The sequence below is a fragment of the Roseobacter sp. FCG-D35 genome (genome assembly GCF_033436665.1).
Classification (GTDB): Bacteria; Pseudomonadota; Alphaproteobacteria; order Rhodobacterales; family Rhodobacteraceae; genus JAWQFO01.
Window position 1 is genome coordinate 787416 of record NZ_JAWQFO010000001.1, and the last position, 53937, is coordinate 841352.

At 66.3% G+C, this 53937-nt stretch carries 58 protein-coding genes (2 of these 58 running past the window's edge); 29 read left to right on the forward strand and 29 right to left on the reverse strand.

All coding sequences use genetic code 11. The features are described from left to right. Positions 1–497, reverse strand: the 5' end (the start) of a protein-coding gene (locus R5H30_RS03610) for a xanthine dehydrogenase family protein molybdopterin-binding subunit (RefSeq protein ID WP_318326642.1). 1801 nt of this gene lie to the left of the window's left edge; the window shows 497 of its 2298 coding nt (coding positions 1–497); the start codon lies at positions 495–497; the stop codon falls past the left edge of the window. A 187-nt stretch (positions 498–684) separates the two neighbouring features. On the opposite strand from R5H30_RS03610, the gene R5H30_RS03615 reads away from it, so the two are divergent. Then, positions 685–3741: a valine--tRNA ligase gene (locus tag R5H30_RS03615; protein WP_318326643.1), complete on the forward strand. Its 3057-nt coding sequence runs from the start codon at positions 685–687 to the stop codon at positions 3739–3741. A gap of 6 nt (positions 3742–3747) precedes the next feature. On the opposite strand, the gene R5H30_RS03620 is transcribed toward R5H30_RS03615, so the two are convergent. Then, positions 3748–4536: a crotonase/enoyl-CoA hydratase family protein gene (locus tag R5H30_RS03620; RefSeq protein ID WP_318326644.1), complete on the reverse strand. Its 789-nt coding sequence runs from the start codon at positions 4534–4536 to the stop codon at positions 3748–3750. 114 nt (positions 4537–4650) lie between these two features. Between R5H30_RS03620 and R5H30_RS03625 the strand changes: the two genes are divergently transcribed. Both R5H30_RS03625 and R5H30_RS03630 read left to right on the forward strand, forming a co-directional pair. Further along, entirely contained in the window at positions 4651–5754 is a 1104-nt protein-coding gene (locus R5H30_RS03625; protein WP_318326645.1) for a pyridoxal phosphate-dependent aminotransferase, read from the forward strand. Positions 5755–5804: 50 nt separating this feature from the next. Continuing rightward, a complete protein-coding gene (locus tag R5H30_RS03630; RefSeq protein WP_318326646.1) occupies positions 5805–6011 on the forward strand; it encodes a hypothetical protein in 207 nt (68 codons plus the stop codon). Here R5H30_RS03630 and R5H30_RS03635 read toward each other — a convergent pair. Then, positions 6008–7216, reverse strand: coding sequence for a pyridoxal-phosphate-dependent aminotransferase family protein (locus R5H30_RS03635; protein ID WP_318326647.1), 1209 nt, complete (start codon positions 7214–7216; stop codon positions 6008–6010). The genes R5H30_RS03630 and R5H30_RS03635 overlap by 4 nt on opposite strands. Before the next feature lie 141 nt (positions 7217–7357). Between R5H30_RS03635 and R5H30_RS03640 the strand changes: the two genes are divergently transcribed. Then, on the forward strand, positions 7358–9211 hold the full coding sequence (locus R5H30_RS03640) for an ABC transporter ATP-binding protein (RefSeq protein WP_318326648.1): 1854 nt from the start codon (positions 7358–7360) through the stop codon (positions 9209–9211). Here the strand turns inward: R5H30_RS03640 and R5H30_RS03645 are convergent. Continuing rightward, positions 9208–9882, reverse strand: a complete 675-nt coding sequence (locus R5H30_RS03645; protein WP_318326649.1) for a TIGR04283 family arsenosugar biosynthesis glycosyltransferase — start codon at positions 9880–9882, stop codon at positions 9208–9210. The two genes, R5H30_RS03640 and R5H30_RS03645, sit on opposite strands and share 4 nt — an antisense overlap. A 68-nt stretch (positions 9883–9950) precedes the next feature. On the opposite strand from R5H30_RS03645, the gene ygfZ reads away from it, so the two are divergent. Then, positions 9951–10697 (forward strand): CAF17-like 4Fe-4S cluster assembly/insertion protein YgfZ, encoded by a 747-nt coding sequence (gene ygfZ, locus R5H30_RS03650; protein ID WP_318326650.1) that lies wholly within the window; start codon positions 9951–9953, stop codon positions 10695–10697. A gap of 19 nt (positions 10698–10716) precedes the next feature. Here ygfZ and R5H30_RS03655 read toward each other — a convergent pair whose 3' ends face one another. Both R5H30_RS03655 and R5H30_RS03660 read right to left on the reverse strand, forming a co-directional pair. Further along, positions 10717–11367 carry an SDR family NAD(P)-dependent oxidoreductase gene (locus R5H30_RS03655; protein WP_318326778.1) on the reverse strand — a complete coding sequence of 217 codons (651 nt, stop codon included), beginning with the start codon at positions 11365–11367 and terminating at the stop codon, positions 10717–10719. Then, on the reverse strand, positions 11367–11789 hold the full coding sequence (locus R5H30_RS03660) for a DUF1178 family protein (protein WP_318326651.1): 423 nt from the start codon (positions 11787–11789) through the stop codon (positions 11367–11369). Before R5H30_RS03660 ends, R5H30_RS03655 begins: the two co-directional genes overlap by 1 nt. A 133-nt stretch (positions 11790–11922) precedes the next feature. Here R5H30_RS03660 and modA point away from each other — a divergent pair, with 133 nt between their 5' ends. From modA to modC, 3 genes are read left to right on the forward strand one after another with little or no spacing between them, the layout of a single operon-like run. Further along, positions 11923–12672: a molybdate ABC transporter substrate-binding protein gene (gene modA, locus R5H30_RS03665; protein ID WP_318326652.1), complete on the forward strand. Its 750-nt coding sequence runs from the start codon at positions 11923–11925 to the stop codon at positions 12670–12672. After that, positions 12672–13361 carry a molybdate ABC transporter permease subunit gene (gene modB / locus R5H30_RS03670; RefSeq protein WP_318326653.1) on the forward strand — a complete coding sequence of 230 codons (690 nt, stop codon included), beginning with the start codon at positions 12672–12674 and terminating at the stop codon, positions 13359–13361. The genes modA and modB overlap by 1 nt, the downstream gene beginning before the upstream one ends. Beyond that, positions 13358–14446 (forward strand): molybdenum ABC transporter ATP-binding protein, encoded by a 1089-nt coding sequence (gene modC / locus R5H30_RS03675; protein WP_318326654.1) that lies wholly within the window; start codon positions 13358–13360, stop codon positions 14444–14446. Before modB ends, modC begins: the two co-directional genes overlap by 4 nt. Here the strand turns inward: modC and R5H30_RS03680 are convergent. Next, positions 14443–15210: an EcsC family protein gene (locus R5H30_RS03680; RefSeq protein WP_318326655.1), complete on the reverse strand. Its 768-nt coding sequence runs from the start codon at positions 15208–15210 to the stop codon at positions 14443–14445. The genes modC and R5H30_RS03680 overlap by 4 nt on opposite strands. 49 nt (positions 15211–15259) lie before the next feature. Continuing rightward, positions 15260–15757, reverse strand: coding sequence for a GNAT family N-acetyltransferase (locus R5H30_RS03685; protein ID WP_318326656.1), 498 nt, complete (start codon positions 15755–15757; stop codon positions 15260–15262). A gap of 83 nt (positions 15758–15840) precedes the next feature. Between R5H30_RS03685 and R5H30_RS03690 the strand changes: the two genes are divergently transcribed. Next, positions 15841–16446 (forward strand): flavin reductase family protein, encoded by a 606-nt coding sequence (locus R5H30_RS03690; RefSeq protein WP_318326657.1) that lies wholly within the window; start codon positions 15841–15843, stop codon positions 16444–16446. A gap of 23 nt (positions 16447–16469) precedes the next feature. Continuing rightward, positions 16470–16853, forward strand: coding sequence for a nuclear transport factor 2 family protein (locus R5H30_RS03695; RefSeq protein WP_318326658.1), 384 nt, complete (start codon positions 16470–16472; stop codon positions 16851–16853). A gap of 14 nt (positions 16854–16867) precedes the next feature. On the opposite strand, the gene R5H30_RS03700 is transcribed toward R5H30_RS03695, so the two are convergent. Both R5H30_RS03700 and R5H30_RS03705 read right to left on the reverse strand, forming a co-directional pair. After that, complete coding sequence (locus tag R5H30_RS03700) at positions 16868–18529, reverse strand: hypothetical protein (protein ID WP_318326659.1); 1662 nt, start codon at positions 18527–18529, stop codon at positions 16868–16870. Between the two features lie 87 nt (positions 18530–18616). After that, positions 18617–19075: a GatB/YqeY domain-containing protein gene (locus R5H30_RS03705; protein WP_318326661.1), complete on the reverse strand. Its 459-nt coding sequence runs from the start codon at positions 19073–19075 to the stop codon at positions 18617–18619. A 200-nt stretch (positions 19076–19275) separates the two neighbouring features. Between R5H30_RS03705 and carA the strand changes: the two genes are divergently transcribed. Together carA and R5H30_RS03715 are read left to right on the forward strand one after the other, a co-directional pair. Beyond that, a complete protein-coding gene (gene carA, locus R5H30_RS03710; RefSeq protein WP_318326662.1) occupies positions 19276–20430 on the forward strand; it encodes a glutamine-hydrolyzing carbamoyl-phosphate synthase small subunit in 1155 nt (384 codons plus the stop codon). Between the two features lie 129 nt (positions 20431–20559). Further along, entirely contained in the window at positions 20560–21330 is a 771-nt protein-coding gene (locus R5H30_RS03715) for a hypothetical protein (RefSeq protein ID WP_318326663.1), read from the forward strand. A 63-nt stretch (positions 21331–21393) separates the two neighbouring features. Here R5H30_RS03715 and R5H30_RS03720 read toward each other — a convergent pair whose 3' ends face one another. The 7 genes from R5H30_RS03720 to R5H30_RS03750 form a co-directional block, all read right to left on the reverse strand. Next, complete coding sequence (locus R5H30_RS03720) at positions 21394–22938, reverse strand: alanine/glycine:cation symporter family protein (protein ID WP_412105096.1); 1545 nt, start codon at positions 22936–22938, stop codon at positions 21394–21396. An 11-nt stretch (positions 22939–22949) separates the two neighbouring features. Beyond that, entirely contained in the window at positions 22950–23387 is a 438-nt protein-coding gene (locus tag R5H30_RS03725) for a universal stress protein (protein ID WP_318326664.1), read from the reverse strand. A 255-nt stretch (positions 23388–23642) separates the two neighbouring features. After that, complete coding sequence (locus R5H30_RS03730; RefSeq protein WP_318326665.1) at positions 23643–24251, reverse strand: ABC transporter permease subunit; 609 nt, start codon at positions 24249–24251, stop codon at positions 23643–23645. Next, complete coding sequence (locus R5H30_RS03735; protein ID WP_318326666.1) at positions 24248–25903, reverse strand: transporter substrate-binding domain-containing protein; 1656 nt, start codon at positions 25901–25903, stop codon at positions 24248–24250. The genes R5H30_RS03730 and R5H30_RS03735 overlap by 4 nt, the downstream gene beginning before the upstream one ends. After that, positions 25897–26685, reverse strand: a complete 789-nt coding sequence (locus R5H30_RS03740) for a class I SAM-dependent methyltransferase (protein ID WP_318326667.1) — start codon at positions 26683–26685, stop codon at positions 25897–25899. Before R5H30_RS03740 ends, R5H30_RS03735 begins: the two co-directional genes overlap by 7 nt. After that, complete coding sequence (locus R5H30_RS03745; protein ID WP_318326668.1) at positions 26685–28019, reverse strand: transporter substrate-binding domain-containing protein; 1335 nt, start codon at positions 28017–28019, stop codon at positions 26685–26687. The genes R5H30_RS03740 and R5H30_RS03745 overlap by 1 nt, the downstream gene beginning before the upstream one ends. A 155-nt stretch (positions 28020–28174) precedes the next feature. Continuing rightward, positions 28175–28417, reverse strand: a complete 243-nt coding sequence (locus R5H30_RS03750; protein ID WP_318326669.1) for an accessory factor UbiK family protein — start codon at positions 28415–28417, stop codon at positions 28175–28177. A gap of 93 nt (positions 28418–28510) precedes the next feature. Here R5H30_RS03750 and lgt point away from each other — a divergent pair, with 93 nt between their 5' ends. Genes lgt through pgeF form a run of 3 tightly spaced genes read left to right on the forward strand, consistent with a single transcriptional unit; the run spans position 28511 to position 31211 of the window. Beyond that, the gene (gene lgt / locus R5H30_RS03755) at positions 28511–29398 is read left to right on the forward strand and encodes a prolipoprotein diacylglyceryl transferase (RefSeq protein WP_318326670.1); all 888 of its coding nucleotides are present in this window, start codon (positions 28511–28513) and stop codon (positions 29396–29398) included. Next, positions 29395–30459, forward strand: coding sequence for a class I SAM-dependent methyltransferase (locus R5H30_RS03760; RefSeq protein WP_318326671.1), 1065 nt, complete (start codon positions 29395–29397; stop codon positions 30457–30459). The genes lgt and R5H30_RS03760 overlap by 4 nt, the downstream gene beginning before the upstream one ends. Beyond that, positions 30456–31211: a peptidoglycan editing factor PgeF gene (gene pgeF, locus R5H30_RS03765; protein WP_318326672.1), complete on the forward strand. Its 756-nt coding sequence runs from the start codon at positions 30456–30458 to the stop codon at positions 31209–31211. Before R5H30_RS03760 ends, pgeF begins: the two co-directional genes overlap by 4 nt. Here pgeF and R5H30_RS03770 read toward each other — a convergent pair. Next, positions 31201–31737, reverse strand: coding sequence for a TetR/AcrR family transcriptional regulator (locus R5H30_RS03770; RefSeq protein WP_318326673.1), 537 nt, complete (start codon positions 31735–31737; stop codon positions 31201–31203). The genes pgeF and R5H30_RS03770 overlap by 11 nt on opposite strands. Before the next feature lie 72 nt (positions 31738–31809). On the opposite strand from R5H30_RS03770, the gene R5H30_RS03775 reads away from it, so the two are divergent. Next, positions 31810–32877 (forward strand): zinc-binding dehydrogenase, encoded by a 1068-nt coding sequence (locus R5H30_RS03775; RefSeq protein WP_318326674.1) that lies wholly within the window; start codon positions 31810–31812, stop codon positions 32875–32877. 302 nt (positions 32878–33179) lie between these two features. On the opposite strand, the gene R5H30_RS03780 is transcribed toward R5H30_RS03775, so the two are convergent. Next, a complete protein-coding gene (locus R5H30_RS03780) occupies positions 33180–33671 on the reverse strand; it encodes an Lrp/AsnC family transcriptional regulator (protein ID WP_318326676.1) in 492 nt (163 codons plus the stop codon). Between the two features lie 209 nt (positions 33672–33880). On the opposite strand from R5H30_RS03780, the gene trxB reads away from it, so the two are divergent. From trxB to R5H30_RS03795, 3 genes are all read left to right on the forward strand, one after another. Then, positions 33881–34870, forward strand: a complete 990-nt coding sequence (trxB, locus tag R5H30_RS03785) for a thioredoxin-disulfide reductase (RefSeq protein ID WP_318326677.1) — start codon at positions 33881–33883, stop codon at positions 34868–34870. A 124-nt stretch (positions 34871–34994) separates the two neighbouring features. Next, complete coding sequence (locus R5H30_RS03790; RefSeq protein WP_318326678.1) at positions 34995–36353, forward strand: cytochrome P450; 1359 nt, start codon at positions 34995–34997, stop codon at positions 36351–36353. Positions 36354–36474: 121 nt separating this feature from the next. Next, positions 36475–38193: a bifunctional sulfate adenylyltransferase/adenylylsulfate kinase gene (locus R5H30_RS03795; protein WP_318326679.1), complete on the forward strand. Its 1719-nt coding sequence runs from the start codon at positions 36475–36477 to the stop codon at positions 38191–38193. Positions 38194–38253: 60 nt separating this feature from the next. Here the strand turns inward: R5H30_RS03795 and R5H30_RS03800 are convergent, their stop codons facing one another. The 3 genes from R5H30_RS03800 to R5H30_RS03810 all read right to left on the reverse strand — a co-directional run bounded on the left by R5H30_RS03800 (position 38254) and on the right by R5H30_RS03810 (position 39848). Next, positions 38254–39132, reverse strand: coding sequence for a PhzF family protein (locus tag R5H30_RS03800; RefSeq protein ID WP_318326681.1), 879 nt, complete (start codon positions 39130–39132; stop codon positions 38254–38256). Positions 39133–39204: 72 nt separating this feature from the next. Beyond that, positions 39205–39429, reverse strand: coding sequence for a DUF1150 family protein (locus tag R5H30_RS03805; protein WP_318326682.1), 225 nt, complete (start codon positions 39427–39429; stop codon positions 39205–39207). Positions 39430–39434: 5 nt separating this feature from the next. Beyond that, complete coding sequence (locus R5H30_RS03810) at positions 39435–39848, reverse strand: Hsp20 family protein (protein ID WP_318326683.1); 414 nt, start codon at positions 39846–39848, stop codon at positions 39435–39437. A gap of 161 nt (positions 39849–40009) precedes the next feature. On the opposite strand from R5H30_RS03810, the gene R5H30_RS03815 reads away from it, so the two are divergent. The 3 genes from R5H30_RS03815 to R5H30_RS03825 all read left to right on the forward strand — a co-directional run bounded on the left by R5H30_RS03815 (position 40010) and on the right by R5H30_RS03825 (position 41884). Further along, complete coding sequence (locus R5H30_RS03815; RefSeq protein ID WP_318326684.1) at positions 40010–40234, forward strand: YdcH family protein; 225 nt, start codon at positions 40010–40012, stop codon at positions 40232–40234. A 95-nt stretch (positions 40235–40329) separates the two neighbouring features. Beyond that, complete coding sequence (gene purE / locus R5H30_RS03820) at positions 40330–40818, forward strand: 5-(carboxyamino)imidazole ribonucleotide mutase (protein WP_318326685.1); 489 nt, start codon at positions 40330–40332, stop codon at positions 40816–40818. Beyond that, complete coding sequence (locus R5H30_RS03825) at positions 40811–41884, forward strand: 5-(carboxyamino)imidazole ribonucleotide synthase (protein WP_318326686.1); 1074 nt, start codon at positions 40811–40813, stop codon at positions 41882–41884. The genes purE and R5H30_RS03825 overlap by 8 nt, the downstream gene beginning before the upstream one ends. Here the strand turns inward: R5H30_RS03825 and R5H30_RS03830 are convergent. Together R5H30_RS03830 and R5H30_RS03835 are read right to left on the reverse strand one after the other, a co-directional pair. Further along, a complete protein-coding gene (locus tag R5H30_RS03830; protein WP_318326688.1) occupies positions 41881–43023 on the reverse strand; it encodes an alpha-D-ribose 1-methylphosphonate 5-triphosphate diphosphatase in 1143 nt (380 codons plus the stop codon). The genes R5H30_RS03825 and R5H30_RS03830 overlap by 4 nt on opposite strands. Beyond that, the gene (locus R5H30_RS03835; protein WP_318326689.1) at positions 43010–43786 is read right to left on the reverse strand and encodes an alpha/beta fold hydrolase; all 777 of its coding nucleotides are present in this window, start codon (positions 43784–43786) and stop codon (positions 43010–43012) included. Before R5H30_RS03835 ends, R5H30_RS03830 begins: the two co-directional genes overlap by 14 nt. A 65-nt stretch (positions 43787–43851) precedes the next feature. Between R5H30_RS03835 and R5H30_RS03840 the strand changes: the two genes are divergently transcribed. Beyond that, the gene (locus R5H30_RS03840) at positions 43852–44307 is read left to right on the forward strand and encodes an NUDIX domain-containing protein (protein ID WP_318326690.1); all 456 of its coding nucleotides are present in this window, start codon (positions 43852–43854) and stop codon (positions 44305–44307) included. Here the strand turns inward: R5H30_RS03840 and R5H30_RS03845 are convergent. Continuing rightward, complete coding sequence (locus tag R5H30_RS03845; RefSeq protein WP_318326691.1) at positions 44273–45121, reverse strand: DMT family transporter; 849 nt, start codon at positions 45119–45121, stop codon at positions 44273–44275. The genes R5H30_RS03840 and R5H30_RS03845 overlap by 35 nt on opposite strands. A 417-nt stretch (positions 45122–45538) precedes the next feature. Further along, positions 45539–46300 (reverse strand): sensor histidine kinase, encoded by a 762-nt coding sequence (locus R5H30_RS03850; protein ID WP_318326692.1) that lies wholly within the window; start codon positions 46298–46300, stop codon positions 45539–45541. 161 nt (positions 46301–46461) lie between these two features. On the opposite strand from R5H30_RS03850, the gene R5H30_RS03855 reads away from it, so the two are divergent. Further along, positions 46462–46911: a response regulator gene (locus R5H30_RS03855; protein WP_318326693.1), complete on the forward strand. Its 450-nt coding sequence runs from the start codon at positions 46462–46464 to the stop codon at positions 46909–46911. A gap of 133 nt (positions 46912–47044) precedes the next feature. On the opposite strand, the gene groL is transcribed toward R5H30_RS03855, so the two are convergent. The 3 genes from groL to R5H30_RS03870 all read right to left on the reverse strand — a co-directional run bounded on the left by groL (position 47045) and on the right by R5H30_RS03870 (position 49974). Continuing rightward, on the reverse strand, positions 47045–48688 hold the full coding sequence (gene groL / locus R5H30_RS03860) for a chaperonin GroEL (RefSeq protein ID WP_318326694.1): 1644 nt from the start codon (positions 48686–48688) through the stop codon (positions 47045–47047). Positions 48689–48736: 48 nt separating this feature from the next. After that, positions 48737–49048: a co-chaperone GroES gene (locus R5H30_RS03865; RefSeq protein WP_318326695.1), complete on the reverse strand. Its 312-nt coding sequence runs from the start codon at positions 49046–49048 to the stop codon at positions 48737–48739. 248 nt (positions 49049–49296) lie between these two features. Beyond that, positions 49297–49974: a DUF2161 domain-containing phosphodiesterase gene (locus tag R5H30_RS03870; protein ID WP_318326696.1), complete on the reverse strand. Its 678-nt coding sequence runs from the start codon at positions 49972–49974 to the stop codon at positions 49297–49299. Positions 49975–50523: 549 nt separating this feature from the next. On the opposite strand from R5H30_RS03870, the gene R5H30_RS03875 reads away from it, so the two are divergent. From R5H30_RS03875 to R5H30_RS03895, 5 genes are all read left to right on the forward strand, one after another. Further along, entirely contained in the window at positions 50524–51444 is a 921-nt protein-coding gene (locus R5H30_RS03875; RefSeq protein WP_318326697.1) for a manganese-dependent inorganic pyrophosphatase, read from the forward strand. 71 nt (positions 51445–51515) lie between these two features. Continuing rightward, positions 51516–51866, forward strand: coding sequence for a hypothetical protein (locus R5H30_RS03880; RefSeq protein WP_318326698.1), 351 nt, complete (start codon positions 51516–51518; stop codon positions 51864–51866). Between the two features lie 75 nt (positions 51867–51941). Continuing rightward, a complete protein-coding gene (locus tag R5H30_RS03885; protein WP_318326699.1) occupies positions 51942–52814 on the forward strand; it encodes a TIGR01459 family HAD-type hydrolase in 873 nt (290 codons plus the stop codon). An 89-nt stretch (positions 52815–52903) separates the two neighbouring features. After that, positions 52904–53347: a MaoC family dehydratase gene (locus tag R5H30_RS03890; RefSeq protein ID WP_318326700.1), complete on the forward strand. Its 444-nt coding sequence runs from the start codon at positions 52904–52906 to the stop codon at positions 53345–53347. A gap of 74 nt (positions 53348–53421) precedes the next feature. Beyond that, positions 53422–53937, forward strand: the 5' portion of a protein-coding gene (locus tag R5H30_RS03895; protein ID WP_318326701.1) for a bifunctional riboflavin kinase/FAD synthetase. It continues 417 nt past the right edge of the window; the window shows 516 of its 933 coding nt (coding positions 1–516); its start codon is at positions 53422–53424; its stop codon lies off the right edge, out of view.

A 53937-nucleotide genomic window follows, 5' to 3' on the forward strand; every position in this document is an offset into this window, starting at 1 on the left:
ATACCCCAGTCGAAGGCGAGGTTGCCGGGCGCTTCTTTGTGGATGTCGACATCGCCCTTCGCCATCGCCAGCTGCGCCGGCAGGTCCTCGTAGTCGAGCTCGATCAGCTCGATCGCGTCGCGGGCCTGATCTGCCGTTTCGGCCACAACAATCGCCACCGCCTCGCCGACGAAGTTGAGCTTTCCCTTCGCGAGCACGGGGCGGACGGGCGCGGCCCCCTGGCTGCCATCCCGGTTCTTCTGGATCGTCGCCGGAATGTGAATGTCGATGCCTGCGGCCTCCATGTCCTCAATGGTCAGGACCGCATGCACGCCGGGCGCCTCACGCGCCGCCGAGACGTCGAGTGTCGTGATCGTCGCATGGGCCACCGGAGAGCGCAGGAAATGCGCGCGTAGCGCACCTTCGGGCGCCACATCCTCGACGTACTGCCCGTGACCGGTCAGAAAGCGCACGTCCTCGACCCGCTTGACCGATTGGCTCTTGCCGAACTTGTCCATGATGCGTTCCTCTTGCTGCCCGTGGTCCCGAGCGGACCTTAGCGGCCCCTGACCGCTTGTCCAGTGAACGCCGACGGGACGCTTCGTGCCCATGCGTCCGGCGGGTTTCCGATCGTTGTCTGCGCCTTTCCCTTTCCGGCAAGCTCGGATAGATCATCGCTCCGACAGATCACGAAGGGTGCGACCGATGGCGCTGGACAAGACATTCGACGCAAAAGAGGCCGAGGGCCGTCTCTACGCCGCCTGGGAACAGGCCGGGGCGTTCAAGGCCGGGGCCAACGCGTCGCGGGACGAGACCTTCTGCATCATGATCCCGCCGCCCAACGTGACCGGCTCGCTGCACATGGGACATGCCTTCAACAACACCCTGCAGGACATCCTTGTCCGCTGGCACCGGATGCGCGGATTCGACACGCTCTGGCAGCCCGGGCAGGACCATGCCGGGATCGCCACGCAGATGGTCGTCGAGCGCGAGCTGGCCAAGTCCAACATGCGCCGTACCGACTTTTCGCGCGAGGAATTCGTCGCCAAGGTCTGGGACCAGAAACAGGCCTCCGGCGGCACGATCATCGACCAGCTGCGCCGCCTCGGCGCCTCGCTCGACTGGTCGCGCAACGCCTTCACCATGTCCGGCGCCCCCGGCGCGCCTGAGGGCGAGGACGGCAACTTCCACGATGCCGTCATCAAGGTCTTCGTCGACATGTACGAAAAGGGCCTGATCTACCGCGGCAAGCGGCTGGTCAACTGGGACCCGCATTTCGAGACCGCGATCTCCGACCTCGAGGTCGAGAACATCGAGGTCGACGGCCACATGTGGCACTTCAAATACCCGCTGGCGGACGGCGAGACCTATACCTACGTCGAGAAGGACGAGGACGGCACCGTCGTGCTGGAGGAAGAGCGCGACTACATCTCCATCGCCACCACGCGCCCCGAGACCATGCTGGGCGACGGCGCGGTCGCGGTTCATCCGTCGGACGAGCGTTACGCGCCAATCGTCGGGAAACTCTGCGAAATCCCGGTCGGACCGAAAGAGCATCGCCGGATGATCCCGATCATCACCGACAGCTACCCGGACCCGGATTTCGGATCGGGCGCGGTCAAGATCACCGGCGCGCATGACTTCAACGACTATGCCGTGGCGCAGCGCGGCGGCATTCCGCTTTACCGCCTGATGGACACCAGGGGCGCGATGCGAGACGACGGCGCGCCCTATGCCGAGGCCGCCGCCATCGCCATGTCCGTCGCCAGGGGCGTGCAGACCCTGGGCGAGGCCGAGGCTGATGCGGTCAACCTCGTCCCCGACGACCTGCGCGGGCTCGACCGTTTCGAGGCCCGCAAGCGCGTCGTCGAGCAGATCACGCGCGAGGGACTCGCGGTCATGGTGCCCGACCCCGATGTCGATCCGTCGGAAAACTTCGACCCGGCCGAGACGCCGCTTCTGACGCCGCTGGTCGAGTCGAAGAAGATCATGCAACCCTTTGGTGACCGGTCGAAAACCGTGATCGAGCCGATGCTGACCGACCAGTGGTTCGTCGACGCCGAGAAGATCGTGGGCCCGGCCATCGACGCCGTGCGTTCGGGCGAGGTCGAGATCCTGCCCGAGCAGGACCGCAAGGTCTATTTCAACTGGCTCGAGAACATCGAACCCTGGTGTATCTCGCGCCAGCTCTGGTGGGGGCACCAGATTCCGGTTTGGTATGGGCCGTCGAAAGAAGCGATAGAAAAATTTCCTGACACTTCAGGTGGCACAGAGTTTTTCTGCGGGGCAAACGAAGATGAAGTTCGCAGATTGGCTAAGAACTACTATGGTCAGGAAATAGAAATCGACTTCATTCCGGGTGACCCTCACGGTCAAATGCGTGGGTTTGGCTTTTCCGGAACCAAACTCGCGTCGGTTAGTCTTTCACGTGACCCCGACGTCCTCGACACCTGGTTCTCTTCCGGTCTCTGGCCGATTGGCACGCTAGGCTGGCCCGAGAAGACACCGGAACTGGAGAAATACTTCCCCACGTCCGTCCTGATCACCGGTTTCGACATCATCTTCTTCTGGGTCGCCCGGATGATGATGATGCAATATGCCGTGGTCGGCCAGAAACCCTTCGACACCGTCTACGTCCACGCCCTCGTCCGCGACGAGAAGGGCAAGAAGATGTCGAAGTCCCTGGGCAACGTGCTCGACCCGCTGGAATTGATCGAGGAATTCGGCGCCGACGCGGTGCGCTTTACCCTGACCTCGATGGCGGCGATGGGGCGTGACCTGAAGCTCTCGACCCAGCGCATCGCAGGCTACCGCAACTTCGGCACCAAGCTCTGGAACGCCTGCCGCTTCGCCGAGATGAACGGCGTCTTCGAGGGCGAGCGTGCGCCGATCCGCGCGGACGGCGCCATCGACCTCGCGCCGGAGCAGGCAGTCAACAAGTGGATCATCGGCGAGACCGCCCGCACCCGGCAGGCGGTCGACGAGGCACTGGCAAACTTCCGGTTCAACGATGCGGCCAACACGCTTTATGCGTTCGTCTGGGGCACGGTCTGCGACTGGTACCTCGAACTTTCGAAGCCGCTGCTGCAGGATGAGAGCAACGCCGAGGCCGCACCGGAGACCCGCGCCACGATGGCCTGGGTGCTCGATCAGTGCCTGGTGCTGCTGCACCCGATCATGCCCTTCATCACCGAAGAGCTTTGGGACAAGACCGGCACCCGCGCCAAGCCGCTCATCCATGCCGACTGGCCAAGCTATTCCGCAGACGCCCTGATCGACGCCGAGGCGGATCAGGAGATCAACTGGGTCGTGGCCCTGATCGAGAACGTGCGCTCGGCGCGGGCGCAAATGCACGTCCCGGCCGGGCTTTACGTCCCGCTTCTGGTGACCGAAATTGACGCGGCCGGCGAGGCCGCCTGGGCGCGCAACGAAGCGATGATCAAGCGCCTGGCCCGCGTCGAGGCGCTGGACCGGACCGAGAGCTTTCCGAAAGGCACCGTCTCGATCGCCATGCGCGGGGCCACCTTCGGCCTGCCGCTTGCCGACATCATCGACATCGGCGAGGAAAAGGCGCGCCTGCAGAAATCGCTCGACAAGCTCGGCAAGGAGCTGGGCGGCCTGCGCGGGCGGCTCAACAACCCCAAGTTCGCCGCCTCGGCGCCCGAAGAGGTGGTTGTCGAAACCCGCGCCAACCTCGCCCTGCGCGAGGAAGAGGAAGGCAAGCTGCGCGAGGCGCTCGACCGCCTGGCCGAGCTGGGTTAGCAGGATTTATGCAAATTTCGGCGGGCGCTTTGCAAATTGCGCCGCCACCACTTCCATTTGCTCGGGCCGCCCGATCAGCGCCGCCTGCTCGCGCGATTCTGCCAACAGCACCTCGCGTTCGGGCGCGTTCTCGGCAACCTCGATCAGGCGTTTCGCGGCCCGGATCGCGTTTGGCCCCTTGAGCGCCATGCCGCGCGCCAGCTCCATCGCCGTGTCCAGCGGATCCTCGGCGATCTCGGTGACCAACCCCCAGCGTTCGGCCTGCGCGGCCGGAACCGGGTCGGCGGTGTAGGTCAGACGCCGGAAAACGTCCGCGCGCACCAGCCTGGGCAAGAGCACCATGCCGCCCATGTCTGGCACGATGCCCCATTTCATCTCCATCACGGCAAGCCGAGTCTCGGGGGCCGCGATACGGATGTCGGCGCCGAGCGCCAGTTGCAGGCCGGCGCCGAAGACATTTCCGTGCAGCGCCGCGATCACCGGGATTTCGAGCCGGCGCCAGGCGAGCGCGAACTCCTGCCACTGGTTCGTGGTGCCGTCGCCATGCGTGCGCGGCAGGATCAGCGCCTCGGGGTCGCTGCCGACCAGTCCGCTCAGCGACATCAGATCGATCCCGGCGCAGAAGTCCGGGCCCTCGCCCGAGATCACGACGACCCGCGCGTCCGAGGCGGCGATCTCTGCCGCCGCCGCAAGCACCGCGTCGATCATCTCCTGGTCGACGGCATTGCGCTTGTCCGGCCGGGTCAGGCGCAGCCGGGCGATGTGGTCGGTGACTTCAAGCGAAACGCGGGCCATGTCGATCCTCCTGTTCTGGGCGCATCAGACCCGCTGCGGGGCGACAAGACCAGCGGAACGTGGCGGCACCGCAGCGCCTTGCCAGCGGCACGGCGCTCGGCTTATCTGCGCGGCATGTCCAGCTTTCGCCTCACCCCGCTTGCCGCCTCGCTCCCCGCCACCGTGCCCTTCGTCGGCCCTGAGGCGCAGGAGCGCGCGCGCGGCGAAGCGTTCCGGGCGCGGCTCGGCGCCAACGAGAGCGTCTTCGGCCCCTCGCCCGCGGCAATCGAGGCGATGGCGCGCGCCGATCACTGGAAATACGGCGACCCCGAGAACCACGATCTGCGCGCGGCTCTGGCTGCGCATCACGGCATTCCACCCGAGTGCATCGTCGTGGGAGAAGGCATCGACGGCCTGCTGGGCTACATCGTGCGGCTTTTCGTGGGACCCGGCGTCGCAGTGGTCACCTCCGATGGCGCCTACCCGACCTTCAACTACCATGTCGCAGGTTACGGCGGCGCCTTGCACAAGGTGGCCTACCGCGACGACATGGAAGACACCGCGGCTCTCTTTGCAAAGTCGGCGGAGGTTTCTGCAAAGCTCGTCTACCTCGCCAATCCCGACAACCCGATGGGGCTCTATCACCCGGGCAAACGGATCGTGGCCGACATGGCCGCCCTGCCCGAGCAGACGCTTCTGGTGCTCGACGAGGCCTATGTCGAATGCGCGCCCGATGACGCCGCCGTGCCGCTGCCCGCGGATGACCCGCGCCTGATCAGGATGCGGACCTTCTCCAAGGCTTACGGTCTGGCCGGGGCGCGCGTGGGTTATGCCATCGGACATCCCGACCTGATCCGCGCCTTCGACAAGGTGCGCAACCATTTCGGCATGAACCGCGCGGCCCAGGCGGGTGCGCTCGCGGCACTTGCCGACCAGGACTGGCTGCGCGATGTGCAGGCACGGATTGCCAAGGCACGCGACCGGATCGCCGAAATCGCCCGCGCCAACCGGTTGACCGCCCTGCCCTCGGCCACAAACTTCGTCGCCATCGACTGCGGCCGAGACGGGGCGTTCGCGCGCCGGGTGCTCGACGGGCTGGTCGCGCGCGGGATCTTCGTGCGGATGCCGTTCGTGGACCCGCAGAACCGCTGCATCCGCATAAGCTGCGCGCCGCCCGGCGATCTCGACGCCTTCGCCGATGCGTTGCCCGGCGCGCTTGCGGACGCAGGCGGGGACTGACAGGCGCGCCCACCACGCTATAACGAAGGGGTACAAGCCGGAGAGTAGCGATGCGCGAAGGGAAGATCGGCCGGGCCCCAGACTACACCGCCGCCTGCGTGGTGATGTTCGGCGTGAACCTCGGCTGGGTCCTGTTGCTGCTTTTCGCGATCTGGGGCCTTGTCGGCGCGATCTTCGTCAGCCTGCTGCTGAACCGCTGGATCGACTGGCTTCAGGCGCGCAAGCGCGCCCGCGCCTGGCCCCCCGTCACCGACTAGGCGCCGCCGATGACCTCGGCCGCCGCCGCCAGCGCACCCGGCCCGTGCGCGATACCCAGCGCCTTCATCCCCGCCTCAATGCCGCCGAGCAGGCCCATGATCATGTGGCCGCTCACATGCCCCATGTGCCCCAGACGGAAGAAGCCGTGCCCGGCCGGATCGCCCGGCGGTGCCATGCCCAGACCGATGCCGAGCGTGAGGCCCAGCTCGCGCTCGGTCCATTCGCGCAGGCGCGTGGCATCGGGGGCGTCGAGCCGCAGCGCAGTCACGGCATGGCTGCGCACCGCCGCGTCAGCGATGTTGAGCCGAAGTGAACCTTCCTTGCCCCAGGCCTCGCAGGCGGCCCAGATCGCGCGTGCCTGGACCGCGTGACGCGCCCAGACCTGTTCGATGCCCTCACCATGCAGCATGTCGAGCGCCGCGCGCAGCCCGTAGACATGATGCGTCGGCGCAGTCCCGTCCCAGTACTGGTAGAACTCCTGCGGCTCGGCCCGCGGCGTCCAGTCCCAGTAACGGCTGACCCGCGGCATGGCGGCGCGCGCCCCGGCCGCCTTGTCGTTGAAGAACACGAACCCCAGGCCCGGCGGCACCATCAGCCCCTTCTGGCTGGCCGAAACCGTCACGTCGACGCCCCAGGCGTCCATCTCGAAGACATCGCAGGCCAGCGAGGCGATGCAATCGGCCATCAGCAGCGCCGGGTGGCCGACCTCGTCCAGCACCCTTCGCAGCCCGGCGATGTCGTTGCGCACCGTGCTCGAGGTGTCGACATGCACGGCCAGCACGACCTTTATGCGGTGCGCGGTGTCCGCCGCCAGCGCCTCGGCCACGCGGTCGAGGTCGAAGGTCGCGGACTTGCCGAAATCCATGATCTCCACCTCGGCCCCGAGCCCCGCCGCCATCTCGCCCCAGCCATGTCCGAAACGCCCGGTGGCGGGGATGAACACCGTGTCGCCGGGGGCCACGACATTGGCCAGCGCCGCCTCCCACGTGCCGTGCCCGTTGGCGATGTAGATCGCCACGCGATGCTGCGTGCGGGCAACCCGGCGCAAGTCGGCCGTGAGCGCCGGCATCATCTCGGGCAGCGCGCCTTCGTAGATGTTCGGCGCCGCGCGATGCATCGCGTTCAGGACCGCATCCGGCATCACCGAGGGTCCGGGAATCGCCAGATAGGGTCGACCGTGGGAGAGGTTCGGCTTTTGCGGCATGAATGCTGTCCTTTTGCGTCGCGGTCACACTAGCCGCGGCGCCCGCGCCGTCAATTGTCCGCGATGCTTGCGCGTGATCCCTGCGGGTCCTAAACCGGGGAACCGGCGGGGCGGCGCCCCGCGAAGACGCGAAGGCGATCCATGCCCGACGACAGCTACTCCTCTGCCCACCTGATCGGCTGGCTCTGGCGCACCTATCTCAGGAAGCACCTGCCGACGCTGATGATCGCCGTGGTCTTCATGACGCTCGAAGGTTCGATGCTGGGCGCGCTGGCCTACCTGATGCAGCCGATGTTCGACCAGGTCTTCGTGTCGGGCAAGGTGTCGATGCTGTTCGTCGTCAGCTTCGTGCTGATCGGCATCTTCGTGGTGCGCGCCGTCTCGGGCGTGGTGCAGAAGGTGCTGCTGACCCGCATCTCGCAGAAGACGGCGGCCGAGTTACGCATGGACCTGCTCGACCACATGATGAAGCAGGACGGCGCGTTCCACCAGAGCCACCCGCCCGGCTTCCTGATCCAGCGCGTGCAGACCGACGTGAACGCGGTCAACGACGTCTGGAAAGCCGTCATCACCGGCGCGGGACGCGACGCCATCGGCCTCGTCGTGCTGCTGGGCGTGGCGATCAACGTCGATCCGGTCTGGGCGTTGCTGGCCTGCATCGGTATCCCGATCCTCGTTCTGCCCGCGGCTTTCGCGCAGAAATTCGTGCGCCAGCGCTCGCGCGAGGGGCGCGACCTCGGGGCGACGCTGGCCACCCGGCTCGACGAGGTCTTCCACGGCATCGTGCCGATCAAGCTCAACGCGATGGAGGCTTACCAGTCGCGCCAGTACCGCGATCTCACCAAGCTCTTCGTACGCACGCAGGTCCGCACCGCCTTCGGCTCGGCGGCGATCCCGGCGATGATCGACATCATCTCGGGCGTCGGGTTCATGGCGGTGATCCTCTACGGCGGATCCGAGATCATCGCCGGTGAAAAGACCATCGGGCAGTTCATGACCTTCTTCACCGCGATGGGTTTCGCCTTCGATCCGTTACGCCGGCTCGGCTCGATGAGCGGGCTGTGGCAGGTCGCGGCCTCGGCCATCGAGCGCCTGAAGGAGCTTCTGGATGCGCCGGTGACGCTGGAATCCCCGGCACAACCGGTAGCCCCGCCCGAAGGCACGCCCGACATCGAGCTGCGCGACGTATCGCTCTCTTACGGCGACGTGCAGGTGCTGACAGACCTCAGCCTGACCGCCAAGGCCGGCGAGACCACGGCGCTGGTCGGGGCCTCCGGGGCCGGCAAGTCGACGATTTTCAACCTGCTGACCCGTCTTGTCGATCCCGCCAGCGGCTCGGTGCTGATCGGTGGCGTCGAGGCGCGCGAGATGGCGATCCCGGATCTGCGCGGCCTGTTTTCGGTGGTGACGCAAGAGGCGCTTCTGTTCGACGAATCGCTGCGCGAGAACATCCTGCTCGGCCGCACCGACGTCAGCGACGAAGAACTGCGCCCGGTGCTCGACGCCGCCCATGTCAGCGACTTCGTCGACAAGCTGCCGGCCGGGCTCGCCACGCCCGTGGGCCCGCGCGGATCGGCGCTTTCGGGCGGCCAGCGCCAGCGCGTGGTGATCGCCCGCGCGCTCTTGCGCGACACGCCGATCCTGCTTCTGGACGAGGCGACCTCGGCGCTCGATGCGCAATCCGAGCAGGTGGTGCAGGAGGCGCTGGACCGGCTCGCGCACGGGCGCACGACGATCGTCATCGCACACCGCCTGTCGACGATCCGCGGCGCGGACAAGATCGTGGTGATGGATCGCGGGCAGGTCGTCGACGAGGGCACGCATGACGAACTGCTCGAGCGGGGCGGCATCTACGCCGACCTCTACCGGCTGCAGTTCCAGGACGGCAAGACCGTCACCGATCGTCGCCCGATGCACCCGGCCTGGCGTGACGACCCGGCGCGGCCGGACGTTCTGGCGCTGCTACAGCGCTGGGGTCAGCGCCTCTTCGGCTAACGGTAGTAGTCCTGCGCCAGACGCTCGGGCGAGGCGCCGCCGGCGTAGCGGGCGAGTGTCCAGAGGTTGCGCGCTCCACGCCGCAGCCAGCCCATCTTGCGGTACTTCTGGGCGCTGGTCAGCGCCACCGCGTCGATTGGCCTGAGATGCCCGCGAAGCGCCCGGGCGATGGCGACGTCCTCCATCAGCGGCTGGTCGGCATAGCCGCCGACCTTGCGGTAAAGCGGCATCGGGACCAGCAGGCCCTGGTCGCCGTAGGGCAGACCGAGGCGGCTGCGAAGGTTCGCCCAGAGTGCGACCGCGCGCCCACGCCAGCCGCCCGCGGCGAAGGCCAGCCGGAACCAGCCAGCGTCGTGGCGCCCCAGATGCGCGATTACCGGCTCCACCCACCCCGGCGCGAGGATCGTGTCGGCATGTAGGACCAGCAGCCAGTGCCCCTGCGCCGCCTCGCACCCCCGACGCAACTGTCCGCCGCGCGAGGCCGGCCCCTCGACCACCTCGGCGCCCCAGGCCTTGGCGAGCCGCACCGTCGCGTCCTCGGACCCGCCGTCACTGACGATCAGTTCGCGGATCAACCCGGCTTCGAGCCCCGGCATCAGCGCCTGCAGGCAGGGACCGAGCACGGCCTCGGAATTCAGGGTCGGAACGATCACCGAGATCGGTGCACGCATAAGTTATGTCCCTTTCGCTTTGCGGCGCAGCATCTATATGCGAAGCATCCCGCAAAGAGGAGTCCCGCATGACCGATCGCCGCATCCTGCGCCTGTCCGGGCGCGACACCACCGATTTCCTGCAAGGGATCGTCACCAACGACGTGCGCAAGCTCGAACAGGGCCTGGTCTACGCGGCCCTGCTGACACCGCAGGGCAAGTACATCGCGGATTTCTTCCTTGTCCCGGACGGCGCCGATGTTCTGCTCGACGTGGCCGAACCGCTTGGCGATGCGCTGGCGCAACGCCTTGCCCTCTACAAGCTGCGCGCTGATGTGGAGATTGTCGACAGCGGCCTGCACCTGCACCGCGGTCTCGGCGATGCGCCCCCGGACGCGTTTGCCGACCCGCGCCATCCGGCGCTTGGCTGGCGCGCCTATCGCGAGACCCCGCAGGATGCACAGGACGTCGACTGGACGGCGCTCAGGGTCGAACACCTCGTGCCAGAAACCGGGATCGAGCTGACCCCGGATACCTTCATTCTCGAGGCGGGGTTCGACCGTCTGTCGGGCGTGGATTTCCGCAAGGGCTGCTATGTCGGGCAGGAGGTGACGGCACGAATGCGGCACAAGACGGAACTGCGCAAGGGGCTGGTCCGCGTGCGGATCGAAGGTCCGGCGGGCCCCGGCACCGAGATCATGGCGGACGGCAAGGCGGCGGGCAGGCTGCTCAGTCGCGCGGGCGAACACGCCATCGCCTACCTGCGGTTCGACCGCGCCGGGTCGGAGATGCTCGCCGGTGAGGCAAAGGTCGAGATGGAAGCACAGCCGGTCTGAACCCAAGCCGGGCGCGCGGTCAGTACGGCAAAGCGCGGCCGGCCCAATCCTCGAAACATCCCGTGGTGCCGAGGTCGAGTGCATCGAACCGCGCCATCAGGCCATTCACCGACTGCTCGACCGAGATCGCGGCCCCCTGCCCGCCCATGTCGGTACGCACCCAGCCGGGATGGTAGATTCCGACGGCGATCCCCTCGCCTGCGAGATCGGTGGCGAGGTTGCGCCCGAGGTTGAGCACGGCGGCCTTGGAACTGCGGTAGATGTAGCTGCCGCCCGGCGCCTGTTCGGACGAGGCCATCTGCGACGACAGGATCGCGATTTTCGGTGCGTCGGCGCGCGCCAGGTTCGGCAGCAGCGTCCGGATCGTCAGAAAGACGCCGGTGACGTTGGTCGCAAAGCTCTTGGCCCAGACGTCCGGCGCGTAGTCCTCGACGATGTCCGCGCCCTTGTCGAGATAGACACCGGCATTGCAGACCAGCAGGTCGAGCGCCCTGTCCCCGAGCGTCGCCGTCATCTCGGCAAAGCTTGCGGGCTGCGTCACGTCGAGTTGCAGATCTGCGGTGACCGAGCGACCGGTGCCCAAAACCCGGTCGCCGCGGGCGCGGTAGGCCGCCGCGAGACCGGCACCGATGCCGCGGCTGGCGCCGGTTATCAGAACGGTGGCGGAAATCAGTTCGCCTTCCGGGTCGGCAGGAACGGCAGTGGCGCCACGGGGATGCCGTCGTCGATCAGCGACTTGGCCTCCTTGCCGGTGGCTTCGCCGTAGATCGCGCGTTCCGGCGTGGCCCCAAGGTACATCGAGCGCGCCTCGGATGCGAAATCGGCCCCGACGTAGGAGGCGTTTTCCTCGACATGCTTGCGCAACGCCGCCAGCATGTCCGCGCGTTTCTTTTTCTGCTCCGACACTTTCGGCGGCGCCGGACGGTCCGCGGTCGAGACGCTGGGCGCCATCAGCGCCTTGGACACATCCGTGGCGCCGCAGACCGCACAGCTGACGTGCCCCGCCTTCTGCAGCGCCTCGAAGGCCGCCGCCGACTGGAACCAGCTGTCGAAGTCATGGCCCTCGGCGCATCTGAGCTTGTACTGGATCATCCGCAGTCCATGGAATCAATCACTTATGCAGAACGAAATGGGGCGCGCGCGCCGTTTCGTCAAGCCCGCCGATCTCCGCGCCCGGGGCCGTTGCGGCTTGTGAAACCCCCGGGCGTGGAAGATACTTGCCGTCATGTTCGACGCTCGGCGCTTGCTTGCGATCCTGCTTCTGGTCTTCACCTGCCCCGGCGCATCAAGCGGCGCGCCGGCTCTCACCGTCTTCGCCGCGGCCAGCCTGCGCGGCGCGCTCGACGAAGTTGCGGGCAGCTACGAAGCTCCGGTGGCGATCTCCTACGGCGGATCGGGCGCGATGGCGCGTCAGGTGCAACAGGGCGCGCCGGCGGACCTCGTGATCCTCGCGGACGGGCGCTGGATGGACCTGCTGGAGCAGGACGGGCGGCTGGTGCCCGGGACGCGGCGTGACCTTCTGGGCAACACTCTGGTGCTGATCGGCGCCGCCGGCGTGGTACCGATGCCTGACCCGGACGCCGAGCGCCTACTCGACCGGCTGGACGGCGGCCGCCTTGCGATGGGACGGCACGACGCGGTTCCGGCAGGCGGCTACGCGAAGGCCTGGCTCGAGGCCATAGGCGCCTGGCCTGCGCTGAAACCGCACCTAGCCGAAACCGCCGATGTCCGCGGTGCGCTGGCCTTCGTGGCCTTGGGTGAGGCACCGCTGGGCGTGGTCTACGCCACCGATGCGATGGCCGAGCCTCGCGTTAAGGTGGTCTGGCATATTCCCGAAGAAACGCATCCGCCGATCCTCTATCCGGTCGCAGCGATCACCGCGCAGGGGTCCGGCTTTCTCGATCATCTCGCGACGCCGGAGGCCGCCGCGATCTTCACTCGGCACGGGTTTGTCCTACTCGGGGTCGGGAACTGATGATCGACTCCGCCGGCTGGGTCGCGTTGCGCCTGTCGCTCTGGGTCGCGACGTGGTCGACTCTCTGCGCGCTGCCGCTGGCGATCTGGGTCGCCTGGGCGCTGGCCCGGCGCGAGTTTCCGGGCAAGACCGCGCTCAATGCTGCCGTGCATCTGCCGCTGGTGCTGCCGCCTGTTGTGACCGGCTACCTGCTGCTTCTGAGCTTCGGGCGGCAGGCCCCGCTGGGACGTTTTTTCGAGGAGACGCTGGGATTGGTGTTCTCGTTCCGCTGGACCGGGGCGGCGCTGGCTGCGGCGGTAATGAGCTTTCCGCTGATGGTCCGGGCGATCCGGCTTGCCATCGAGGCGGTCGACGTGAAGCTCGAGGACGCCGCCGCCACGCTGGGCGCGCCGGGCTGGGCGGTCTTTGCCCGCGTCACGCTGCCGTTGACCCTTCCCGGCATCCTCGCCGGGGCCGTCATGGGCTTTGCCAAGGCGCTTGGAGAGTTCGGCGCCACCATCACTTTCGTCGCCAACATCCCCGGCCAAACCCAGACCCTGCCGAGCGCGATATATTCGCTGCTGCAGGTCCCCGGGGCCGAAGGCCGCGCCGCGGCGCTTGTCCTGCTGGCCTGCGTATTCGCGCTGGCTGCCGTGCTGGTCTCCGAGTGGCTTGCCCGGCGGGTCGCCAAGCGGATCGCCGGCGCATGAGCCTGTCGGTCGACCTCGCCCACCGGTTCGGGGAGTTCGCGCTCGATCTCGCTTTCGAGGGCGGGCCAGGCATCACCGCGCTGTTCGGCCGGTCCGGCGCCGGCAAGACCACCGTCATCAACGCCATCGCGGGGCTGATGCGCCCGGATCGGGGCCGGGTCTCGATCAACGGCCGCGTACTTCTCGACACCGACGCCGGCACCGACATCGCCGCGCGCCGCCGTCGCCTCGGCTACGTGTTCCAGGATGCGCGCCTCTTCCCGCACCTCGATGTGCGGCGCAATCTCAGCTTCGGGACGCGCTACGCCCCAAAGCCGCAGAGCGGTCCGGCGCTGGACGAGGTGACGGACCTTCTTGGCATCGCGCACCTGCTCGACCGCGCGCCCGCCACGCTTTCGGGTGGCGAGCGTAGCCGCGTGGCGCTCGGCCGGGCCCTGCTCAGCCAGCCGGACATGCTGCTGATGGACGAACCGCTGGCCTCGCTCGACGCGGCGCGCAAGCAGGATATCCTGCCCTATCTCGAACGCCTGCGCGACGGGCCGCTGAAACTGCCGATCCTCTACGTCAGCCATGCCCTCGACGAGGTTGCGCGGCTGGCCGACACGCTGGTGCTGATCCGCGACGGGCACATCGCCGCGCAGGGTCCGCTCTTCGACGTGCTGGCCGATCCTGCTGCCGTGCCTCTGCTGGGCGTGCGCGATGCGGGTGCGGTGATCGAGGCGACGGTCCTGTCGCATGGCGCGGACGGGCTCAGCACGCTCGAAATCAGCGCCGGACGCATCGAACTTCCGGGCGTGCAGGCCCCGCTCGGCGCTCGGGTGCGCCTGCGCGTGCTGGCGCAGGACGTGATCCTCGCCACCGAGCGGCCAACGGGTCTGTCGTCACGCAACATCCTGCCTGTCACGGTGACGGCGATCCATCCCGGCGGCGGACCGGGGGCCGCGGTGGCGCTGGCCTGCGGATCGGACAGGTTGCTGGCGCGCGTGACGGCGCGGGCAGTGGCCGAGATGGGTCTGCGCGAAGGCACTGCCTGCTTCGCGATCTTCCAGGCCACGACCGTGGCCCCCGGCAGCATCGGGCGCTAGCGTCGGCGCGCGAGGCGGCGTTTCACGCGGCCCCGCAGACGTTCGACCAACTCCGGCACCGGGACGTCCGCGTCGATGGCGAGCTTGCGCAGGCCGAAATGCACATGCGCCATGTCCTGGTAGTAGCTGGTGTAGGCGTAATTTGTCGCCGCCCCTGCCACGGCCCCAAGCACCGGCACGGTCTGGGCTGCGAGCTTCTGGCCCAGCACCACCGCAAGGCGCGGCGAGACCTTGGCGATGATGCCGCGCACCGCCGCCCCGGTCAGCGTGATCCGGGCCGAGATGAAGGCCAGGTCGGCCCCGTCATCGGCCGCGAGCGGCCCGGCCGAGGAAAATACCTGGATGCAGTCGAACTGCACGTTCTCGGCCTCGGGGTCGAAGCCGTACTCGGCGGCAACACCTTCGATCACGCGCAGCAGCAGCGTCGTGGTCACCGGAAGCTCGGCCAGCGCCGTCGGCAGGCCGCCCGCGCCGCCGGCGGCCCCCATCGCGGCGCCAATCGCCGTGTTGAGCCAGCTCTTCTGGTCCTTGACGACCGAGCGCGACGTATGCGCCGCCTTCATCGCCTGGCTCAGCGCCCTGACCGTTGCTTCCTGCAGCCCCTCTCGAACCGGAGCGGGCAGCCGGTCGATGAGGTTCTCGGCGCGCCCGCCGATCACGTTCAGCAGGTCGATGCCGAGGCCCCCGGCGTTCGAATAGCGTTCGGCAATCCGGTCGAGTTCGGCGTCGACATCCACCGTCTTGGCGATCTGCAGGTCGGTCATGGGGTGTCTCTCCTCGTCCCGCTAGAAGGTGGGGAGACGGCGGGACTTTTCAATATGCCGGTCCGGCCCAGCGCGTGACCCTGCCGGTCACCCCGTCCCAGGCGCCGGGCACCAGCGCCTGACCGAGCACCCGCTCGGGGTTTGTGGGCGGCGGCATCTCGACATGCTCGAGCTTCACGAACCCGAAACGTCCATAATATGGCTGATCCCCCACCAGCATGACCCGCGTCCAACCGCGCAGCACGGCAACGCCCAGCGACTCGCGGATCAGCGCGCCGGCCAGACCCTCGCCCTGCCGGGTGGGATGCACGGCGACCGGTCCGAGCAAAAGGACATCGCTGCCTCCCACGGTCACCGGCCAATAGCGGATGGCACCGGCGAGGACGTTGTCGGGGTCGCGTGCGACATGCCCCAGCCCCGCCACCGCGGCGATCCCGTCGCGCAGCCGGTAGCTCGACAGCGCCTCGCGGCCTGGCGCGAAACACAGGTCAAACAGCGCCTCCACCTCGTGGTAATCGTGGCGGGTCTCGGGCGTCAGGGTGTACAAGTGCTTGGAGCCGCAGGGGTGTTTCGGGTGGCCCCGGCCTTAGCATGGCGCTAGATGAGCCGCAATTGACCAGGAGACGACACATGTTCTACCGCCCCGAAGACGGCCACGGGCTGCCCCACAATCCTTTCAACGCCGTCGTCACGCCGCGCCCCATCGGCTGGATCTCGACCCGCGATGGCGCCGGGCGCAACAATCTCGCGCCCTACTCCTTCTTCAACGGGGTCGCCTACACGCCGCCGCAGGTCATGTTCGCCTCGACTTCGGCCAAGCCAGACCGGGACGGCACCAAGGATTCGGTCGGCAACATCCGCGAGACCGGCGTGTTCTGCGTGAACATCGTGCAATACGACATGCGCGACGCGATGAACGCGACCTCCCAGGCCCTGCCGCGCGAAACCGACGAGTTCGCCCATGCGGGTCTGGTCGCCGCACCTTGCGAGACCATCGACTGTGCGCGCGTCGAGGGCGCGCCGGCCTCGCTCGAATGCAAGGTCAGCCAAATCGTGGAGATCGAAGGAGAGCACAACTTCGTGGTCTTCGGCACGGTGACCGGTGTGCACCTGCGCGACGACACCATTGTCGACGGGCGGTTCGATATCCGCACCTACCAGCCACTGTCGCGCCTCGGCTACCGCGACTACACGCGAGTCACCGAGCTGTTTGAACTCAAGCGCCCTGACGACTGACCCAATCATCGAAAGGAGACGACATGACCGACCCGGACCGCAACAAGGCGAACGCGCAGGCTTTCTACGCGATGATGTTCAACGACTGCGACCCGCGCGGAGCCATCGAGCGCTACGCGGGTGACACCTACATCCAGCATAATCCGCACGTGGGTGACGGCAAGGACGCGTTCGTTGACTACTTCGAGCGCATGGCGAAGGAGTTTCCGGGAAAGCATGTCGACTTCAAGCGGGTGATCGCCGAGGGCGACCTTGTCGTGCTGCATTGCCACCAGACCTGGCCCGGCGACGAGGATTACGCCGGGATCGACATCTTCCGCTTCGACGGGAACGGCAAGGTCGTCGAGCATTGGGACGTGCTGCAGACGATCCCCGAAACCTCGAAGAACGACAACGGCATGTTCTGAAGCTTTTTGCGGCGCTACTCCGCCGCACGGGCACAGAAGCAGGACACGGCGACCTCGGCGTCCGCGCGGCTTTCGGCGAGTGCGAGGCGTTGTGCGACCAACCGGCCTTCGAAACTGTCCTCTTCGCCCAGTGCGGCAAGGCAGTTGTTCAGGCCGCGCAGGCTCCAGACGTTGTCGGGATGGACCTGCGCGCGAGTCAGGGTTCCCGCCAGCCCCAGATCCTCGCGGTAGACCGCCGCCGCCTCGACCGCGTGCCCCTGCTCGAGCAGCAGCGCGCCCAGCGCGTGGCGCGTCGGCTGCATCCAGCCCCACGGCTCGTCGTACGGCAGCGCATCCTCGAGCGTCACCGCGTCACGCAGGCGCGCGAAGGCGGTGTCGTATTCTCCCTTGCGATACGCGATCTCGCCGTCGAGCATCGCCTCGGCGACGGCGAATTGTTCGAGGCAGAGCACGTTGTGCATGCGGCGTTCCTCGGGCATCCGGTCACGGGCCGCGAAGAAGAGTTCCTGTTGCGCCTCGGCCTCGGCGACCTCGCCGCGGGCGGCATGGGCGACACCCTTGGCATAGTGCAGCGTCGTCGTCAGAACCGCATAGAGCTCGGGGTCCTCGGGCAGCGGTTCCTCGACGATCTGTTGCCAGCGCCCGAAGCGGATCAGCACATGCACCCAAATCGCCATATAGCTTTCGAAGAAATGCGCAAACGGCGGCGACGGCACGCGCAGGAATTCCTCGGGCGTGATCTCGACCAGTTCCCGCGCCGCCTTCCAGGCCAGGTCGAACCGGCCGAGGAACATCGCCCCGTAGACGGCGAAGTGGTAGTTGTGAATGCGGTAGCCGGTATAAAGCGTGTAGAGTCCGAACCGGTCCAGCGCCTTGCGGTCTACCTTCGTCGCCTTCCAGTTCCAATGCCAGACATCGCGGTAATAGCCGCACTGGATGTCGATATGGGTCGGCATGTGGATGAGGTGCCCGGCGTCCGGCACCAGTTCGCGCAAGGCGTCGCCCGCCTTCAGCGCCTTTTCCGGGAACGGCGACATCTCCATCAGGTGGACATAGAGGTGCAGCAGGCCGGGATGATCCATCGCACCGGGATCAGTGTCGAGCGCCTCTTCGAGAATGCGCTGCGCGTCGAGCGTGCCCGCGCCTTCGGTGGCCGTTCCCGTGGCCTGGTCCCACATCCGCCAGGGCGTCTGGTTCATGATCGCCTCGGCGCAGATGGCGCGCAGGTCGCGATCGTCGGGGAACGCGTCATGCACCTCTCGCATCCGCGCCGCAAAGGCGTCGTTCCAACCCCGCATCACGTCGAGCTTTTCGGGCGCGCGCTGCGGGAAACGGGCGGGCAGCGCCTCGATCAGCGCGCGCTCGGGCGGCGTGAGATCGTCCAGCAGCGCCAGCGCCGCCTGCGTCGCGTCATGGGCCATGGCCAGCGAGTCGCGGCGCATGTTCGCGTCGCGCCGCTCCCACGGCATGTTGTAATTCGGGCCGATGGCATAGGCGACGCCCCAATGCGCCATCGCACAGCCGGGATCAGCCGCCAGCGCCTTCTGGAAACAAGCCACTGCCTCGTCGTGGAAATAGGCGTAGCACCAGACCAGCCCCCGGTCGAACCAGAGCTGCGCCTCGGGCGACTGCGTCGTCACGGCGCACGAATACACGTCTACGGAATAATAATCCATCTAAGCCCCCTTGGTCTTCAATGGGGGCATCATAGCCGGTTTTGACGTCAATGTCCGTCGCGGTCCTGCCGGCGCGGACAGGGACGGTCAGCTCAGGCGATCCTTGACCATCGGCCCGACCATTCCGAAGTCCATCTGCCCGGTATACTTCTGCTTGAGCAGACCAATCACCTTGCCCATGTCGCGGATGCCTTCGGCGCCGACTTCGGTGACGGCGGCATCGACCGCGGCGCGCGACTCTTCCTCGCTCAGCTTGCGCGGCAGGAACTCCTCGATCACCTCGATCTCGTCACGCTCGCGGTCCGCGAGGTCGAGCCGTCCGCCCTCCTCGTAGGCGCGCGCGCTTTCCTGGCGCTGCTTGGCCATCTTGCTGAGGATCGCCATCACCGCGGTGTCGTCGACTCCGTCGTCGTTGCCCTCGGCACGGGCGGCGATGTCCTTGTCCTTGATAGCGGCGTTGATCAGGCGCAGGGTTGATAGCCGCCCGGCGTCCTTGTCCTTCATCGCCTGCTTGAGCGCAGACGAGATGCGCGCACGCAATTCCATGGGTCCTTCTCCTTCGGATCGGGCCCCGCATGGTGATTTGCTGTGACACCGGGGCAGCTGTTGGCCAAAAACCTTATCCAAGCGGGTATTCCGGCGCAACGGTTTGCGCGACGTCAGCATCGGCTCGAACGCCCTTGACCACCCCCGGAGGCGGGACTAGGTTCCGCCAGATTTTTCCTCAGCTCCCGAAAGGTCCGCCGATGCACGCGCCCGCACACCCGACCGCCTGCCTCGCTCTTGCCAATGGCACGGTATTTTTCGGCACCGGTTTCGGGGCGACCGGCCAGACCACGGCTGAGCTGTGCTTCAACACCGCGATGACCGGTTACCAAGAGATCATGACCGACCCGTCCTATGCGGGCCAGGTCGTGACCTTCACCTTCCCGCATGTCGGCAACGTCGGCACCAACCCCGACGACGACGAGACCGGCGATCCGGTCGCGGCCGGCATGGTGGTCAAGTGGATGCCGACGGAACCCTCGAACTGGCGCGCGGCCCAGCGCCTGGGCGACTGGCTGGCCGCGCGGGGCCGCATCGCGATGGGCGGCGTCGACACGCGGCGTCTCACCCGCGAGATCCGCGCCTCGGGTGCCCCGCACGTGGCGCTGGCGCACGACCCCGAGGGTAACTTCGACACCGAGGCGCTGGTCGCGGCAGCGCGCGGATTCGCGGGCCTGACCGGCATGGATCTCGCAAAGGAAGTGACCTGCGCGCAATCCTACCGCTGGAACGAAATGCGCTGGGCCTGGCCCGAGGGCTACAAGCCGCAGACCGAGCTTCGGCACAAGGTCGTGGCGGTGGACTACGGCGCCAAGCGCAACATCCTGCGCTGCCTTGCCTCGGCGGGCTGCGACGTGACGGTCCTGCCGGCGACAGCGAGCTTCGACGAGGTCATGGCGCACGAACCCGACGGCGTGTTCCTGTCGAACGGACCCGGCGATCCGGCGGCAACCGGCGCATACGCAGTTCCGATGATCCGTGACGTGCTCGACAAAACCGACCTGCCGGTCTTCGGCATCTGCCTCGGTCACCAGATGCTGGCGCTGGCGCTTGGGGCGCAGACGGTCAAGATGAACCACGGCCATCACGGGGCCAACCACCCGGTCAAGGACCACGATACGGGCAAGGTCGAGATCACCTCAATGAATCACGGCTTCGCCGTCGACGCCCAGACTTTGCCCGAGGGTGTTGTCGAGACCCACACCTCGCTCTTCGACGGCTCGAACTGCGGCATCCGCATCGACGGTCGTCCGGTCTGGTCGGTCCAGCATCACCCCGAGGCGAGCCCGGGACCGCAGGACAGCTATTACCTGTTCGAACGCTTTGCGCAGGCGATGGACGACCGCGCGGCCTGACGGTTCCCCGGGCGTCTCTGGCCCGGCCTTTGCAAAAGAGACATCGGGAAGCGCATTCCGCTCGACGACAATCTACCCGAACGTGCTAGGTTTAGGGGGAAGCAACCTTCTCAGCCGGAGGCAACGCCCATGCGACTCACCGTCCTGTCCACCGTTTTTGCCGCCGCCCTGGCCCAGCCGCTTGCGGCGCAGGGCACGGGCGGCCAGTCCCTTGAAAGTGCCGCGAGCGACCCGACCGCCTCGCTGACGGCCTTCCTGCTGCAGGATTTCTACACCTCGGACTACCACAATCTCGACGGCGAGAGCGGCAACAAGTTCCAGCTGCGCCTCGCGGTTCCTTATGAGCTGGGCGGGGCCAGCAACATCTTCAGGATCACCCTGCCCTACACCACCTCGAGCCCGGCGGGCACCTCGGGCCTGCAGGATGCGACGGTGTTCAACCTGACGACCTTCGACCAACCCTGGGGCCGCTACGGGATCGGTTTCGTCGCGCTGTTGCCCACCGGGGCAAGCAGCCAGAGCGCCGACCGATGGGGCCTCGGTCCTGCCATCGGCTTCGTGGCGCAGGCCGACTGGGGGATCTGGGGTCTGTTCAACCAGAACATCTTCGACATGGGCGGCGACGGGCCGCGCGACGTGAACATCTCGATCATTCAGCCGATCGTGAATTACGGTCTCGGCAACGGCTGGTCGCTTGGCACCTCGGACATGTCGATCGTCTACGACTGGGAAACCGACGAATTCGTCAGCCTGCCGCTCGGCCTGCAGCTCAACAAGCTGGTCGCGCTCGACGCTGGCATCAGCGTGCAATACGGGCTGAGCTACGAATACAACTTCTACGACGACGGGTTCGGACCCAAGGACACGTTCGGCTTCACCGCCAAGTTCCTCTTGCCCTGACCGGCCCACCGGACATGCAAAACCGGGCGGATCACTCCGCCCGGTTTCTTCGTTTTCAGAGCGTCAGTGCTTGAACCGGCGGATCTCGCCCGATTGCAGGCGCGACATGTAGCTGCCCAGTTCGGCCTTCACGATCGGCATCAGGCAGTAAAGCGCGATGATGTTGACCACCGCCATCGCAAAGATCGCGGCATCCGAGAAGTCGATCACCGGCCCGAGGTTCGCCGCCGCGCCGATGATGACGAAGAGGCAGAAGATGCACTTGAAGATCAGCTCCTTGGTCTCTCCCTCGCCGAAGAGGTAGGTCCAGGCCTTCAGCCCGTAGTAGGACCACGAGATCATCGTCGAGAAAGCGAAGAGGATCACCGCGATGGCCAGGATGAACGGGAACCAGCCGAAGGCCGAGGCGAAGGCATCCGAGGTCAGCCCGACGCCGGAGGATCCGGTCACGGTTTGGATCGCACCATTCTCGCCGACGATGTAGAGCCCGGTCTCGGGATCGGTCACCAGCTGGCCCGAGATGATGATCACGAGCGCTGTCATGGTGCAGATCACCACCGTGTCGATGAAAGGCTCCAGCAGAGACACGAAGCCTTCCGTGATCGGCTCCTTGGTGCGCACAGCCGAGTGTGCGATGGCCGCCGAGCCGACGCCGGCTTCGTTGGAGAAGGCCGCACGCTTGAAGCCCTGGATCAGCGCCCCGGCGAGACCGCCGGCCACGCCGAGCCCGGTGAAGGCGCCGGTGAAGATCTGCCCGAAGGCCCAGCCGATCTTGTCGTAGTTGACCAGCACGATGACCAGCGCCGTGAGAACGTAGAGCACGCCCATGAAAGGCACCACCTTCTCGGTCACCTTGGCGATCGACTTGATGCCGCCGACGATCACGGCAAAGACCACCGCGGCGAAGATCACGCCGGTGATCCAGCCCGGATAGCTGCCGACGATCCCCGAGATCTGCGCATGTGCCTGGTTGGCCTGGAACATGTTGCCGCCGCCCAGCGCACCGAGGATACAGAACACCGAGAACAAGATGGCGAGGAACTTGCCGCCCGGGTATCCCTTTTCGGTGAAGCCCTTCGAGATGTAGTACATCGGGCCGCCCGAGACGGTCCCGTCGGGGTATTCGTTGCGGTACTTCACGCCCAGCGTACATTCGGTGAATTTCGAGGCCATGCCCAGCAGACCCGCAAGGATCATCCAGAAGGTGGCCCCCGGTCCGCCGATGCCCACGGCAACCGCGACCCCGGCGATGTTGCCGAGCCCCACCGTGCCCGAAAGCGCGGTGGCGAGCGCCTGGAAATGGCTGACTTCGCCGGCGTCGTTCGGATCCGAATAGTCGCCTTTTACGATCTGGATGGAATGCCGGAAGGCGCGGAACTGCACGAAACCGAAGTAGATCGAGAAGATCGAGGCCCCGACGACAAGCCAGAGCACGATCCAGGGAAAGGCCGTGCCGGGAATGGGTGCAAAGATCAGGCTGACGAAGGGACCGGTCAGGGCCGCGAAAGCCTGGTTGACGGTCTCGTCGATGCCGCCCGCCTCCTGCGCGAAGGCCGCGCTGCCGGCAAGGGTGAGGCCTGCGGCGGCCGGAATGGATTTCATGGTCATTGCTGCTCTCCTCAGGCCACGACGGTTACGGGCACGCTGGCATGGGTCACCAGGTTGACGGTGGACGATCCGAACAGGCGCTGCGCAAAGCCGGTTTCGGACTTGCGGGCCACGACGATCTGCGTTGCACCTTCCTCGGAGGCGATGCGCTCGAGAATCTCGGCCACGTCGCCGTGCCGGACGACACCGCGCGCGTTCATGCCGTTCTTGGTCAGCGCCGCGACGGCGGGTTCGACGACTCGCGATGTCGCGGCCTCGATCTCTTCCTCACGTCGCTTGTGCCGCTGCGCGTTCTCCTCGGCTGTCTGGAAGGTGAACGGTGACCATTCGATCACGTAGACGAGGATGACCTCGCAGGCGTCCATTCTCTCGGCCAGCGTTCTGGCGAAGGCGACGGCACGCTCGCCGGAACTTTCGCCGTCGAGTCCCACCACTATCTTTGTCGTCATTGGAGTCCCCCGATCCGTATGGATTCATTTCGGAAATGCCTAAAAACGGGGCGAAATGGTTACCTCACCTGCCCTCAGTAACGACCCGAGGTTGCATCGGGTCAAGAAAAAGTCGCTGAAAACCAAGGGATTCCTGCAAATCCGGCGCGCTTTTCGGTGCGGTAAAGGCAATTCGCCCACGAATCGGGAAGGCGCAAAATTGCGGCAGAAGAAGGTGATCGGAGCCGGCAGAAAGGGTCTGCAGGCGAACGCAGGCTAGCGTCGCGAGAGGCGCATGGCGCCGCGCAGCAGGCCCGAGACGATCAGCCCGGTGACGAGAAACCAAAGCGACACGAACAGATAGACCGAAAGCAGGAAGTCAGACCCGACGTTGCGCGAAATCAGCGTGTTGGCGCGGCCCACGATTTCGTCCGCGCCGATGACCGAGGCGGTGGCCGAGGCCATGACGATGATCAGAAGATACTGCACCCAGGCGACGAAGAAGGTCTCGCCCGCCCGGCTGGTGCCTGAGCGACGCTGCTCGAGAAAGCCCAAGAATTGGTCGGAGACGAACCCGGTCACCGGGAAGATCAGCGCAAGCGTGGCCTTGATCCAGAGCGGCACCGCAACGATCGCGCCGCCGATCTCGACCTCGCTGGGGATCATCGACGCCATGTAGAACAGCAGCACGAAGCTGGGCACGTTGCGGCAGATGTTTGTGCCGAGCCGCGCGACGGGTTCGACCGCGCGCAACCTTCGGAAGCGCATCAACCCCAGGACCGCGCCGAACAGTGTGCCAAGCAGCATCGACAGGGCCGAGATCAGCAGGTTCATGGCAAACCCGCCTGCGAGATATCCGCCGTGCTGCTGGAAAATCTCGATCATCGCGCCAGCATCCAGGATTTCAGGCGCTTGAAGAGCCAGATGATGCCGAGAACGAGCAGGAAGTAGAAGACCAGAAGCCCGTTCATCAGCGTCGTGGTGTCGGCCCCTTCCGAGACGGTCAGGTTCACGGAAGAGATCACTTCCCCGACTGCGATGGCACTGGCCATGCCCGCCGCCTTGACGATGTTCACGCAGGTCGCCACCAACCCGTCGAACCCGCGTTCGAAGGCCTTCGGCAGCCGGGCCAGCGCCGAGGCCTCCGGGTTCAGTTCACGCTCCTGGTCGAAGGCATGGGACAGGATCACCGCGTTGGTCGATCCGGCATAGAGCGAGAAGACCACGATCGCGATCACGAAGCCGCCGGGCGTGAAGGCCGCACCGGTGGCGGTGGTGGCACCGATGCCGAAGAACAGGATGTAGAGTTGCAGGATCGGCGGCGTCATCCGCGCGACGCTGATCAGGACACGCTGCGGGACCAGCAGCAGCCGCCCGATCCAGCCCCGCGCTTCGAGGCTCGCATGGATCAGCCCCAGCCCGACCCCGACTATCAGCGCGCCCAGAATGGCGCAGACGCTGAGCGCAAGCGTCAGCCCCAGCCCGCGCAAAAGCCGCGCACGGATGTAAGGGCTGGTGAAGGCGCGCAGATCGATGCCCGTCCGGTCGTGCAGCGCGGTCATCCAACCTGGCGGGTCCGGCAACGGCGCGCTGGCATAGGGCGCCGGATCGAGGCAAGTTGCGGGAAAGGCGCCGCTGCGGTCGCGGGCGCAGACCGCGCGGCCGTCCTCGACTGCGGACCATGTCGCGTGCTTGTCGCGCAGGTAAGCCGTGCGCGGAAGGCCCCACTTGTCCTGCAACTCGAGAATGCGACCGCCGGCGTGCCATTCGGCGATCATATCGCTCACGAATCGTCCAAGATCGGCCTGCCCTTCGCCCCTGGCCACAATGATCGCCCAGGGCGTCACCTCGATGGTCTCTTCCATCACGGCGAAATCGTCATCCGGCGCAGTCCGGATCAATTGCGCCAGCGCGGTGTCGTCGAAGGCCCAGCCGATGCAGCGACCATGCAGCACGGCCAATTGTGATTCCCGGTTCGAGGCGAAATAGCGCCCGTCGACGCCGTAGGTCTCTTCGAGCGTGCGGTTGTAATAGGCCCCCTGGTTGAGGCAGACGGGTTGCCCCTTCAGTTCCTCCCATGTCCTCAAGTCGAGGTCGGCGCGGCCATAGACCACCACGCCGCTGGAGTAATAGCCGGGTTCCAGCAGGTCCGCCCGATTGCGCCGTGCGGCCGTATCGCCGGTCGTCGCGATCACCACGTCGACGATGCCCTGGTTGACACGCGCGATCCGGTTGCTGGCCGTGACGGGCCGCAGTTCGAGACCGACGCCCATGCGCCTCGCCAGGTCACGGGCGAGATCCGGCTCCAACCCGACAGGGGTGCCATCCGGCCCCACCATGCCCCAGGGCGGGTAGTCGCCCTTGACCCCGACGATCAGCGTCCCACGCTTGAGGATGTGATCGAGCCGGCCGGAAGGGTTTTCGGGCATTTGCGCCTCGAGGCCCGGCGGCACGTCGTCCGCGACGGCAATGTGGGTCAGCGCGACGAAAGCCAGCACCGACGCTCGGATGCCGCGCGCCATGCGCGCGCTCAGCATGACGCCTCCGCGTAAAGCCCGTAGCACCAGCGCAGCGGACAAAGGCGAGAGAGCAACCTGTCGGTCTGGCGCGCAGTGCGGTGCGTGAGCAGCCAGTTCTCGGGCAGCACGCTTTCGCAGCCGACATGGCGCACTGTGAACGCGGCCTCGGTGAGTTCGCGGCGCAGCCCGGCCTCGTCGAAAAGCTGGTAGTCGAGCTCGACCGTTTCCCCGTCGAGCGCGCGCTCGTAGCGCACCAGCCCATAAGCGCCGCTTCCCGCCCGCCGCTGTTCGGCCCGGAAGCGTCGTTTGACGTTCGGCACCGAGACGATCAGCCTCCCCGTTTCGGGTTTCAGCGCCCCGCGCATCTGCGCCAGCGCGGCCTGCCGGTCGGCGGGTCCCGCGATGTGGCCGAGCACGCCGAACATGCAGATGACCACGTCCGCCCGCCCATGACGCGAAACGTGGTCGGACAGCATCGCCGGATCGGGCCCAAGGACCGCAAGGTCGTGCCACCCCCGCGCCTCGGCGCGCGCGCGCACCAGCGCCAGCGCAGCCGGGCTGACGTCGAAGCCTGCGGCGCGCGCCACATGGCCCTGCGCCTGCATCAGGTAGCGCCCGCTGCCGCAGCCGAAGTCGATTAGATGGGCGTCAGGCCCGAGGTGACCGCGGATGCGCCGCCACATGTCGGGGTTCGGACCGGGGTAGCGCCGGTCATAGTGGCCGGTTTCGAAATAGCGCTTGTAGGAGCGCCGCACGAGATCGTCGTCGTCCGGCGAAAGATGATCCTGCGGATCCTGCATCAGTTCGGCGACACGGCGCCCGCGCCGAGCTCCGCCTCGAGGTTCTTGCGCCAGTCGATGTCGCGCATCTGCGCGATCAGGCCACGGTCGATGGCCGCGCGCAATTCGGTCGCGCCCTCCTTGCGTGCGATCCCCCAGCCATATGGCTCGTTGCGATAGACCGATGGCTGGACCGTCACCTGCCCGGCAAAGAGATCGGTGCGGCTGAGGTAGGTCAGCGCGACCCAGTCGCCGAGCACCCCGTCGACCCGGCCGTTGGCCAGCATGTGCATCGCATCGACCCAGCGCTTGGTCAGCACCACCTCACCGGGCAAGGCCACGTCGGTTGCAGCGGTGTCGGTGGGTTCCATGCGCGGGCAGGCGAGATGTCCAAGGCGCGCCTCGTAGGCGTCGCGGGCCGGGTCGTCCTCGGCAAAGTAGGGATCGAGCGCCGCGTATTGCTCGCGCAGGAACTCCTGCGAGGTCGAGCAGTCCAGTGTTGCGATCCGCATCGAGGTCAGCGCCCGCGGGTCGACGGCCCGGTGCGTGCCGATGGAGCCGACAAAGGCGCTGGTCAGAACCCCGAGGATTGTCGCCGAAAGGGCCGTGCCGACCACTGCAAGAAAGATCTCCAACACCTTGGAAAGGTTTGTGTAATAAGCCTCGTCCACACCCCGAACGCCGATGCTGCGCATCGTCGCCTCGAGCATGTATCGCATCCCAGAGGACACCTTCCCGCGCGACGGCTCGTCTTCGGGCACGACAAGTGCGGCGCGCAGCAGGTAGGCCATGATCAGGTTGAAGGTCAGAAAGATGACGACCGCACGCACCACGCCGGGCTGGGTGACGGTTTCGATCAGCACCTCGGTCGCATCGGCGAAGTCGATCGCATTGGAATGCGGCAGCGCCAGCGTGAGCCCGGAAGACAGAAACTGCTGCGAGAAGTCGTAGCGCTCCATGCGCTCGGCGGTGATCGTCAATGGCGAGATCACGACGTCGATCAGCCCTTGCGCCATCGCCGCTTCCTGCTGGTCGATGGTCTCGCAACTGACATAGGCGACCGACCGCAAAAGCGGCTTGCGCTCTTCAAAGCTCATCGCCGCGATGTCGCGCGCACTCGGCGGCGCATCGAGGTCCTTCCACAGCCGTCGCGCGACCTTTTCCCAGACCCGGACCGAAAATCCGGTCGCGACGCCATCCTCATCGAAGGAACTGAACGGGGGGGAATCGCGGATCGCAACGACGATGTCGGCGTCCGGACGGCTTTCGATGCAGGATTGCGCGAGTGCGGCGGTCCCGTGCAGCGTCCAGAAGGAGAACAGAGCGACGCAGATGCGAAGGAACGGGCGCGACAAGTTCAGACCTCTTCCGACCCGGCCGCGTAAAGGTCAGGCGCGCCGGGACTTGGCGCAGGTTAGGTCAGTTCCCGCGTTTGTTGCAAGAAATCAATCAGAAAGTGTGGCCTCAGGCCATCGGTACCGGCCAAGTGCGGAAATCGGCGCCCGGAAGATCAGCCCTTGCCTTCGAGCGCCTCGATCCGCGCCTTCAGCGCTTCGTTCTCCTCGCGCGCCTTCTGGGCCATCGCACGCACGGCGTCGAACTCCTCGCGGGTGACCAGATCGCGCTCGGCCAGCCAGCGGTCCATGAAGCTTTTCATCGCCGTTTCGGCCTCTTCCCGCGCGCCCTGTGCCACGCCCATGGCATTGGTCATCAGCTGCGAGATGTCGTCGAAAATCTTGTTGCGGGTCTGCATCGGCAGTCTCCTTCGGTTCAGACCGTTATATGGGTCGGAAATCCGCGCCTCGCAAGGTTGACTTCCCCCGAGCCCGCGGGGAAAGGATGCGCCATGCGTGCCGCCCTGCCCTTTCCCGACATCTCACCGGAACTCTTCTCGGTCTCCCTGTTCGGTTTCGATTTCGCCCTGCGCTGGTACGCGCTGGCCTATATCGTCGGCATCCTGATCGGCTGGCGTCTCGCGGTCCGTGCCTTGAAAACCACTCGGCTGTGGCGCGACGAGAAACCGGTGATGACCACCGCGCATCTCGAGGACATGCTGACGTGGATCATCCTTGGCGTCGTCCTTGGCGGTCGGCTCGGCTACGTGCTGTTCTACCAACCCGGCTTCTACCTTGAGAACCCCGGTCAGATCCTCCGCATCTGGCAGGGCGGCATGGCGTTTCACGGCGGCATGATCGGAGTCGTTCTGGCCGGGCTGACGTTCGCCCATCTCAAGGGCATGTCCAAGCTCAGCGTCGGCGACCTGATGTGCCTCGGTGTCCCGCCCGGGCTGCTGTTGGGACGGCTTGCAAACTTCATTAATGCCGAGCTGTGGGGCCGCCAGACGGACCTGCCTTGGGGCGTCGTGTTTCCAGGCGCGGCCGCACAGGACTGCGCGGGCGTCGTCGGCCTCTGCGCACGCCATCCATCGCAGCTTTACGAGGCGCTGCTCGAGGGACTTGTGCTGGGTGCCCTGCTGATCTGGCTGGCCTGGCGGCGCGGCGCGTTTCGCCATCCCGGCCTGATCGCGGGCACCTTCCTTGCCGGCTACGGGCTTGCGCGGTTCTGCATCGAATTTGTGCGCCAGCCCGACGCGCAGTTCGTGACCCCCGGCAATCCGCTGGGTCTGGCCTGGCAGGTCGGCGGCTGGGGCCTGACGATGGGTCAGATCCTGTCGCTGCCGATGATCCTGGTGGGCGTGGCGCTCGTTGTGCATGCGCGACGCCGCGGGCCATGAGCCTGCGCGAGCGCATTGCCGCGCGGATCGCCAGCCAAGGCCCGATCAGCGTCGCCGAATACATGACCGAATGCCTGCTGCATCCCGAATTCGGCTATTACACGACACATCCGTCGATCGGCGCAGAGGGCGATTTCGTCACCGCCCCGGAAATCAGCCAGATGTTCGGCGAACTGGTGGGGCTCTGCCTTGCGCAGGCCTGGATTGACCAAGGCAGCCCGTCGGCGGTGACCCTGGCCGAACTGGGTCCGGGCCGCGGCACGCTGATGGCCGACCTTTTGCGGGCCACGCGTGGCGTTCCCGGCTTTGCCGAGGCCGGCGACGTGGTGCTGGTCGAGGCCGCGCCGCGCCTCGCCGCGGTGCAGGACGAAACGCTGGCCGGCCACAGCTTCCGCCGTGTGGCCGATATCGCGGCCTTGCCCGAGGACGCGCCGCTGTTTCTGGTGGCGAACGAGTTTTTCGACGCACTGCCGATCCGACAGTTCGTACGCGCCGGAGACGGCTGGCGCGAGCGCCGCGTGGGTCTGGATCAGGCCGGCGACCTGCACATGGGCCTCGGTCCCGCATTGCCGGTCCCGGCCTTGGATCACCGGCGCGAGGACACGCAAGACGGCGATCTGGTCGAAACCGCTCCCGCCTCCGAAGCGGTGGCCGAAGCGGTGGGCCGGCGCATCGTCGCGCGGGGCGGTGCAGCACTGATCATCGACTACGGCGACTGGCGCAGCCTGGGCGACACCTTCCAGGCCTTGCACAACGGCGCGTCTGCCGATCCGCTGGCGCACCCGGGCGCGGCGGACCTCACCGCCCATGTCGACTTTGAGGTCATTGCGCGCGCCGCACCCTGCGCGCACACCCGCCTGACGCCGCAGGGCGTCTTCCTCGAACGCCTCGGCATCACCGGTCGCGCGCAGGCTCTTGCCGGAAGGCTTTCCGAAGATCGCTTGGGCGCGCATGTCGCGGCACATCGGCGCTTGACGCACCCCGATGAAATGGGAAACCTATTCAAAGTGCTGGGACTTTATCCAAACGACGCTGTTCCCCCGCCCGGGCTCGATCCATGACGCTGGAAATCCTGACAGCCGACAGCCTCTCCCCTGTCCGCCACGGCTTTTTCACGCGCCGCGGCGGCGCCTCTTCGGGGGTTTTCTCCGGGCTCAACTGCGGCACCGGCAGTTCCGACCAGAGCGAGATCGTCGCGATCAACCGCGCCCGCGCCGCCGCGGCGATGGACGTGCCGCCGCAGCACCTCGTCGGCGTTCACCAGGTCCACTCGGCCGATGTCGTGACCGTGACCGACCCCGCCCACGACCGGGCGCGGGCGGATGGCCTGGTTACCGACCAACCCGGCATCGCGCTTTCGGTGCTGACGGCGGACTGCCAGCCGGTGCTGTTTGCGGATGCGGAGGCCGGCGTGATCGGGGCCGCCCATGCCGGATGGCGCGGCGCGCTCGACGGTGTGCTGGATGCGACCGTCGCGGCGATGGAGGGGTTGGGTGCGCGGCGCGCGCAAACCGTCGCTGTCATCGGCCCCGCAATCTCGCAGGCGGCCTACGAGGTCGGCCCCGAGTTCTTCGAGACCTTCATGGCCGAAGACCCGGAGTACGCGCGATTTTTTGTGTCGGGCATCGACGACCGGCTGATGTTCGACCTGCCGGGCTTCGGCCTGCACCGCCTGCGCGAGGCCGGGGTCGGCCACGCCGAGTGGACACGCCACTGCACCTATTCGGACGCGGAGCGGTTCTACTCTTATCGCCGCACGACCCATGCCAAGGAGGCCGATTACGGGCGGCTGATCTCGGCCATCATTCTCTAGCGGCGCATTGTTCGGCGGCGCGCAGCCCCCCCGCAAGCCGCTTTGCCGCATCCACGGCGCGCGCGCCATGCAGCGGCCAGCCCTGCGTCAGACCCTCGATGATCAGCGCCAAGTCGACCTCGGCCCCCTCGAGGCCTGCAAGCTTCGCCGCGCGCGCAGAGACCTCGGCCTTGTGACCTTCGAGAAAGTGCCGCAGTTGCCGGTCCTGCGGCGCGGCAGCGACGGCCGCGTGGAACAGGCAACCGTGCGAGGCCTCTTCGACCATCCAGACCCCGATCCGGTCGAGAAGCTCGAAAAGGGCCGCCTCGGAGGGTTGGAGGTCATCGAAGAGGTGCGCCATGTAACGCCGGTGGCGATGCTCGAGCGCGATGCGCACCATCTCGCCGCGCGAGGGCGCGTATTTGTAGAGCGTGCGCAGGCTGACGCCCGCCGCGTCGCGCAGATCCTCGACGCTCGGCACGGCAAAGCCTTGGTCGGCAAAAGCACGCTCGAGCCCCGCGGCGATCTTTTCCTCGATTCCAGTCATGCTTGACGCTGTAGAACGTTTCCTCTACCCCCGGCAAGTAGAGAGATCATTCTACCTGACGGAAGATTCCGGATGAAGACTCCGAAGACGATGAAGGGCATGGTGCTGATCGGGCACGGCGGGCTCGACAGACTAGTCTGGCGCGAGGATCTCACCGTGCCCGAACCCGGTCCGGGCGAGGTTCTGGTTGCCGTCGCGGCTGCGGCGGTCAACAACACCGACATCAACACGCGCACCGGCTGGTATTCGAAAGCCGTGCGCGGGGATACCGCTGCCGGGGCCGCGGGCGGCTACGGAGCTGCCGCCGAAGCCGACGGAAGCTGGTCCGGGGCCGCCCTCGCCTTCCCGCGCGTCCAGGGCGCCGACGGCTGCGGCAGGATCGTCGCCACCGGCGCCGACGTGAGCGCAGAGCGCATCGGGCAACGCGTGCTCTTGCGCGCGTTGCAGGCGACCGGCGACGCGGACTTGCCGATCAAGACGCTGGGCTCGGAGTCCGATGGGACCTTTGCCGAATACGTCGTGGTCTCCGACGTCGATGCCGTTGCCATCGAGTCGGACCTTTCGGACGTCGAACTGGCATCGTTTCCCTGCGCCTTCTCGACCGCCGAGGGGATGATCCAGCGGGCCGGTCTCGGGGCCGAACGCGTGCTCGTCACCGGCGCCTCCGGCGGGGTCGGGTCGGCGGCGATCCAGTTGGCCAAGCGGCGCGGCGCCCATGTCACGGCGCTGACCAGTCCCGACAAAGCCACCGCGCTGCGGTCCATCGGTGCGGACGAAACACTCGACCGCAACGCGGAACTGCCCGGCCGCGCGTTCGACGTGGTCCTCGACCTGGTGGGCGGACCGCGCTGGGGTGATTTGATCGACGCGTTGCGGCACGGCGGGCGTTATGCCGTGGCCGGTGCCATCGCCGGTCCGATCGTCGAACTGGACCTGCGTACGCTCTACCTGCGCGACCTGTCTCTCTTCGGCTGCACCTATCAGCCGCCGAACGTCTTCACCGATCTGGTGGGCTATATCGAAGCAGGCGAGATCAGACCCGTCATCGCCGAGACGTTTCCGCTGCACGAGATGCGCCGCGCGCAGGAGGTCTTTCTGGACAAAGGCCATGTCGGCAAAATCGGCCTGACGATAGCTTGAGCGGACCGCATCGCCGCCGCGATGCCGAAGCGGGAACAATCCTGCCATTACAACGCGGATTGTTCCGAGCGGCCGCAATCTCGCCGCATTGCAGGGGCATGGTCGGGCTGACGCGGAAGAATCCGCCCTTGATGCAGGAGCAAAGCCCATGCGCCCGTCCAGCCGTTTCCTGAAGTCGGTCCTCGAAGCTGCCACAAAACCCGCACCGACCCTGCCCTGGGCACGCAACAAGGCGCAGGCCGCGGCCTGACGGCAGTTCTCGGGCAGCACCCGAATGCGATGTGCAACACGATGGATCGCGGTCAGGGCGCGGCGGCCAGGCGCTTTTCCAGCACGTCGAAGGGCACGCCGGGTTCGTCCTTCGCCTTGCGGATCACCAGTGATGTCTTGACGCTTTCGACGTTGGCCGTGGTCAGCAGGTTACCCGTCAGGAAGCTCTGAAAGCTTGACAGGTCTGGCGCCACGCATTTGAGGATGAAGTCGACTTCGCCATTGAGCATGTGGCATTCGCGCACGAGCGGCCAGCCGCGGCACAGGTTTTCGAAGGCGCTGAGGTCGGCTTCGGCCTGACTTGCGAGGCCGACCATCACGAATACCTGCACCTCGAAGCCAAGTTCGCGCGCGTCGACCTCGGCGTGATAGCCGCGGATGAAGCCGGCTTCCTCGAGCGAGCGCACCCGGCGCAGGCAGGGCGGCGCCGAGATTCCCACGCGCCGGGCCAGTTCGACATTGGTCATGCGCCCGTCGGCTTGCAACTCCGCCAGTATCTTGCGATCGATTTCATCCAGCCGCATGCTGCCTTTCCGCCTCCCGTGATTTTGCGTTTGTTATAGCATCCCGGCCGACCTGCGCAATAATGTTTCGCGCCTGCGCAATAATCTTTCGGAAACATGATCCAGGTTTGCGCAACCGGCCTTGCATGCGGCGCATGACAACGGGGGTTTAAGACCCGGGCGCCGGCCTTTATATCGAATGCGCTGCCTTATCACTCAAGAGGGTTCATATGGCCGATACACGTCACACCCGCGTTCTCATCATCGGGTCCGGCCCCGCGGGGTACACTGCGGGCGTCTACGCGAGCCGTGCCATGCTCGACCCAATCCTCGTGCAGGGCATCGAACCCGGCGGACAGCTGACCACGACGACCGAGGTCGAGAACTGGCCCGGCGATACCGAGGTGCAGGGCCCCGACCTGATGGTGCGCATGGAAGCGCATGCCAAGGCGATGGGCACCGAGATCATCGGCGACATCATCACCGACCTCGACCTGTCGAAACGTCCGTTCACCGCGCGCGGCGACAGCGGCACGACCTACATGGCCGATGCGGTGATCCTGGCCACCGGTGCGCGGGCCAAATGGCTTGGCCTGCCCTCGGAGGAGAAGTTCAAGGGCTTCGGCGTTTCGGCCTGTGCGACCTGTGACGGCTTCTTCTATCGCGGACAGGAAATCATCGTCGTGGGCGGCGGCAACACCGCGGTCGAAGAAGCTTTGTTCCTGACCAACTTCGCCTCGAAGGTCACGCTGGTGCATCGCCGCGACGAGTTGCGCGCCGAGAAGATCCTCGTCGACCGGCTGATGAAGAACCCCAAGATCGAACCGATGTGGTTCCACACGCTCGATGAAGTGGTCGGCACGGACAACCCGCTGGGCGTTGAGGGCGTCAAGCTGCGCCATGTGCAGACCGGCGAGATTACCGAGATTGCCGCCAAAGGGGTCTTCATCGCCATTGGTCACGCGCCTGCGAATGAACTCGTCAAGGACGTGCTCGAGACCCATATGGGCGGCTATGTCGTGACCAAGCCCGACAGCACCGAGACCTCGATTCCGGGCGTCTTCGCGGCGGGCGATCTGACCGATCACAAGTACCGGCAGGCGGTAACCTCGGCCGGGATGGGGTGCATGGCCGCACTCGAGGCCGAGCGCTTCCTCGCCGAGAACGGCATCGAGGAAGAGGAACACGGCGCGCCGCTGATCGAAAGCGCCGCGGGCTAACCAGGCACGACGAACCCCCGCAGACTAAGCACCAACCGGGACGCCGGCAGCGTACGCAGCATTAAGACACCGCTTAACCGCGGCATGGTTAACAGCCTCTCGTTCCAGCAGACGAGAGGCTGCCATGCTTCCCACGCCCAAACTTGCGCATATCCCCGGCCCGCCGGCCCCGCCGATGATCGGCCACACATTGCAGATCGTTCGGGATCCCTATGGCACACAGGCCCAATTCATCGATCGCTTCGGACCGGTCTACAAGACGCACATGCTGGGACGCTGGCGCGTCAATCTCTGCGGCCCCGACGCGATGGAGTTCGTGCTGCTGAACCGCGACGGAATCTTTTCCAACGCGGGTGGCTGGGACGCGCTGCAACGGCTCTTTCCGGGCGGGTTGCTGTTGCAGGACGGCGAGATCCACCGCAAGAGCCGCCGCATCATGACCGAAGCCTTCCGCGCCGGCGCGCTGCGCGACTATCGCCGGCGCATGGGGGACGCGGTGGACACCCTGCTGGCCGGCTGGCCCGCACGCCAGCCCTTCGGGTTCTACGACGCGATCAAGGACCTGACGCTGCGCATGGGTGGCGCGGTGTTCATGGGACTGCCGCTCGACGGCGCGCTTGCGCGGCACCTCAACCGCGCCATCCGCGCCGAGATCCGCGCCACCGTCACACCGATCCGGCTGCCTTTGCCCTTCACGCCGATGTGGCGCGGCGTGCGCGGACGACGGTTTCTGCGCGAGACTTTCCGGTCGCTCATCGACGAGCGGCGCGCGACGGGCGGAGAAGACTTCTTTTCCCGCATGTGCCTGGCGCGGGACGAGGAAGGTGCGGGATGGGACGAGGAAGAGTTGCTCGACCAGTTCAACCTGCTGATCATGGCGGCGCATGACACCACCGCGACGACGCTCACCGCGATGGTCTGGGCGCTGGCCGCGCATCCCGAATGGCAGGCGCGCGTCGCCGCCGAGGTCTCGGAGCGCGACCCTGCGCGATGCGATGTGGATCTCGCCGAGATGACCGATACCGCGCTGGTCTTCCGCGAGGCATTGCGGCTGGTCGCACCGGTGCCCTTCATCCCGCGCCTTGCCACAGAACCGTTCCGTTGGCGCGGCCTGCACATCCCGGCCGGCACCTCGATCTCGCTCAACCCGGGTTTCACAATGCTGTCGGAGGATCTCTACACCGACCCGCAGCGCTTCGACCCCGAGCGTTTCGCGCCGGGCAGGGCCGAAGACCGACGGCACAAGTTCGCCTGGACCCCCTTCGGCGGCGGCGCGCACAAGTGCCTCGGCATGCATTTCGCCGAAACCCAGGTCAAACTGTTCCTCGCGGCGCTGCTCAGGCGCTATCGGGTGTCGCTGGTCGACGCGGCAGACCCCGGCTGGCAGCGTATGCCGATCCCGCGTCCGCGCGGCGGACTTCCCGTTGTACTCGAACCGCGGCTGGGCACGCTCCGCAGGGCGGTAAAACATGCCGCCGGGTAAGCAGTTTTCCGATTATCGGAGAAACGTCCTTGAAATTCTCGGAACCAAAGCGCTATAGGCCGCGCGTGTGGCGCTACGTGGGGGAGGCGCGCCGATGGTTTGAATGAAAGAGAGAGATTGTATGAACACCCCGAACCTGGCTCCGATCCCGGAGCTCTTTGTGAGTTACGAGTCCGCGCAGAAACTGAAGGCTGAGGCCGGTGACCTGATCAGCTGGGACCTGAGCCCGCGCCAGATCTGCGACCTCGAACTGCTGATGAACGGCGGCTTCAACCCGCTCAAGGGCTTTCTCTCGGAAGAAGATTACAACGGCGTCGTCGAGAACATGCGCCTCGCCGACGGCACGCTCTGGCCGATGCCGATCACGCTCGACGTGCCCGAGGCATTCGCCGAGAAACTCGACGTCGGGCAGGACATCGCTCTGCGCGACCAGGAAGGCGTGATCCTCGCGACGATGACCGTCACCGACCGCTGGACGCCCGACAAGTCGCGCGAGGCCGAGAAGGTCTTCGGTGCGGATGACGATGCGCACCCGGCGGTGAACTACCTGCACAACCAGGCCGGCAAGATCTACCTCGGCGGTCCCGTGACCGGCATCCAGCAGCCGGTGCACTACGATTTCCGTGGACGCCGCGACACGCCCAACGAGTTGCGCGCCTACTTCCGCAAGCTCGGCTGGCGCCGCGTGGTCGCGTTCCAGACCCGCAACCCGCTGCACCGTGCGCACCAGGAACTGACCTTCCGCGCCGCCCGCGAGGCGCAGGCCAACCTGCTGATTCACCCGGTCGTCGGCATGACCAAGCCGGGCGACGTCGATCACTTCACCCGCGTGCGCTGCTACGAGGCGGTGCTCGACAAGTACCCGTCCTCGACCACGACGATGTCGCTGCTGAATCTCGCCATGCGCATGGCCGGTCCGCGCGAAGCGGTCTGGCACGGCATCATCCGGCGCAACCACGGCTGCACGCACATGATCGTCGGTCGCGACCACGCCGGTCCGGGCAAGAACTCCGCCGGCGAGGATTTCTACGGACCCTACGACGCGCAGGAGCTGTTCCGCGAGCACCAGGACGAAATCGGCATCGAGATGGTCGATTTCAAGCACATGGTCTACGTGCAGGAACGCGCCCAGTACGAGCCGGCCGACGAAATCGAGGACAAGGACAAGGTCACGATCCTCAATATCTCTGGCACCGAATTGCGCCGCCGTCTTGCCGAAGGGCTGGAGATCCCCGAGTGGTTCTCGTTCCCCGAGGTGGTCACCGAGCTGCGCCGGACGAGGCCCGCGCGGGCCAAGCAGGGCTTCACCGTCTTCTTCACCGGCTTCTCCGGTTCCGGCAAGTCGACCATCGCCAACGCGCTGATGGTCAAGCTGATGGAGATGGGCGGTCGCCCGGTGACGCTGCTCGACGGCGACATCGTGCGCAAGAACCTCAGCTCGGAGCTCGGCTTCTCGAAAGAGCACCGCGATCTCAACATCCGTCGCATCGGCTATGTCGCCTCGGAGATCACCAAGAACGGCGGCATCGCGATCTGCGCGCCCATCGCGCCCTATGCGACCACGCGCCGGGCCGTCCGCGAGGACATCGAATCCTTCGGCGCCTTCGTCGAGGTGCATGTCGCGACCTCCATAGAGGAGTGCGAGCGCCGCGACCGCAAGGGGCTCTACAAGCTCGCGCGGGAAGGCAAGATCAAGGAGTTCACCGGCATCTCGGACCCCTACGACGTGCCGCAGAACCCCGAGCTCAGCCTCGATACCGAGAATGTGGACGTCGACAACTGCGCCCACCAGGTCGTGCTGAAACTCGAAAGCATGGGGCTGATCGGGACCACCGCCTGACGCGATTTCACGATCCTGACAACCGAGCCGCCGGTCCCGCAAGGGGCCGGCGGTTCTCGTTCAACTCCCGGGCAGCGTCAGCCGACCCGACATCAGCACGTAGCCCCGGCCCGCCACCTCGACCCCCTCAATGGCGCTGCGGGGCCCGAGCACGCGCACGTCGGCTCTTCCGGGCCGGCCCATGCCGTGACCTTGTTCGGCAACGAATTCGGGCCGCTCGATCAACCCGCGCGCCCAGAGGTAGGCTGCCATCGCCCCGGTGGCCGAGCCTGTGAACGGATCCTCTGGCGGGCTTGGCGGGGCGAGCAGAAGCCGAGAAAACGTGTCGCCACCTGGCGTCGCCCCGTCGAGCGTGACCCAGAACGGCTCCATCATGTCGATACGGTCCTGCCCGAGATGCCGGGCCATGGCCTGCAAGGCCCCGGTCTCGAGTTGCAGGCGATCGAGGCTGTCTCGGTCGCGCAGCACGGTGATGCAGAACGGAAGACCGGTCGAGACGACCTGCGGTGGCGCTATGATCGCCTCCGTGTCGAGACCGCCGACGGCCGCCACGAGACCGGCGGGAACCTCCGCCCCGAATTCCGGCGCCTTCTGGATCATGCGCACGCTGTCGCCCGCGACACTGACCGGCACCGGACCGGCACCGGTTTCAAGAACCAGGTCGCCGTCCCCGATCAATCCGCGGTGGCGCATCGCGGCGACGGTCGCCACTGTGGGGTGTCCGGCAGAGGGGATCTCGCGGCTGGCGAGGAAGTAGCGCACGCGAATGTCCGCGACCTCGGAAGGGCCGGTGAAGGTGCATTCGACCAGCGAGGTCTCGCGCACGTAGGCCATGCAGGTCGCATCGTCGAGCCCTGCCCCGCCGTGCACCACCGCACAGCCGTTGCCGCCGAAAGCCCGGTCCGAAAACGCGTCGACCCAGTCAAATTCGAAATCCATGCCGCCTCCGACGAAAAAGGGCCGCGGAACATCCACGGCCCTTCGGCATCTCAATTCAGCGCGCGTCCGGCGTCAATGCACCGCAACGGGCGCGTAGTCGTGCTGCCGCGCCAGCCGGAACGCCATGCCGCGATCGGCCACGAGCGCAAGCTGCTGGCCTTCGGCGTCATGCACGGCAAAAAGCTTGTCGAGATCGCCCGCCTGGTCGCGGACCTCCTGCGGCAGAGTCTCCACGGCAACGGTCTTGACGTAGACGATCGGGTTCTCTTCCGGTCCGAATTCGAATGTATCCTGCATGATCCTCACCCTTTCCTTATGTTGATGGTCTGCACCACCGTCTGCGGCTTGGCGCGGCTCAGGTCCACGTGCAGCAAGCCGTTCTCGAGCACCGCCTCACCGACATCGACACCGTCGGCCAGAACGAAGCTGCGCTGGAATTGTCGCGCCGCGATCCCGCGATGCAGAAAGATCTTCCCGTCGCTGTCGTCGGTCTGGCGACCGCGGATGACCAGTTGCCGGTCCTCGACCGTGATCGACAGGTCGTCCATCGAGAACCCCGCCACGGCGAGCGTGATGCGGTAGGAGAAGTCCGAGGTCTGTTCGATGTTGAACGGCGGATAGCCTTCGTTGCCGGTCTTGGCGGTCCGCTCGAGCAGTCGCTCGAGTTGCTCGAACCCCAGCATATGGGGATAGGATCCCAGGGTCATTTTCGTCATGCGACACGTCCTTATCAGTCAAGCGACAGTCTGTGGTCGGCCCCGCGTTCGGCGACCGTTGGCTCAAATATGGGTTTCCGCCCGCCCGGGCGCAAGGGCTAGGCGAATTGGCCCCAAGCGCTTATCTATATGGTAGAGCAACTTTCGGATTCGAAACGGCCATGAATGCACCCAGCGATCTGTCCATGAAAACGGATGAGGTACTGAGGGTGGAACTCGAGGTTTTCCGGCGCGAACACCGCGATCTCGACGCCGCGATCCAGGCGCTAGTCGAGAAGGGCACCGGCGACCAGCTGACCCTGCAACGCCTGAAAAAGCAGAAGCTGCGGCTCAAGGACCTGATCTCGCGGATCGAGGACCGCCTGACGCCCGATATCATCGCCTGATCCGGCGCGTCGGTGAAATCGGGGCGTCGCCGCATTGCCACCCCTGCGCCATCCACTATAGTGCGCGCTCCGGCAGCGCAGGCGGGGGAATTCACGTGAGCACAGCGCAAGTTGGCGTCATCATGGGCAGCCAGTCTGACTGGCCGACCATGAAGGAGGCCGTCGACCTTCTTGACGAACTGCAGATCGCCCACGAGGTGCGCATCGTCTCGGCCCACCGGACGCCGGACCGGCTGTGGGACTACGGCAAGAACGCCGCCGAACGCGGGCTTCGGGTGATCATCGCCGGGGCTGGCGGGGCAGCTCATTTGCCGGGCATGATGGCTTCCAAGACCCGGGTTCCGGTGATCGGCGTGCCGGTGCAGACCCGGGCGCTCTCGGGCGTCGATTCGCTTTATTCCATCCTCCAGATGCCGCGCGGATTTCCGGTCGCCACCATGGCCATCGGGGCTGCGGGTGCGGCCAACGCAGGGCTCATGGCGGCGGGCATCCTCGCCCTGCAGGACCCGGCGCTGGCCGAAAGGCTGGATGCATGGCGCGCGGCGCTCTCGGCCTCGATCCCCGAGGAGCCTGCGCGTGACTAACCCCCTGCAGCCTGGTGCGGTAATCGGCATTCTCGGCGGCGGGCAGCTGGGGCGGATGCTGTCGGTGGCCGCCGCGCGGCTCGGCTTTCGCACGCATATCTTCGAACCGGGCGCACATCCGCCGGCGGGGCATGTCGCCGACGCGGTCACGCGGGCCGAATACGATGACGCGGCAGCGCTCGAGGCCTTTGCCGATGCCGTCGATGTCGTCACCTACGAGTTCGAGAACATCCCGACCGAGGCGCTCGACCTGATCGAGGCGCGGACCGCGATCCGCCCGAGCCGCGAGGCGCTGCGGGTGAGCCAGGACCGCCTGACCGAGAAACGCTTCCTGGAAGACCTCGGGCTTGTCGTGGCGCCTTTCGCCGACGTGCCGGATGCCGATGCGCTCAGCGCGGCGCTCGAGCGCATTGGCCCGCCCGCGATCCTCAAGACGCGGCGTTTCGGCTATGACGGCAAGGGACAGGCGCGCCTCTCGGCGCCTGCGGATGCCGAAGTGGCACTGGCGGACATGGCCGGGGCACCGGCAATCCTGGAAGGTTTTGTTGACTTCAGCCACGAGGTCTCGGTCATAGCGGCGCGGGGTGCCGACGGCTCGGTGGCCTGTTTTGATCCCGGCGAGAACGTGCATCGCGATGGCATCCTGCGCACCACGACGGTGCCCGCCCGGCTGAGCGGGTCTCAGCGTACCGATGCGGTGCTGATGGCGGCGAAGATCCTGAACGCGCTCGATTACGTCGGCGTGCTGGGCGTCGAGCTGTTCGTGACCGAAGGCGGCCTCGTGGTGAACGAGATCGCGCCTCGGGTGCATAATTCGGGCCACTGGACCCAGAACGGCTGCACCGTCGACCAGTTCGAACAGCACATCCGCGCCGTCGCGGGGTGGCCTCTGGGCGATGGCGCGCGGCACTGCGACGTGGTGATGGAGAATCTGATCGGCAACGACATGGACCGGGTGCCGGACCTGGCGCGCGAGGCTGACACCGCGCTGCACCTCTACGGCAAGGCCGCGGTCAAGCCCGGTCGCAAGATGGGCCACGTGAACCGCGTCCGCCGCGGCGCCTAGCCGATCAGGCGTTCCGCAAGCGCACCGGACAGGTAGCTGAACCGCCCGCCCGAAAGGGTTCCGGCCACCCGGCGGCTCTCGGCCTCGACAATCACGAGGTCCGCGCGCGCGCCGGGCGCGAGCGTCCCGCGGTCTGTCAGCCCCAGCACCCGCGCGGGTCCCGAGGACACCAGCGCCCAGGCCGAGGCGAGGTCCGCGACGCCGCTGTCGGCGAGGAAAAACGCGGCGCGGCGCAGGCTGGGGTAGTGGTAGTCCGAGGCAAGCGCATCGCAGAGCCCCAAAGAGACGAGTTCGACGGCACTGACATTGCCCTTGTGCGAGCCGCCGCGCACGACGTTGGGCGCGCCCAGCACCACCGCGTCGCTCTGCCCCCGGGCCGCCTCGGCGGCCTCGGGGGTTTCGGGAAACTCCGCGATGCGGACGCCGCGCCCGTGCCAGTCTTCGCGGTCCGCCGCACTTCGGTCGTCGTGGCTGCCCATGCGCACACCGAGATGCGCCAATGCGGCGCAGGCCCTGTCCAACGCTTCCGGCACCGCGCCGGCGTTGCGGTGCAGCGCCAGCAGCATCTCGAAATGCGCCTCCGGGTTGCGTCCCGCCTTGAGCGCCTGTCCGGTCAGGCGCGGCGGGCGTTTGCCCTGCGCCAGACGGTCATGCGGCAGGTGGTCGTTGAAGACCACGTAGTCGATGGCCCAGTCGCGCACCCACCGCGGCAGCGCGTCGTAATGCTCCAGCATATGCGTCTCGAAGCGCAGTTGCGCGCGCAGGTCCGTGACCGCCTCGGGGGCCGCGGCGCGGATCGCTGCAAAGACTTCGCCCGCGAAGTCGGGTCCGCGCAGCCCGCCCTCCCAGCTTACGAATTGCGCCAGGACCGCGGTGCTGATGCCGTTGGCGGCGATCTCGGCCTCGGTGGCGAGGATGCCGTCGTGCATCTGCTTCATCGCCCCGCGTCGAGGGGCCACGTGGCGCTCGAAGGCATCGCCATGCAGGTCGATCATGCCCGGCAACACCAGAAACCCGCGCAGATCGGCCTTGCGCCCCACCCGATCGGCGACGATCCGGCCTTCGGCAAAGGACAGGCGCGTGTCCTGCAGCCCGTCAGGCCGCAGGACCTCTGCCCCGGTCAGGTCAAGGTCGATCATCGGTGCCGCCGGTCACGCAGGACCCGTCCGGGCAGCCCAGCTGTTCGAGGATCGCCTCGAAATAGGTGAGCGACCGGTCGAAGGCGCCGGTTTCCAGAAACGCGATGGTTTCCGAAATCACCCGGGGATTGTTCATCATGAAGGTGTGGGTCACCGGCAGGGTGATGTGATCCCGCATACCCTCCACGCGGGTCGAGGCGACCGAGACCTTGCCGTCGTCGGGCCCCGGGATCAACGAGGAGTAGTAGGGGTTCAGCGACTGGTCCCCGGCGATCACGCCCAATTCGAAGTCGACCGGCGGAAGCCGTCGCGGCAGCGAATTGGGCCCGGTGCCGAGCTGCCGTCCCGCAGGCCCGTTGATCCAGTCGAACGCCTCGATGTTCTTGAGCTCGTCCACCAGTTCGCTGCCGTTGTTCGGCGGCGCCAGCATCACCACGCGGCCGATCCGGTCGCCCGCACCGTCCGCGACCCATTGCCGGACAAGGATGCCGCCCATCGAATGGGTCACGAAATCGACCTGTCCCTCGGGTCCGCAGGCCGCGACAGCCTCTGGAAGGGTTTGGCGGACAAGCTGTTCCACCGGCGCGTCGGTCGACGGGTAGCCGGGGCGGACAACACGATAGTCGCGGTTCTCCAGGGCCAGTTCCATGAGCGCAAACGAGGTCGCCGTGCGCGCCAGGCCGTGCAGAAGCACGACGCAGCGCGCCTCGGCGGTCAGCGGCAGCAACAGGGCGAAAAGGGCAAGTCCGGCAATCCGTTTCATGTCGCTTGAGATAGCCGCATCGCCGCCGCTACAAAAGCGATACCTGACGTTCTACGGTGGTTCACATGCGCCCCAAGTCTCCTCGCCTCGCCGTGCGGGCCGTGATCCTGCACGAGGATCGGCTCTTGCTGGTCAACGCCTGGCCCGGTGGCCGCAGCCGACTGCTCTGCGCGCCGGGCGGTGGGGTCGAACCCGGGCAGTCGCTGCCCGCGAACCTCGTGCGCGAGGTCGCCGAGGAAACCGGGCTGTACATCGAGGTCGGCGCGCCCTGCCTCGTGAACGAGTTCCACGATCCCGAGAGCGGCTTTCACCAGGTCGAGATCTTCTTTCGCTGCAAGCTCGTCGCGGGTGCCGAGGTCGCGCCCGGCTGGCAGGACCCCGAGCGCGTGGTGAGCGAGTGGCACTGGGTCAGCCGCGACGAGATGCCGGCGCGCATGGTCAAGCCCGCAAGCCTCTTCGCGGCAGCCTTCGGCGCGCAGGACGGGGTCAGCTACGATCCGCTCGAGACGATCGTGCGGTGACCGCCAGTGCGATTCCGCCGAGAACAAGCAAGACGGCGACCGCGGTCATGACCGACAGGCGCTCTCCGAGCAGCGCGGCCCCGCCGAGGATGGCGATAACGGGAACGCTCAGCTGTACGACGGCGGCGGCGCTCTGCTGCAGCCGCGGCAACACCGCGTACCACAGCGCATAGCCCAGTCCGGAGGTGACGCCGCCCGACAGGACGGCGAGCGCCACGCCCGCCAGGCTGGCCTGAAGGTCGCCCGCCAAGAGCAGCAGGGCGGTGAACGGCAGACACAGTACGAAGTTCCCGGCGGTCACGCGCAACGGGTCGCCTGCGCCGCGACCGGACAGCGTGTAGACCGCCCAGCCGATGCCGGCCGCAACCATCAGCGCGGCCCCCGCCGGGTCCGCCGCCGCGCCCGGGCCGGGCCAGAGCACGAGGACGAGCCCGGCAAAGGCGATGCCGGCCCCGGTCAGCTGGCGCGGGGTGGGCGCCGCGCCGGTCAGCAGACCATGCAGGAACATGCTCATCTGCACCACGCCGAAGAGGATGAGCGCCCCGAACCCCGCATCCAGCGTTCGATAGGCCAGCGTGAATCCGACCATGTAGGCCGTCAGGCTCAGCGCGCCGACCAGGCGCGACCGGTTTAGCGGCGGCAACCCGGTACCCCGTGCCGCGATCAGAACCCACAGCACGACCGCTCCTGAGAAAACGCGCAGCACGGCAAAACTCTCTGGCCCGATATGTCCGCCGTTCACGGCGAGCCGGGTCAGGATCGAGTTGGCGGCAAATGCCACCATCGTGAGCGCGGTCAGCAGGAAAAGTCGCATGCTCCGCCATACGACAGGCAACCCGCGGCGCCAAGATGGCAGGCTGATCGGGCCGGGCCGGTGCCGGTCGACCGTCACTAACCGCTTTGGGTCGGTTCGACACGGCGATGGACGCGAAGTGAAGCGGAGCTCGTTCGCATGGGGCGCCGAACGCGGTCGAAGCGGTGCTGGCACGGCTGTTCGGCGTGGTGATCTGGCGCGCCAGGATCGCCCCGGTGTGGCGAGACGGCCTTCACTGCCGCGATCAACCTGAATCACCGGGTCTGTCCGCGATTCTCGGCCTGCAGGCGCGGCCCCCCGGCGGTGGGGATCCCTACCGCTGCCGACCAGTGTCCACAACATGCCGCCGACGCCGGCCTGTCCCGCTGCTCCGATGAAGCCGCGCGGGCCAGTGGGCCCGAAGCGGCTGCCGGGAATTCAGGTCTCGCCGCGGGTTCGCGGCAGGCACACCTCGACCACGGTCCCGCGGCTGTCGGCGTTGTCCCGAACACTCGCGGTGCCGCCATACAGCAGCGCGATCTTGCGCACGATCGCCAGGCCCATCCCGCTGCCTTCGACCTCGTCGCGCGGGCGCAGGGTGCTCATCGCCTCGAAGACCTTTTCACGGTAGGGCTCGGGGATGCCGGGGCCGTTGTCGCGCACCCGCAGGAGGATTTCGCCGCGCGCCTGGTGCGCCGAGACGATCACCTTGCCGCTGTCCCGGTCATGGTGGCGCACCGCATTGGTCACCAGCGCCGACAGAAGCGTGAGAACGTCCCGCTCGCCCATGTAGACATGCCGGCAGTCGAAGGCGCGGACGAGGCTGAACCCGGCGGGCACGGAGATTTCCTCGAGCACCTCGGTCAGCGCGGTGTCGAGGTCGATCTCGTGTACGTCCTGCATCCGCCCGACGCGCGAATAGGTCAGAAGGTCCACGAGCATGCGGTCGAGCCGCCCGGTGTGACGGTTCATCAGGTCGATGTTCTCGCGCATCGAGTCGTTGATCTTTATCCCGGCTTCCTCGAGGTCCTCGCAGATCCATTGCGGAACCTCGATCAGAGCGCGGACCGAAGCGCGCACATCGTGGCTGATGAGGTAGATCAGTTCCTCGAGTTCGCGCGAAGACAGCCGCGTCACGATCGGCCCGGGCCGGGGCGGCGGCGCCGCTTCGACCGCGCGCGTCGCAAAAAGTCTCACCATCGCCCTGCTCCTCCTATCTGCTCGGCCGGGGGTAACATGTGCCGTCTGAACAGCCGCTTAACCGCAGGCCACTGCAGCATGGCCGGAGTTAAACCCGGCTTAATCGGTTTCATGCCAAGCCTTGCGGGCACCGGTCCGTCGGACCTTTTAGGAGACGCAAGATGAACATGCAGATTTCGCGGCCGACGCGGGAGGCGAGCTTTCTGCTCATCGACGACGATACGATCAACATCCGCGCGATGCAGCGCGCCTTTCGCAAGCTGCGGATCCTCAATCGAACGCTGACGGCCAGCGACGGCATCGAGGGGCTTGAAATCCTGCGCGAGGCCGCAGTGGAAAACGGAGGCGAACTGCCGCCGTTCATCGTGATCCTCGACCTCAACATGCCCCGCATGGGCGGAATCGAATTCCTCGAGGTGGTGCGCAGTGAGCCGGCGTTGCAGCGCGCGGTGATCTTCGTCTTCAGCAGTTCGGAAACCCGGGCCGACATCCAGGACGCCTACCGGCAGAACGTCGCAGGCTATATCGTCAAGGAGAACCCGTACCAGAGCGTCACCCGAGCGCTGGAGATGCTCGGCAGCTATTCGCGAATCGTCGAATTGCCCGGCTGAGCGCCGCCTGCGCCTCTCCTGCGCAATAACGAGACACCTGCGGACCACGACGCGGCGGCGCTACACAGGTGGCCCAAAGAAAAAAGGGCCCGGCGTTGCCGGACCCTTTCGGTATCGAAAGCCTTGGGCTGGCTTACATCATGCCGCCCATGCCGCCCATGTCGGGCATGCCGCCGCCGGCGGACGCGCCTTCTTTCTGCGGCTTGTCGGCCACCATCGCTTCGGTGGTGATCAGCAGACCGGCAATCGACGCAGCGTCCTGCAGCGCGGTGCGCACCACTTTCGCCGGGTCGATGACGCCGAACTTGAACATGTCGCCATACTCTTCGGTCTGGGCGTTGAAGCCGAACTTGAGGTCGTCGGATTCGCGGATCTTGCCCGCAACGACCGAGCCGTCAACACCGGCGTTTTCCGCGATCTGGCGCAGCGGGGACTCGAGAGCCTTGCGCACGATCGAAATGCCGACGTTCTGGTCGTTGTTGTCGCCGGAAAGACCGTCAAGCGCCTTGGCGGCCTGCACGAGGGCGACGCCGCCGCCGACCACGATGCCTTCCTGAACGGCGGCACGGGTTGCGTTCAGCGCGTCATCGACGCGGTCCTTGCGCTCTTTCACTTCGACTTCGGTCATGCCGCCGACGCGGATGACGGCAACGCCGCCCGCCAGCTTGGCCACACGTTCCTGCAGCTTCTCGCGGTCGTAGTCCGAAGTGGTTTCCTCGATCTGCGTGCGGATCTGGGACACGCGCGCTTCGATCTCGGCCTTCTCGCCGGCACCGTCGACGATGGTCGTCTCGTCCTTGGTGATCTGGACCTTCTTGGCGGTGCCGAGCATGTCCATGCCGACCGACTCGAGCTTCATGCCGAGATCTTCCGAGATCACCTGGCCGCCGGTCAGGATCGCGATGTCCTGCAGCATGGCCTTGCGGCGATCACCGAAGCCCGGTGCCTTGACGGCCGCGATCTTGAGGCCACCGCGCAGCTTGTTGACCACGAGGGTCGCCAGCGCTTCGCCTTCGACGTCCTCTGCGATGATCAGCAGCGGCTTTTGCGACTGGATCACCTGCTCGAGCAGCGGAACCATCGGCTGCAGCGACGAGAGCTTCTTCTCGTGCAGCAGGATGACGGCGTCTTCCAGTTCGACGGTCATCTTGTCGGCGTTGGTCACGAAGTAGGGCGACAGGTAGCCGCGGTCGAACTGCATGCCTTCGACGACGTCGGTCTCGGTCTCGAGGCCCTTGTTCTCCTCGACGGTGATGACGCCTTCGTTGCCGACCTTCTGCATCGCGTCCGCGATCTGGCGGCCGATCTCGGCTTCGCCGTTGGCGGAGATGGTGCCGACCTGGGCAACCTCGGCGCTGTCGGACACGTCACGGGCCGCGGCCTTGATCGCCTCGACAACCTTGACGGTCGCCATGTCGATGCCGCGCTTGAGGTCCATCGGGTTCATGCCGGCGGCAACCGACTTCATGCCTTCCTTAACGATGGCCTGGGCCAGAACCGTCGCTGTGGTGGTGCCGTCACCGGCCTCGTCGTTGGTGCGCTGGGCCACTTCCTTGACCATTTGCGCGCCCATGTTCTCGAACTTGTCCTCGAGTTCGATCTCTTTTGCGACCGACACACCGTCCTTGGTGATGCGCGGTGCGCCGAACGACTTGTCGAGAACCACGTTGCGGCCTTTGGGGCCGAGGGTGACCTTGACCGCATCGGCCAGGGTGTTGACACCCTTGAGCATGCGGTTGCGGGCGTCTGTTTCGAACTTTACGTCCTTGGCAGCCATGTTGGTGTAATCCTTTTCTTCAGTTCGTCAGAGGGATGAATGGAACGATCAGGCGGCCTTGGCGGCCTGCGCGTCTTCCATGATCCCCATGATGTCGCTTTCTTTCATGATCAGCAGCTCTTCACCGTCGATGGTGACTTCGGTGCCGGACCATTTGCCGAACAGGATGCGATCGCCGGCGGAAACCGCCATCTCGATCAGTTCACCGCTGTCCTTGCGCGCGCCGTCGCCACATGCGACCACGACGCCCTCGGAAGGCTTTTCTTTCGCGCTGTCGGGAATGATAAGCCCGCCTGCGGTTTTCTCTTCGCTCTCGACACGACGGACGAGCACGCGGTCATGAAGTGGTTTGAATGCCATCTTTGCAGCTCCTCAAAGGCTCAAAGTTTCTCCCTTGAAGGGTTCCGGCCGGAGCCGGCGGACCCTTTAGCACTCGCAGGGATTGAGTGCTAACGGCGCATAGCTAGGATCAGCGGACTTTCCTGTCAACAGGGTTGCGCCCAAATTTTCGCGCCGCGATCCGGCTTCGAGTGATGTGGGTGTTCACACCTTGCCGTTTCAACCCCGCAGAGGTCCCGTCCGACCATCGCCGGGCAGGAAGCCGCGCATCAACTGCCCAGCGCCCGGCCCGCTTCGGCTGCGGCACGTGCGCCGGTCTCGGTCAGGCCGTAGACACCCTTTTCAATGCGTTCGAACCAGCCGTAGTGATCGTCGGCCATCATGCGCGTCGCCCGAGCCACGCCGGTTTCGCGCGCCACGTCCGCACCCCGGCTTGCGCCGGCCTCGTAAAGAAACACCGCGCAGCGCAACGCGTCCTGCCTGTAGGCGGTCACCAGCCCCCGGCGCGTCTGCCCGCCGGCATTGGGATCGCCGGAACGGCGTGCGAACTCGCGCAGCAGCCTGTTGCGCCGTGCAGGAGACTTGCGCGGCCGGTAGGGACCCGGGTCGCAGTGCAACTCGACCAGCCCGTCGGACAGCCGCACCGTCATCAGCCCCAATCCGAGCCTTCGGGCCAGCGCGACATTGTCCTTGAGTGCCCGCGAGAAGCGCCTGCCCGACTGCCGTGGCACCGCGACGTAGACATCGTCGGTGACCGCCTGCCGGGCGATGGCCTGATGAAAAAGGCTCAGCGAGAAGCCGGTCTTGAGTTCGACGACTACGGGCGGCTCGTTGCCGCGCAGAGCCACGACGTCGGCGGCGCCGATCTCGGACTTCACGGTAAATCCCTGCGATTCCAGCAGCGATTTGACGGGCGGATAGAGATCGGATTCCCGGGGACGGCTCATTTGCGCGGCATCTTGCCGCCGAGTTGCCGGACGCACAATCGGGGTTGACCGGAAACATCACCATATTCGCGACAATGGACGCGACTCGCCGCATTGTTGATAAATCCGCGTCGGCAGCCGCATGATTCTATCTTGGGTTGCCGCATTAACGCTTCGTTAATTACGGCAGAAATGGTACTTTATGGGTACGTTTTGATGGCTTGCCTGCATGGGGCAGATCTCGACGCTGCCGTCCATCAGGGGCGATGCTAATTCAGGAAGACCTACTCTCTCCGAAGCTCACGACGAGAATGGGCGGGGGAAAAAGACCTGTTATGTCCGACTTGGGAGGGGACGACAAACCGACCTTTTCAACCGAACCTTTTCATCACAATCAAGACCGCGCGACGTCGTCGCGCGGTCTTTTTTCGCACTGACCCGAGCGGCTTGCGTCCCGCTGAACCGCCGTCGGGATAAGCCACGGCGCAGCCGCGTCCTCCCCCGTGACAAGCCGGCCCGAGGTGCTATAAAGCGCGCGATTTCGACCTCCCCACCAGACAGGAATGCTACATGTCGACGCTCGTTTTTGGCCACAAGTCCCCGGACACGGATTCAACCGGGTCTCCCATCATCTGGGCCTGGTATCTCAATGAGGTGAAGGGGATCGACGCGGCCCCGGCGCTGCTCGGCGAGCCCAACACGGAGGCCGCCTTCGTGCTCGACCGCTGGAGCCTCGACAAGCCCCAGATAATCTCGGACGTTGCGGACGGCCAGGCCGTGGTGATCGTGGACACCAACAACCCCGCCGAGCTTCCCACGAACATCAACAAGGCCGACATCCGGGCGATCATCGACCATCACAAGCTGGTCGGCGGTCTCGAAACCCAAGGACCGATCCACATCACCATGCAGCCGCTGGCCTGCACCGCCACCATCATGCACGACATGATCGGCGAAGATCTGTCCAAGGCACCCGAGGGGATCAAGGGCGCGATGCTGTCATGCATCCTGTCGGACACGCTGGAGTTCCGCTCGCCCACCACCACCGATCACGACCGGGCGGTGGCCGAGAAGCTGGCCGGCGAGCTGGGCGTGAACATTTCCGACTTCGCCGCCGAGCTGTTCGCGGCGAAATCCGACGTCTCGGCCTTCAGCGAGGAAGAGCTTTTGCGTATGGACAGCAAGGAATACGAGGTCGGCGGCAACCAGTTCCGCGTCTCCGTGCTCGAGACCACCTCGCCGAAGATGGTTTTGGACCGCAAGGATGCGCTGGTCGCGGCGATGCCACGTGTCGCCGAGCAGGACGGCGCCGACCAGGTGCTGCTGTTTGTCATCGACATTCTCAACGAGGAAGCGACCCTGCTGATACCGAACGAGCTGTGCAAGGCCGTGGCCGAGAAAAGCTTCGGTGCAAGCGTCAGCGGCGATACGGTCGTGCTTCCGGGCGTGATGAGCCGCAAGAAGCAGATCATCCCGAACCTCAAGGTCTGACCGCATCGATACCCCGGGAATTCCCATGTGGCGCCTCCGGCGCGCCACATTCCCGGGGCTTCATCGGCTTTATGTACCTGTTTCTCGTTCTCGGCCTTTTGTGGCTGGCCTACATTAACGTCCTCGCCAGCGTCGTCTCGCGCGAGGACAATCGCCGCGCAGCCGCCGGGATCGCGCGGATCTCTCCCACCGAGCTTTTCGTGATCGCGGCCGCCGGAGGCTGGTTCGCCCTGAAGCTGACCGGGTGCCGCCCGGCGCGGGTCGCGCCGCAATTGCCCTCCGGTCCGCTGCTGAACCTCATGCCCGCCGCCTGGCTCTGCGCCGTCGTGCTGCTGGCCCCGCTGCTCTGGCCGCAGGGCGACGGTTCGGGTGATCTCGCGCTGGCCGACCCCGAGGCGCCGGCGACCACCCTGTCGCGCTGATCGCGGGATTCGCACTGGCGCTGGCGGCGTGGCTTCTCCATAGATCGGGAGAGACTTAACCGCAGGACGCCCGTCATGACCCAGATCATCCCGTCGCTTTCAGAGATTTCCGACCGCTACGACGCGCTTTTCGTCGATCTCTGGGGCTGCGTGCACGACGGCGTGCGCGCCCTGCCCGATGCCGTCGCGGCGCTGCAGGCCTACCGCAGGGGCGGTGGCGCGGTGGTGCTGGTCACGAATTCCCCGCGCACGCGGCAGGGTGTCGAGAAGCAGCTTGTCCAGTTCGGCGTGCCGGACGATGCCTGGGACACGATCGCCACGTCCGGCGATGCGGCCCGGGTGGCGATGTACCAGGGCGCCGTGGGCGAGAAGGTCTGGCACATCGGACCGCCGGCGGACGTGAAGTTCTTCGAACCGCCGAAGGTGCTTGAGAACCCGCATGCCATCGAACGCGTGGACCTCGAGGCCGCCGAAGGGATCGTATGCACCGGTCCCTTCGACGTTCAGGCCGACCCTTCCGACATGCGTCCGCAGTTCCTCTACGCCAAGCAGAAAGGTCTGAAACTGCTCTGCGCCAATCCCGATATCGTCGTGGATCGCGGTGAGACCCGCGAGTGGTGCGCGGGTGCCCTGGCGCGGCTATACACGGAGATGGGTGGCGAGAGCCTTTACTTCGGCAAGCCACACCCGCCGATCTACGATCTTGCCCGCCGCCGTCTCGCCGCGTTGGGCCGGGATGTCGGGAACGCCGGGATTCTCGCCATCGGGGATGGCGTGCATACGGACATCGCCGGCGCGATGGGCGAAGACCTCGATTCGCTGTTCATCTCCGGCGGACTTGCAGCGCGCGAAACCCGCACCAGAGAACAACCCGAAGAAACGGCGCTAAAGGTCTATCTGGAGAACGAAAGATCGAACCCGACCTTCACGATCGGACAACTGCGCTGACCTAATCGACCCTTGATTTTCTGCGATCGCGAAGTAATAAAGTTTCGCATGACTGGCTAAACTCGCCAGAAAATTTCAGGAGGGTCGGCATGTTGGACAACCTGCCGCGCGGAACGATCTGCATCGAGGACATCGAGATGGGCATGTGCCGCCATCTCGTGAAGGTCATCACCGACGCGGATATCGAGCTTTTTGCTCAGGTCTCGACGGACCACAACCCGGTGCATCTCGACGACGACTACGCGCGCGACACGATCTTCGAGGGCCGTATCGCGCACGGGATGCTCACGGCGGGGCTGATCTCGGCCGTGATCGGTGAACAGCTTCCGGGTCACGGGACGGTCTACCTGGGCCAGACGCTGAAGTTCCTCGCCCCCGTGCGGCCCGGCGACCGGGTGCACGCCGAGGTGCGGGTTGTCGACATCGAACCGGCCCGACGCAGAGTCATGCTCGACTGCCATTGCGCGGTTAACGGCAAGAAGGTCCTTGTCGGCGAAGCCACCGTCATGGCGCCCTCGCGCAAGTTCGACTGACGTCCGTCAACTTACGGCGCCGGCAGAGCCCGGCGGCGCTTGCACAGCCCTGACGGTGAAGCTACGCAGGGCCAATGCGGATCATCCGGGACTACCAGTTTGTCGATGCCCAGGACCGCGGCGCCAGCGCCGCGATCGGCAATTTCGACGGCGTGCATCTCGGCCACCGGTCGGTCATCGAACTGGCGCGCAAGGCCGAACCTGATGCGCCGCTGGGCGTTCTGACCTTCGAGCCGCATCCGCGCGAATACTTCGCCCCCGACGCTCCGCCGTTCCGTCTCATGGGATCCGAGGCGCGTGCGCACCGGCTTGAAAAGCTGGGCGTCAAGCGGCTTTACGAGCTGAATTTCAATGCCAGTCTCGCGACACTCAGCCCACGCGACTTCGCGCAGCGGGTCATCGCCGACGGTCTCGGGCTTCGCCACGTGATCATCGGGGCAGACTTTTGCTTCGGCAAAGGCCGCGCGGGCACCGCCGCGCATCTTGTCGCCTTCGGGCAGGAGATGGGCTTCGGCGTCACCGTCGCCCAGTTGATCGAGCAGTCGGAGCAAACCATATCGTCGACGGCGATCCGCGCCGCGCTGAGCGAA

What these genes read in the sequence shown, in the direction of transcription:
- R5H30_RS03870 (WP_318326696.1), bottom strand. Translation starts at nt 49,974, where the DNA reads ATGAGCCGTCCCCGGGAATCCGATCTCTATCCGCCCGTCAAATCGCTG.
- R5H30_RS03790 (WP_318326678.1), top strand. Translation starts at nt 34,995, where the DNA reads ATGCTTCCCACGCCCAAACTTGCGCATATCCCCGGCCCGCCGGCCCCG.
- R5H30_RS03660 (WP_318326651.1), bottom strand. Translation starts at nt 11,789, where the DNA reads ATGATCCAGTACAAGCTCAGATGCGCCGAGGGCCATGACTTCGACAGC.
- R5H30_RS03810 (WP_318326683.1), bottom strand. Translation starts at nt 39,848, where the DNA reads ATGACGAAAATGACCCTGGGATCCTATCCCCATATGCTGGGGTTCGAG.
- R5H30_RS03630 (WP_318326646.1), top strand. Translation starts at nt 5,805, where the DNA reads ATGCGCGAAGGGAAGATCGGCCGGGCCCCAGACTACACCGCCGCCTGC.
- R5H30_RS03735 (WP_318326666.1), bottom strand. Translation starts at nt 25,903, where the DNA reads ATGCTGAGCGCGCGCATGGCGCGCGGCATCCGAGCGTCGGTGCTGGCT.
- R5H30_RS03700 (WP_318326659.1), bottom strand. Translation starts at nt 18,529, where the DNA reads ATGGATTATTATTCCGTAGACGTGTATTCGTGCGCCGTGACGACGCAG.
- R5H30_RS03730 (WP_318326665.1), bottom strand. Translation starts at nt 24,251, where the DNA reads ATGATCGAGATTTTCCAGCAGCACGGCGGATATCTCGCAGGCGGGTTT.
- R5H30_RS03715 (WP_318326663.1), top strand. Translation starts at nt 20,560, where the DNA reads ATGCGACTCACCGTCCTGTCCACCGTTTTTGCCGCCGCCCTGGCCCAG.
- modB (WP_318326653.1), top strand. Translation starts at nt 12,672, where the DNA reads ATGATCGACTCCGCCGGCTGGGTCGCGTTGCGCCTGTCGCTCTGGGTC.
- pgeF (WP_318326672.1), top strand. Translation starts at nt 30,456, where the DNA reads ATGACGCTGGAAATCCTGACAGCCGACAGCCTCTCCCCTGTCCGCCAC.
- R5H30_RS03640 (WP_318326648.1), top strand. Translation starts at nt 7,358, where the DNA reads ATGCCCGACGACAGCTACTCCTCTGCCCACCTGATCGGCTGGCTCTGG.
- R5H30_RS03865 (WP_318326695.1), bottom strand. Translation starts at nt 49,048, where the DNA reads ATGGCATTCAAACCACTTCATGACCGCGTGCTCGTCCGTCGTGTCGAG.
- R5H30_RS03850 (WP_318326692.1), bottom strand. Translation starts at nt 46,300, where the DNA reads ATGGTGAGACTTTTTGCGACGCGCGCGGTCGAAGCGGCGCCGCCGCCC.
- R5H30_RS03855 (WP_318326693.1), top strand. Translation starts at nt 46,462, where the DNA reads ATGAACATGCAGATTTCGCGGCCGACGCGGGAGGCGAGCTTTCTGCTC.
- carA (WP_318326662.1), top strand. Translation starts at nt 19,276, where the DNA reads ATGCACGCGCCCGCACACCCGACCGCCTGCCTCGCTCTTGCCAATGGC.
- R5H30_RS03780 (WP_318326676.1), bottom strand. Translation starts at nt 33,671, where the DNA reads ATGCGGCTGGATGAAATCGATCGCAAGATACTGGCGGAGTTGCAAGCC.
- R5H30_RS03885 (WP_318326699.1), top strand. Translation starts at nt 51,942, where the DNA reads ATGACCCAGATCATCCCGTCGCTTTCAGAGATTTCCGACCGCTACGAC.
- R5H30_RS03725 (WP_318326664.1), bottom strand. Translation starts at nt 23,387, where the DNA reads ATGACGACAAAGATAGTGGTGGGACTCGACGGCGAAAGTTCCGGCGAG.
- R5H30_RS03635 (WP_318326647.1), bottom strand. Translation starts at nt 7,216, where the DNA reads ATGCCGCAAAAGCCGAACCTCTCCCACGGTCGACCCTATCTGGCGATT.
- R5H30_RS03615 (WP_318326643.1), top strand. Translation starts at nt 685, where the DNA reads ATGGCGCTGGACAAGACATTCGACGCAAAAGAGGCCGAGGGCCGTCTC.
- lgt (WP_318326670.1), top strand. Translation starts at nt 28,511, where the DNA reads ATGCGTGCCGCCCTGCCCTTTCCCGACATCTCACCGGAACTCTTCTCG.
- R5H30_RS03775 (WP_318326674.1), top strand. Translation starts at nt 31,810, where the DNA reads ATGAAGACTCCGAAGACGATGAAGGGCATGGTGCTGATCGGGCACGGC.
- R5H30_RS03695 (WP_318326658.1), top strand. Translation starts at nt 16,470, where the DNA reads ATGACCGACCCGGACCGCAACAAGGCGAACGCGCAGGCTTTCTACGCG.
- R5H30_RS03760 (WP_318326671.1), top strand. Translation starts at nt 29,395, where the DNA reads ATGAGCCTGCGCGAGCGCATTGCCGCGCGGATCGCCAGCCAAGGCCCG.
- R5H30_RS03740 (WP_318326667.1), bottom strand. Translation starts at nt 26,685, where the DNA reads ATGCAGGATCCGCAGGATCATCTTTCGCCGGACGACGACGATCTCGTG.
- R5H30_RS03815 (WP_318326684.1), top strand. Translation starts at nt 40,010, where the DNA reads ATGAATGCACCCAGCGATCTGTCCATGAAAACGGATGAGGTACTGAGG.
- R5H30_RS03840 (WP_318326690.1), top strand. Translation starts at nt 43,852, where the DNA reads ATGCGCCCCAAGTCTCCTCGCCTCGCCGTGCGGGCCGTGATCCTGCAC.
- R5H30_RS03750 (WP_318326669.1), bottom strand. Translation starts at nt 28,417, where the DNA reads ATGCAGACCCGCAACAAGATTTTCGACGACATCTCGCAGCTGATGACC.
- groL (WP_318326694.1), bottom strand. Translation starts at nt 48,688, where the DNA reads ATGGCTGCCAAGGACGTAAAGTTCGAAACAGACGCCCGCAACCGCATG.
- R5H30_RS03835 (WP_318326689.1), bottom strand. Translation starts at nt 43,786, where the DNA reads ATGAAACGGATTGCCGGACTTGCCCTTTTCGCCCTGTTGCTGCCGCTG.
- R5H30_RS03830 (WP_318326688.1), bottom strand. Translation starts at nt 43,023, where the DNA reads ATGATCGACCTTGACCTGACCGGGGCAGAGGTCCTGCGGCCTGACGGG.
- R5H30_RS03845 (WP_318326691.1), bottom strand. Translation starts at nt 45,121, where the DNA reads ATGCGACTTTTCCTGCTGACCGCGCTCACGATGGTGGCATTTGCCGCC.
- R5H30_RS03890 (WP_318326700.1), top strand. Translation starts at nt 52,904, where the DNA reads ATGTTGGACAACCTGCCGCGCGGAACGATCTGCATCGAGGACATCGAG.
- R5H30_RS03620 (WP_318326644.1), bottom strand. Translation starts at nt 4,536, where the DNA reads ATGGCCCGCGTTTCGCTTGAAGTCACCGACCACATCGCCCGGCTGCGC.
- modC (WP_318326654.1), top strand. Translation starts at nt 13,358, where the DNA reads ATGAGCCTGTCGGTCGACCTCGCCCACCGGTTCGGGGAGTTCGCGCTC.
- R5H30_RS03705 (WP_318326661.1), bottom strand. Translation starts at nt 19,075, where the DNA reads ATGGAATTGCGTGCGCGCATCTCGTCTGCGCTCAAGCAGGCGATGAAG.
- R5H30_RS03800 (WP_318326681.1), bottom strand. Translation starts at nt 39,132, where the DNA reads ATGGATTTCGAATTTGACTGGGTCGACGCGTTTTCGGACCGGGCTTTC.
- R5H30_RS03680 (WP_318326655.1), bottom strand. Translation starts at nt 15,210, where the DNA reads ATGACCGACCTGCAGATCGCCAAGACGGTGGATGTCGACGCCGAACTC.
- R5H30_RS03690 (WP_318326657.1), top strand. Translation starts at nt 15,841, where the DNA reads ATGTTCTACCGCCCCGAAGACGGCCACGGGCTGCCCCACAATCCTTTC.
- R5H30_RS03875 (WP_318326697.1), top strand. Translation starts at nt 50,524, where the DNA reads ATGTCGACGCTCGTTTTTGGCCACAAGTCCCCGGACACGGATTCAACC.
- R5H30_RS03805 (WP_318326682.1), bottom strand. Translation starts at nt 39,429, where the DNA reads ATGCAGGATACATTCGAATTCGGACCGGAAGAGAACCCGATCGTCTAC.
- modA (WP_318326652.1), top strand. Translation starts at nt 11,923, where the DNA reads ATGTTCGACGCTCGGCGCTTGCTTGCGATCCTGCTTCTGGTCTTCACC.
- R5H30_RS03625 (WP_318326645.1), top strand. Translation starts at nt 4,651, where the DNA reads ATGTCCAGCTTTCGCCTCACCCCGCTTGCCGCCTCGCTCCCCGCCACC.
- R5H30_RS03770 (WP_318326673.1), bottom strand. Translation starts at nt 31,737, where the DNA reads ATGACTGGAATCGAGGAAAAGATCGCCGCGGGGCTCGAGCGTGCTTTT.
- R5H30_RS03720 (WP_412105096.1), bottom strand. Translation starts at nt 22,938, where the DNA reads ATGACCATGAAATCCATTCCGGCCGCCGCAGGCCTCACCCTTGCCGGC.
- R5H30_RS03645 (WP_318326649.1), bottom strand. Translation starts at nt 9,882, where the DNA reads ATGCGTGCACCGATCTCGGTGATCGTTCCGACCCTGAATTCCGAGGCC.
- R5H30_RS03880 (WP_318326698.1), top strand. Translation starts at nt 51,516, where the DNA reads ATGTACCTGTTTCTCGTTCTCGGCCTTTTGTGGCTGGCCTACATTAAC.
- trxB (WP_318326677.1), top strand. Translation starts at nt 33,881, where the DNA reads ATGGCCGATACACGTCACACCCGCGTTCTCATCATCGGGTCCGGCCCC.
- ygfZ (WP_318326650.1), top strand. Translation starts at nt 9,951, where the DNA reads ATGACCGATCGCCGCATCCTGCGCCTGTCCGGGCGCGACACCACCGAT.
- R5H30_RS03795 (WP_318326679.1), top strand. Translation starts at nt 36,475, where the DNA reads ATGAACACCCCGAACCTGGCTCCGATCCCGGAGCTCTTTGTGAGTTAC.